We start from the raw sequence: 56,513 nt of genomic DNA on the forward strand, positions 1-56,513 counted from the left end.
AACTGGGGTTCCAAGCTCGTCGCCGCGATCGCGGACATCGCCGACATGATCTCCACCATCGCCGGGATCCTCGCGATCATCGTCGCGTTCATCCCGGTCGTGGGTACGGCGCTGGCTGGGGTGTTGATCGTCATCGCGGCGGTGGCGGCGATCGTCAGTGCGGTCGCGAACATCACGCTCGCCGCTACCGGGGAGCGGTCGTGGGCTGAGGCCGGGATCGCGATCGCTGGTGCGGCGTTGTCGTTGATCGGGCTGGGTGGTGCGGCCAAGGCCGCGACTGGGCTGGCGAAGGGGATCAGCAAGGGCGCGTTGCGGTCGGGCAAGAACTGCAAGCTCGGGTTCGGGGCTTGTTTCCTGGCTGGCACCCCGGTCCTGACCGCGGACGGCACCAAGCCCATCGAAGACATCCGGGTCGGCGACAAGGTCTGGACCCGGAACCTCGAGACCCGGCTGGACGAGCTGCAGCTGGTCGCTGAGACGTTCGTGCACCAGACCGTCGCGTTGTATCACCTGAGCATCAACGGTGCGACCGTCTCAACGACGGCGGAGCACCCGTTCATGGTCGACGGTCGTGGCTGGCAGATGGCCGGGAACCTGCGCCCCGGCGACGTGCTGATCACTCCCGAGGGCACCACGATCCTGGAAGCGGTCGAGGTCGAAGAACGCGACCTCGCCGACATCGAGAACGTCTACAACTTCCACGTCGAGAACAACCACAACTACTACGTCCACGCCGGCGACACACCCGTCCTGGTCCACAACACCCACGCCGGTAAGATCCCCATACGGCAAGGCTCGCTCAACAAGCACATCAAGAACACGAACGAATTCAAGACAAACGGCGACCCGCGCGGCAAGTCCGTGTTCGTCGGCCCGAAGAGTGCTCAACGCCTTGTCGAGCTGACGGTCCAACGAGGCACCCAGTTCACCGACAAGATGGGTGTCACGAAGATGAAGTGGGAGGCCGGTGTGACGACCGGTTTTGCTCCCGACGGGACCCGCCTCACTGGCGTTATGTGTTCCTACTCGAAGAAGGGGTGGCATGGCTGGCCTACGCAACTCTAAGTGGGATGTCATCAACCGATATCTCGCGACCGGTATTGGAGATCACAGGACTCCCGGCTGGTCACTCGGACGTGCTCGTGAGGCGGCCTTCGCAGGAGTGTGGGAGGACCTGGTCACTGAGTCGCTCGCACCCGTGCAGGTTCGCTCCGTTACCGACTCGAACGTGAACTCATCGTGCGTGTACGAGACAGCGGACGGAGACTCGCTCTACGTGTCCACCGTGCTGCCCTACGTCATCGCCTGGAGCGCAGAGCAGGACGGGTTTCTCGATACGTCGCCACCGTGGGCCGACACTCTGATTGCCGCAGGATTCTCCTACATGGACTCCTCGGCAACGCACACACTCAGCCCATACGTCGACACCGACGCAGAACGGCGCATCACCTATTTCGAGATTCTCTTCGAGTGGATCGAAGGCTCGGACGGGCCAGACGAAAGCAAGCTCGTCGACCCTTGGCGGCCCTGAGACGGACGACTGTACCGGGGGGGGTAGGAGGGCGACTCCGCGGGGCTCCCTCCCACCCAGCACGTTCTTGGGCCGCTCCTGCTGGCGGCAATTTCACGGGAGTGTTCTAAACAATGAAGGTTCCAGAAGGCTTTGTGGTGGAGAAAAAGCTGGCCGATCTGGTGGCGGGAGAGATCGAACCCGACGCCGCGGCGGACTGGGCCACACAAGTCATGCATGAACTCGAGGACGAGGACGTCGACGACGGCATCTGGGAAGCGTTCGATCACCTCTCCGGCGCAGACCTATTAGCCGAGCCGGACGTGTACCTGCATTCGCAGGATGACTACCGGTCGTGGCTCACCGAGTTTCGGTCCAGCCAGGCTCAATGACAGATCCGTCCCCCCAATGACACTGCCAACACCAGAAGATCTGGGCAACGCCCCCACATGGGAGAACTACATCATTGCTCAGACGACCCAGGCGTCACTCGGACTCGTTCCGCAGGGCGCTCTGGGGAGCACGTCTCCGTCACGATCGCACAAGAGGTGCACGACACACCTACCATCACCCCTCACGACACAGTGGCCTGGACGTTCATCAAGCGTTCAGAAGTAGCCACGTCGTGACACCTGCACCACGCCCGTCCCGGAACGGTCCCCGTCAGGACCGCAACGAAGGAGACCCTCAGGTATGAACGACGAATCGTCCCCGGTGAGACCTCTCGGATCTGACAGTGAGCGCCCCGGCCTGACCGTCGATCCCCAGGCCGATGTCGGCTCGCCCGCCCTTGCCCTGGCCCTCGCGACGGGTGACAGAGCCGCCGTGGGCGAGGCGCTGCGGGACGACGCCGTCGTCGTGCCGATCCTCGACCGCGGGGACGGCACGCCCCAGATCCAGGTGTTCCCCACACCGGAGGGCTCCGTCAAGCCCTACCACCTGCACCTGTTCTCCTCGACCCAGACTCTTGGCGAGTTCCTGGGAGACGCGCCGGACCGGGCCTTCAGCCTGCGCAGGCGCGATTCGCTGGCTCCGTTCATCAAGCGGCACGGCGACGCGCTCCAGCAGATCGTCATCGACCCCGCCGGACCCAGCCACGTGACCCTCGGGGTCGACGAAACCCTGGCCCTCCTCGACCCGCAGCCCCCCGCCGACGACCCCACCGGCCTGTTCGACGAGACCGGCGCCGGCATCAGCGGCGAGGCCCTGCACGCCCTCGGCACCGTCGAGGACCCCGGCGGGTACCGCGGTATCGGCATCGAGATGAACCTGCCCGACCACTGGGCCATCATCGAGCTCGACGAGCCCGAGCAGCGCGAACGCCAGATCCGCGAGATCGTCAAGCAGCAGACGGTCAAGCTGAGCGACCGCTCCGCTCCCCTGCGGCGAGACCTGCGCGAGAAGATGATCGAGGTCGCCGACAAGGCCGAGGCCGCCGGCGGCAAGGCCATGGCGTACCTGCTCCTGCCCGGGCAGGAGGCCACGCTCGCGCTGAACGTGACCCTGTACTGGCACGATCTGGGCCCCGAAGCAGGCAGCGCGAGCCACCTCCAGCGCATCCAGGACCGGCTCGGTGCCAACCCCGGCCCGGACGACGCACTCACGCGCACCGAGACCTTGTCGGGCCCGTTCCTGCGGCACATCCGGCTCACGCACGGCTCCGAGGAGGTTGGCGGCCAGGACGTGCCCCTGCTCCTGATCGACTACTGGGCCGAGGCGCCGGGCAAGCAGTCCGTCGCACGGCTGGCGTTCTCCACGCCGCACGTCGGGATCCGCGACGAGATGCTCCGGCTGACCGACAAGGTCCTGTTCTCCACCGAGTGGATCCTCGGCCGGCCGAGCGAGGACGCACCCACGGACGCCGCGCCGGAGGCCGGTCCCGCGGAGCCGGGCCCTGCCACGCCCGCGCCGGCGACGCCGAGCCCCGCCGGCGTCTGACCCAGGGCGGAGCCCTGGTGCGTCGCACCGGGGCTCCTGCCCTGGCGTAGCCTCTGCGCATGGCCAGGACGATCGCTACCAACACGACCGTGACCCGTGACGAGCTGCTGGAGTTCCTCCGCTCGCGCCGCAACGGGATCCTCGTGACCAGCCGGGCCGACGGCGCCCCGCAGCTCAGCCCCGTCACGTACGGCGTGGACTCGGCCGGGCGCGTCGTCGTCTCGACGTACCCGGAACGCGCCAAGGTGCGCAACCTGAAGAAGCGGCCCGCCGCGTCGTTCATGGCGCTCGGTGAGGGCTTCAACGAGGCCTGGGTGCAGGTGGACGGCACCGCCGAGGTGCTGGACATCCCCGAATCCGTGGAGCCGCTCGTGGACTACTTCCGAGCGGCTGCGGGCAAGGAGCACCCCGACTGGGACGAGTACCGCGCCGCCATGGTCGAGCAGGGCAAGTCGATAGTGCGGATCACCGTCGAGCGCTGGGGCCCGATCGCGACGGGCGGGTTCCCCGCGCGGTTCGCGGAGGGCTGACCCACCCGCCGGACGGTCAGCCGTTCTTCTCCACCTCGTCGCCCAGCCGCAGAATCGCGCGGTAGCAGAGCCAGGTCACGCCCGCAGCGGCCAGGCCTGCTGGGACGACGAGCGCGGGCACCTGCCATGGTTCGTCCCCCCACGCCGCGACCCAGGCCATGAGGGTCGCCACACAGAGGATCGCGCCGCCCACCCCGGCGAGCAGCCCCAGGACGAGCACGATGATGAGCCCCAGCCTGCCGACGGCGCCGGCCATCGCGCCGACCGTCTGAGCGAGCCCGTCCTCCTCGACCTCGCGTTCGGCGCGGGCTTGCTGTGCCCGCTGCGACTGGTCCTTGTCGGGTCGCTCCGGTACCTCCTGCCGGGGCACCGGGATCACCAGTTCCGTGGGCAGGTTCCGGTCGACGAGCTCTGCGACGTCCCGTGCGTCGAGATCGTCGTGCAGCGTCGGCTCGAACGGAACCCTCGCCCCGTCGAGACCGACCAGCAGCCTCCCGCCGTCGGGGTAGGCCAGGAGCGCGGCCGCCGCGTCGAACCGGACCGTCACTCGGGTGCGCCCGTCGCGCAGCGTGACGCCGGTGTCCCCGACCACGATCGTGGCGTCGACGTCGACGCGCTCGAAGGATCGCCCCAGAACGGGTTCGCTCGCCCCGCGGGAGACCAGCGACGTGCCCGCCCAGCCCGACCCGACCGGCGTGACCAGCAACCCGGAGCCCCACGCCTGGCGTGCGAGCGCGACGACGTCGGCCGCGGTCACCCCTGCGATCGCGGCCCGCCGCTCCGCCGGGACCTGGGACGGTCGGCCCAGCAGAGTCCGCACTGCGTCGTCCGCAAGCCAGATGGCGTCCTGGTGCGGCTCGTCGAACGCCACCAGGAGGTGCGCCCGAGCTGTCTCCAGCTCGTCGTCGGCGACGGCATACCGCAGTCGCCCCCACGTGTCGAGGAACTCGCCCGTCGCCTCCGCGGCGGTCTCCCGGCGGAGACCGGCGGCGATCTGCCACGCGGCTTGCTCCCCGTCCAGCACACCGATCGACGCGGACACGTCGTACGTCCAGCCCCGGTCGTGCCGCAGGTTCTGGAACAACGCCCGTCGCGCCACCTCCGAAAGCACCGCGAGGGCAGGCACGTCCGGCACGAGGGCATCCCAGCGCACGTTCGTCCCACCGACGGGGGCGTCGGCGGGGAGCGACAACGCCAGGCCTTCGACGAGCGGCGCCGGGAGCACCCGCGTCGCGGGCACGGCATCGGGCAGTGCGAGGTTCAGGTCTTGCGCGGTCTCCCCGGTGAACCAGGCCACCGCGTTAGAACCGGCGAACCGCTCACTTGCCCACGCCCGCAGGTCGTCGTCGGTGGTGCGGTGCAGCCCCACGTACTGGCCGGGTCCGAGGCCGTAGCCCCGCAGCCCGAACCGCCAGGGCGGCAGCGGCGGGGCCGCGTCGACCGCGCGCTCCCGCAGCGAGCGCGCCTCGGTCTCGCGGTGCCGTACCGGCAGGTCCGCCAGGGCACGTGCCAGCTCGCGCAGTGTGGTCCGCACCCGGTCGTCGGACCCGCTCACCCGCACCTCGGTCACAGCAGGTCCCACCGAGGCCGCGACGTCGAGTCCCGGCCGCTCGACCGCGCGTAGCGCCAGTGCGACGACGAGAGCTGTGGTGCCGCTGGTGGGCAAGGTCTCGTCGGCGTACCCGACCCGGAACACGAGGCCACCTGTCGCCCGGCCGGGGCGGTATGCGAACAGCTCGCGCGGCCGGGTCCACGTGTTGGCGATCATCGGCCTGCCTTCGGGTGTCGCTTGCTGATCAGGCCGTAGGTCGCCCAGATGAGACCGACCACCGGCAGGAAGCCCAACCGGACGTCGACGTCGAACGCTTCCCGCAGGAGCACCTGACCGCCGCCGAGCACGAGCACACCGACCACCCACATCCCGAGGACGAGGCCCACTGTCGCCGGGATCGACCGCGGCCCGGTCTCACCCTTGGCGGTGTCCCGCGCGGTGGTCCTCACCTTCGCGGGCGGCTGTGCCACCGGGATCTCGTCCGGCTCTCGCGCGGGCAGGTGCACCACGACGTTCGCCGGCACGCGGGAGTCCACGTGGGCTGCGACCGCCGACGGGTCCAGTCCGCGGTACAGGGTCGGCTCGATCACGAGCCGGAACCCGTCCGCTCCGGTCAGCACGCGGGCGCCGTCGGGCACGCTCTCCATCAGCACGCAGTCCACGAAGCGGACGGTGACGCCCCCCTCCCGGGTAACCATGCCGACGCCGTCGACGGCAAGGACGAGCGAGACGTCCGGTGCGTCGATCCGCTGGAAGGTCCGTCCCGTGGCGCGTGCCTCCGACCAGTTCGGCGCGGGGACGATCCCCGCCCAGTCCATGGCATCCGGTCCGTACCACAGCGCGCTCCCCCACGCTTCGCGGGCGACGGCCCGGACGTCGTCCGCGGTGATGCTCTCGACCTGCGCCCGGATCCGCTCGGGCCCTTCGAGAGGACGTCCGGTGACCACCCGGTGGGCCACTGATGGGAGCAGCTCCGCGGGGGGCGCCGCGGCTACCTCGGCGAGGTCCTCGACGGCCCCCGCGCGGGCCGCGGCCAGGTCTTCGTCGGTCACATGGAACCGGAGAGTGCTCAGCGCGTCGGCCAGACCGCCGGCCACCGCGCCCTGCTGGCCCTCCGTGCCCTGCACCACCACCGACAGGCGCGCGTCCTCGGCATTTAGGAGGTCATAGTCGACGTCGAGGGTGCTTGCGATGTCGGCGGTACCGCGCAGATCACGGTGCAGCACCTCGCGCAACACCAGCGACGCCAGGTACGCGGCGTTGCCGCGGGGCACGACGGCGTCGAGCGCGACGCCGTCCCGCAGGCCGGTGAGGTAGGCAGGGCTGCCCTGAAGCACATCCGTGAGGACCGGCGGAGGCCTGCGCGTGCCCTTGGGCAGACTCAGGTCAAGACCCTCCGGCAGCGTGTCCGCCGTGACCCAGGCGACGGCGTTCTCGCGCGTGAACCAGGAGGCCGCCCAGTCGAGCACCTCGTCGTGCGTGATCCGATCGATGCCCCGCTCGCCGTATCCGACCAGGCCGAACCCGCGGGCGCCGTGCCGACTGATCCGTAGGTGTCCGCCGAAGCCGGGGTGCTTTCCCTCGGCCTCGGACCGGAGGATGTCCTTCTCGGTGTCGATGCGGTCCATGGGCAGGTCGCGGAGCGCGGCGCAGACATCGTTCAGGTAGGTGACGACGTCGGTGGCGGATCCCGCGACGTGGAACAGGGTGACGTCCGCGTGCGTCTGCCCGTTCAGGTGGGCCTCGCTGAGGACCTGCTCGCGCAGGGCGAGGTGCTCGATCAGGTGCGTGATGCCGGAGGTGGCGAGGGTCTCGTGCGCCGAACCGACTCGGAAGATGATGCCGCCGCCGGTGTTGCCCTCGCGCGGTGCCAAGAGCACCGGGACGCCGTCGGCCGCTGCGACGGCGATACCGGGGAACTCCGTCAGGTCCGGGAGCGTGAGCGCAGTCATGCGGGCGCCCACGTGCGGCCGTCCGCCGCCTTCGCGGCTGCTTTGGCGGCGGCTTTGGCAGCGGCGTCATGGTTCTTGCGGTACATCTCCTCGGCCCCGTCGAGGTAGCTCCACATGCCTTCGACGGGCCCTTTGCTGAGGGCAGCGAAGTGGTGCCACGCGTCTGCTGGCCGCGCTGCCGTCGTGAAGAACAGTGCGAGGTTCGTATGAGCCGTGGCCGTGGCCGCGCCCGTCGTGTGGTGGGGGTGCCACACCGACTGCGTCGCCGCCTCGCGAACCCGGTCGATCATCGCCGGTGGAACGGTCTTCTCGCCGTCGATCGCGCGCTCGAACGCCAGATCGACCACGAGGAGGTGGCTGAGCGACCCAGGTTCGGCCCTTGCGGCGCATTCCGCGACGAACTGCGAGGCCTGCTCCCACGTACCACCCCACTTGGGCAGGATCTGCTGCAGGCACGCTTGCTGCGCCGCGAACACCTGAGGGTCGATCGCGGCCAGCCTGTCGTATCGGCGCCGAGTCTCACCGACCCCGAGGTCCAGACCACGAGCGGTCGTGATCCGGACTTCCCAGGCCGGCACGTAACCGGGGTGCTGCGAGCACACGTCGAACAGGATCCGTTCCGCCCGGCGCAGCCAGGCGTGGAACTGCTCGAACTGGCCCGCTGAGACGAACTGCGCCTGGGCGGATGATCGCGCCTCCCAACCTGACGTGACATACCTGGCCGCGCGCAGGGTACGAGCGAGCGGTGTGCCGTCGTCGGCCGCCTCGATCGCCGCGGTGAGCCGCGGCGGGTCCTCTCCGACGGCGTGGCCCGCGATCGTCCACATCACGGCCGCGATGTCATCGTGCCTGGTGAGTCCGCGCATGATCGCGAGCGCCGCGGCGATGTCGCCGACCTCGCAGGCCCCTCGCAGGGCGGAGCCGTCGGGCAGGTACGCCCACGGGTCGAAGAATTCCGCGGTCGGCGCCGCGTCACGTCTGGTGGCCATCAGATACCTGTCCGGGTCTCGACTACAAGGGGGCGTCACTGCCCGACGGGAGGCTACTGGTGCCGTGGATCCCGCTCGGCCGGATCCGGGTTGCTCACCGGGTGAACTTCGCCGGGTCAGTGCTGACAACGGCTCACGGACACGCCGTGAGAACATTTCCCGGTGCGAGAGATCAGGCAGAGCCGCAAGCTGAAGTCAGTCCGCTACGACGTCCGGGGTCCGATCCTCGAGGAGGCGTACCGGCTGGAGGCGGAGGGTCACAAGATCCTCAAGCTGAACATCGGCAACCCCGCGCCGTTCGGGTTCGAGGCGCCGGACGCGGTCCTCGCGGACATGATCCACCACCTGCCCGAGGCGCAGGGGTACAGCGACAGCCGCGGCATCTACTCGGCGCGTACCGCAGTGGCGCACTACTACCAGTCGCACGGCCTCGACACGCACGTGGACGACGTCTACATAGGCAACGGCGTCTCCGAGATGATCAGCCTGGTCCTGCAGGCCCTGATCGACGACGGCGACGAGGTGCTGGTTCCGGCGCCCGACTACCCGCTGTGGACCGGGGCGGTGAGCCTGCAGGGCGGGACGCCCGTGCACTACCGCTGCGACGAGGCCAACGGCTGGAACCCCGACCTGGGGGACATCGAGTCGCTGATCACCCCCGCCACCAAGGCCCTCGTGATCATCAACCCGAACAACCCCACCGGCGCGGTCTACAGCGAGGACACCGTCAAGGGTCTGGCCGAGCTGGCGCGCAAGCACGACCTGGTGCTCCTGAGCGACGAGATCTACGAGAAGATCCTGTTCGACGGCGCCACGCACCACCACACCGCCACCTACGCCGCCGACGACGTCCTGTGCATCACGTTCAGCGGCCTGTCCAAGGCGTACCGGATCTGCGGCTACCGGTCGGGCTGGGCTATGATCTCGGGCCCCAAGCACCGCGCGGCCGACTTCATCGAAGGCCTCACCCTCGTGGCGAACATGCGCATGTGCGCGAACGTCCCGGCCCAGCACGCCATCCAGACGGCGCTGGGCGGCCACCAGTCGATCGATCAGCTCATCGTGCCCGGTGGTCGGTTCTACGAGCAGTCGATGCTCGCCGACAAGCTGCTCAACGACATCCCTGGCGTCACGTCGGTCCGTCCCCGCGGGGCGCTGTACTGCTTCCCGCGCCTGGACCCCGAGGTGTACCCGATCAAGGACGACGAGGCGTTCGTGATCGGCCTGCTGCGCGCCAAGAAGATCCTGGTGACGCACGGCACCGGGTTCAACTGGCCGGAGCCGGACCACTTCCGCCTGGTGACGCTGCCCGACGTCGACGTGCTCACCGAGGCGATCGGGCGGATCGCCGAGCACCTGGAGACGCTGCGCGCCTGACTAGCTCCCGCCGCCCGCCGCCGTACCCGGGAGCACCGGGACCCGCGGCGCGGGCAGGGTCGGCCGCGCATCGTCCCGCAGCGTGCCCGGAGCGAAGGGCACCAGATCCTGCTGGCACACCGTGCCGTCGTCGGCCTCGAGCGTGACGAGGTACCGCCCGATCGCCTCGTCGGCACACTCGCTCACCCCTACGGTCGTGTGGCCCCAGCCATCCACGGTGAGCATCCGGGCGTCCGGCCACAGCGCGGCGTAGGGAGCGGTGAAGTCGTAGTGCGTGGCCGGGTCGAAACGGGTCCCGATCACGAGCACGGGCTCCTGCGTGGTCTGCTCCCACGGGCCGGTGTAGGCGTCCTCGTCCTGCGCGGCGATGAACTCGCAGTGGACGCCGACCCAGCCGCGGAACAGCCCGAAGTGGGGGTACTGCTCGTCGAGTGCCGCGACCTTGCGCGGGTAGGACCAGGGCCGGCCCGGGAAGTCGGCGTCGACGCACAGGCTCGCGAGGCTACCGCCGATGGACGCGTAGTCCTCCAGCAGGCCGAGGCGGCGGAGCAACTCCTGGATGGACGGACCCTCGTCGAGCGCCTGCGCGGCCGACGACGGGACGACGTCCGCCAGGACGGCGAGCTCGGCGAGCAGCGCCGCGAGGTCGGGCCAGCCTGCCGTGCCGTACATCGAGAAGAAGACCTGGGTTACGACGTCGGCGTACCCCACCTCGATGGTGGTCCCGTCGCCGAGCGGGATCTCGACGGGCTCCTCCTTCAGCGCCGCGTAGACGTCCTCGACCACCTCGGCGGGATCCCCGAGGGCGTTCAGGGCGCAGCGCTCCCCCGCCTCGGCGCACAACCGAACGAACTCGCCGTACGTCTCGGTGCCGGCCTCCGCCTGCCGCAGGCGGGTACCGAACAGCTCGCCGTCGGCCGGGCCGGTCCAGGCCCGCGGGTCGACGGTGCCGTCGAGCACCAGCGCACGCACGTTGTCCGGGAACAGTGCCGCGTACGTCGCGCCGAGGAGCGTGCCGTACGAGTACCCGACGTAGGTGAGCTCGTCGTCGCCCAGCCGCTGCCGCAGGACGTCCATGTCGCGGGCCACGTTGGCGGTGGACGCCGTCGCGATGCGGTCGCCGCCGAACACCGTGCACGCCGTTCCGAGCGCCGCCGCCTCACCGAGGAAGCGCGCGTTCTCAGCCCTGGTCAGTGGAAGCGCCAGGCCGGACGTGAGGAAGTCCTGCTCGGCCTCCGCCGTCGGGAAGCAGGTGGCCGGGTCGGACGTGCCGACCGCACGCGGGTCGAAGCTGACGATGTCGAACCGCTCGCGGACGGACGCGTCGAAGAGGTCCTCGCCGAGCAGGTGCAGGGTCGAGACACCCGGTCCGCCCGGGCCGCCGAAGTTGACCAGCACGCTGCCGATGCGGTTCTCCTGGTCCAGGGCCCGCAGGCGGGTCACCGCGACGCTGGTGGTCGCTCCCTGCGGCTCGTCGTAGTCGGATGGCACCTCGATCGTGGCGCAGTCGAAGGCTTCCGCGCCCTCGGTCTCGCACGAGGACCAGGAGATGTCCTCGGCCGCCCCGGGGACGATGGTCTCGGGTGCTGCGGGTGCCGGTGCTGCCGCGGTCGCCGACTGGGCGGGCACAGCGCCCACGGCCAGCAGCGAGCCGACGAAGAGTAGGGACAGGGCTGGGGTGAGGGCCGCGCGTGCTCGGCGCGACGCCGTCGAGCGCAAGGTCATGGCGTCGAGTGAAACAGCCCACGCCCGGAGGCACAACGAAAGTTCGGTCGGCCCGGCCGCATCGCGACCCCTACACGCTGCACGCCTTCGTCGGCGTGTCGCGTGCAGGATGTAGGGGTGGCCGACCGGCGTCGGCCAGCCGCGCGTGGGTGTGCATGTCGTGATGCCCGTCCGCGTGCAGTGCCGCTCCGAGGCGCGTTCCCTCCGCGTCGAAGCCGGCCTTCTCCGCGACGCGGCACGACGCCGGGTTCAACGTGGAGTGCTCGAGCTCGAGACGCCGGAAACCCACGGCGAACGCCCAATGGCTCACCGCCGTCACGGCCCGCGGCGCCAGCCCTCTGCCCCGCGCTGCCGGGACGGTCCAGTACGCGACTACGGCGATACCGTCGAACAGGACGAGCTCCTTGAGCGCGAGCCGCCCGAGCAGCGCCCCGGCGCCGTCGGCGATGGCCCACTCGAGACGCTGCTCCTGCCCCCACCCCCGCCGCCAGGCCGCGATCAGCTCGCGCGCCTCGTCCAGCGAGCCGATCTCACGCACGTGCCACCGTTGGATGGCCGGGTCCGCGTAGGCGGCCCGGAGCCCAGGGGCGTCACGATCGGTCCAGGGGCGCAGCTCGACGCCGTCCCCCAGCGCGAACGTGGGCTGCGGCGTCCCGGCGAGAGTGCCGGGTACGACGGTGTGCGCGACGAGTTCGGCCATGGCCACACGCTAGCGCCGCATGTCGGGGCCAGAAGTCTCCAGCGCGCCGTCGAGCCGGGCAGGAGCGCCAGGCAGTCACAGAGTGCTGCCTCAGAAGAGGGTCTCGTCTCCGACGTCCGCCCCCAGGGACGCCGCTCCGGTGCCGTCGGCGCGCACGCCGCTGAAGGCGCCGCGGGGGTAGTCGCCTTCCACGTGCTGACCGCCCTCGTGCGCGCCGGCCGCTCGGGCTCGATGCATGGCGGTGCCGCCCAGCCCGCGCTCGTCGATCAGCGGCCGCACCCGTTCCCAGAGCCAGTCGCGGTAGCCCTTGTGCGCGTAGGCGCCGCGCCCATAGACCCTGCCGTGGCCCTCCACCAGGTGCGGGTGGTCCCGCTCGAGCCAGCCCAGGTACCACTCGCGGGCGCCGGGGCGCAGATGCAGTGGCAGCACGGTGACGCCCGTCGCGCCGGCGTCGACGAGGGTGTCGAGGAGTCGTTCGAGGTGGGCGAGCGAGTCCGTGAGCCACGGCAGCACCGGCGCGACCATGACGCCGCAGGGTAGGCCGGCGGCCCGGATCGCACGGATCAGGTCGAGGCGGGCGCGCGGCGACGGGGTGCCCGGCTCGACAGCCTGCTGCAGCCCCTCGTCGGCGAAGGCGAGGGACACGCCGAGCCCGACGTCGACCTTCTCGGCGGCCTGCGTCAGCAGCGGCAGGTCGCGCCGCAGGAGCGTGCCCTTGGTGAGGATCGAGAACGGCGTACCCGAGTCCGCGAGCGCCGAGATGATGCCGGGCATGAGCCGGTAGCGCCCCTCGGCCCGCTGGTAGGGGTCGGTGTTGGTGCCGAGCGCGACGGCCTCGTGCGTCCAGGAGGGTTTGGCGAGCTCGGCGCGGAGCACCTGGTCGACGTTGACCTTGACGACGACCTGGGAGTCGAAGTCGCGCCCGGCGTCCAGGTCCAGATATTCGTGGGTCGGCCGCGCGAAGCAGTTGTGGCTGATCACGCCGTTGGCGATGAAGTCGCCGGTCCCCGTCGTGATGTCGACCATCTCCGAATCACTCCCGAGGCTCTCGATGGAGATGATCCGCAACGACACGGAGGTCTTGACGGCGGCACCGATGATCTGGAGCTTCCGCGTGATGGCGGGGTTAGTGAGTGCGAAGAACCGGCGACGGCTCGACAGCCCGCCGACGACACGGATGTTGGCCACGCCGATCTTGTTGGCGGGCTCCCTGACATGCGGGATGCCGAGCACGTCCATGGCCGTCATGGTCGTGGTGAGCATGCGATCGTCCGGGTTGGAGATGCGCAGGACCTGGCCGTCGCAGCTCCCCTCGGCGTCGAAGATCCCGGCGAGGAAGCCGATGGACCACTCCCTGCTGGGAGTAGTCGGCCACTCGATGATCTTGCGAATGGCCGCCACCGTTGCCTGCTTGGACGTGAAGATCCCGTCCAAGGCCTGCCGCTTCTCGGTGGCCGCCGAGAAGGCGCGCCGGTTTGTCGCCACGCCCGCCATGGCCAGATAGTCCTGGGAGCGGGTCAGCGCTTCGTCGTCGACCAGAGCAAGGCGGAACATGGTGATCCGACCTCCCGCGTAGGTCTTGTCGAACAGCATGCCGTCCCCGCGGATCATCCCGGTGAGGTACCCCCGCCGGTAGTCCGGTGACTCCGGCGGCGTCGCGTAGGCGTCGGCCACCATTCCCAGGCCAAACCCTTGCAGGCGGTTGTTGGTCGTCAGGTACGGACGCTGTCCGTCGCCCTTCGGCAGCGGCGCGACATACTTCCAGCCGCGCTCGGTCAGGAACCGGTGATCACCGCTGGCGATGATCTCGGTGCCGTCCTCGAGCGTCACCCGGTAAGCGTGCTTGACCGTGCCCCACCGCGCCAAGACTTCGGTCTCCACGAATCGTCGATAGGTGCCGTCACGCTCGGTACCGACGATCCGGTCACCCACCGTGACGTCGCGGATCGGCTTCTGACGGCCGTCCGCCATCAGGACGAGCGTCGACGGATCCACGCAGTAGGTGCAGGCATGCGAGCAGCCACGGTACGGGTTGATCGTCCACCGGAACGGCATCTGCGACGCCGCCGGCACCTTCGACAGCGCGCTCTTGGCCAGCACCTCGTGAAAGGTCACGCCCGCGAACTCGGGTGACCGGACGGTGCGCAGCAGCCCGGCGGTGCGCAGCCCGGGCAGCTCGAGCCCGGGGAGCGCACCGTCGTCATGATTGATCGCCTGACCGTGCCATCGCATACCTGATTCGAACACTCGTTCGAACAGGCGTCAAGTCGCTACGCCGACAGCGTCGGCCGCCGGGGTCAGCCCTTCGGGACCACGCGCGGCCAGCGGTCCTCGGCGGACGGCTCCCACGTCGCGGCGTCGGCGTCGACCTGGTCGCCGGAGCGGATGTCCTTGACCTGGTCAGCGCCTACCGCGCCGTCCTCCCCCGCCGTGCCCGGGAACCACACGAAGGGGATGCCCCGCCGGTCCGCGTACTTGATCTGCTTGCCGAACTTCGCGGCGCTCGGCGCCACCTCGACGGGGATGTCACGGGAACGCAGCGCCGCGGCGACGGCGTCGGACGCCACGCGCTGCTCCTCCGAGGCCACCGCCACCAGCACGGCGGACGGCACCGACCGCGTGGCCTGCACCAGCTCCGCGGACAGCAGGCGCGACACCAGGCGCGAGACGCCGATCGACAGCCCGACACCCGGGTAGGTGTTCTTGCCGTCGGAGGCGAGCGTGTCGTAGCGGCCACCGGAGCACACCGAGCCGAGCTGTTCGTGACCCACCAGCACGGTCTCGTACACAGAGCCCGTGTAGTAGTCGAGACCACGCGCGATCTTCAGGTCAGCCACGACGACGCCCGGTGCGCGCTGAGAGGCCGCAGCGATCAGCGCCTCCAGCTCGCCCAGGCCGGTCTCCAGCAGCTCCGTCACCGCGCCGTACGACTCGGCGAGCGCACGCACCTCGGCGATCACCCCGACGTCGGATCCCGAGATGGACGCGAGCGCCAGGCAGGCCTTGGCCTGGTCCTCGGTGGCCCCGCACTCGGCGACGAGCAGACCGGAGACCTTGTCGGGTCCGATCTTGTCGAGCTTGTCGATCTGGCGCAGCACGCCCTCGACGTCGTCCAGCCCGATACCGCGGTAGAAGCCCTCGGCGACCCTGCGGTTGTTCACCAGGATCCGCACCGGCGGCAGGCCGATCTCGGCCAGCGCGCCGAGGGCCTCGGCAATCACCAGCGGCACCTCGACCTCGAAGTGGTACGGGAGCTCGCCCGCGCCGACGACGTCGATGTCCGCCTGGATGAACTCGCGGAAGCGACCGTCCTGGGGGCGCTCGCCCCGCCAGACCTTCTGGATCTGGTAGCGCCTCAGGGGGAACGCGAGCCTGCCGGCGTTCTCGAGCACGTAGCGCGCGAACGGCACGGTGAGGTCGAAGTGCAGGCCGAGCTGCTTCTCGCGGTTCCGCTGGTCGAGCTGGTCGAGACCGTCCTCGTCCTGCAGCCGCGACAGCACGTAGACCTCCTTGGAGGTCTCGCCCTTGCGCAGCAGCTGGTCCAGCGGCTCCACCGCCCGCGTCTCGATCCCGGCGAACCCGTGCAGCTCGAAGGTGCGGCGCAGCGTGTCGAGGACGTGCTGCTCGACGATGCGACCGTCAGGGAGCCATTCGGGGAAACCGGAGAGGGGAGTGGGCTTTGCCATGCCACAGATCTTCCCACGAGCGGGGCCCTGTCAGCCCGGCCTTTCCACAGGCGCGCACGACCACGTGACCGCCCGGGACCCCTGACGGCCGGCTCAAGCTCCCGCGGGGCCCGCGGCGAGGAACGGGTTGGTCGCCAGCTCGCGCGCCACGGTGGTGGCAGGTCCGTGCCCCGGCACGACGGCGAGCCCCGGGTCCAGGGCACGTACGACGGAGCGCAGCGTCTCGCCCATCACCTGGCCAGAGCCGCCGTGCAGGTCGGTGCGGCCGACGGAGCCCGCGAACAGGACGTCGCCGGTGAGGATCACCTCGCCGTCGGGCCGGTAGAGCGTCGAGCCCTCGGTGTGGCCGGGCGCGTGCAGGACGTGCAGCGTGACCTGCCCGAAGGTGAGCACCGCCGACCCGCCGGGCGTGGCGAACGGTTCGACGACGGCGGGCGCACGGTAGTCGTCGCGGTGCAGGCCGAGCGCGGCCTCCAGCGCGGGGCTGAGAGTGCCGAACGGGTCGGGGAGGCGGTAGGCGTCGGCCTCGTGCAGGCGCATCGGGATCTCGTACCGCGCGCACAGCTCGCCGGCGTCCCACGTGTGGTCGGCATGGCCGTGCGTGGCCAGGACCGCACGCGGCGTGAGTCCTTCGGAGTCGACGAGCCGCCCGACGGCGTCGGCCACTCCGGCGCCCGCGTCGACCACCACGCAGTCGGTGCCGGAGGACACCACGCAGCAGTTGGTACCGAACACTGGTGCGACCACGACACGGAGCTCCACGGCGCCAACGTTAACGGCAGATTGTCACGCTGGCAGACCGCATCTTCACCCGTCAGCGAAACCGCTCGAACAGTATGACCTGGCATCCGATGCCTACACTGTCCCCGCACGGGGTGATTCGCCCCGGATCCGGCAGTGAATCGGTCCAGCGTGGCCAAGCCCCGGGTCAAGGCGAGCACGAGAGAGCACGGAGAAGGGAACGCGGTGGCGTCCACCAAGCAGCGGCAGCGCGCACAGCAGGCCAGGCAGGCGGAGAAGCAGGCACGGCGGCTGGCAGCCAAGCGCGCCCGCAAGCAGCGACTCTGGGCCCTGATCGCGCTGTTCACGGTACTCGCGCTCGTCGGCGCCTTCGTGATCGCGGCCCTGGTCGACAACGGCGGCGGCGCCTCCGACGACGCCGCCGGAGCCTGCCCAGCGGGTGTCGAGGAGGCGCGCGACGACTACGAGCTCGCCGATCCGTCGGTCGCCGAGGACCGCACCTGGACCGTCACGCTGCACGCCTGCTCCGGCGACACCGAGGCCGACATCGTCCTGGAGCTCGACGGCAAGAGCGCCCCGCAGGCCGTCGCCAGCTTCGTCACGCTGGCCCAGGGCGGTTACTTCGACGACACCGGCTGCCACCGCCTCACCACGTCCGGCATCTTCGTGCTCCAGTGCGGCGACCCGACGTTCACCGGCTCCGGGAGCCCGGGCTACTCGTTCGGCCCCGTCGAGAACGCCCCGAAGAACGACGTCTACCCCGCCGGCACGGTCGCGATGGCGCGCCGCGGCGGAGACGCAGAGTCCATGGGCTCCCAGTTCTTCCTCGTCTACGAGGAATCGACCATCCCCTCCGACGCCGCCGGCGGGTACACGGTCTTCGGCACGATCACATCCGGCCTGGACTTCGTCCAGGCAGTCGCTGACGCGGGAGTGGCGGGCGGTGCATCTGACGGTGCGCCCGTCACCCCGGTCACCATCGAAGGAGTTGAGACCCAGTGAGCGAACCCACTTCTCGCTCGTCCGAGCCCGTCCAGCAGGACGCGCCCGCCGAGCCAGTGGCCGAGACTCCGAACGCAGCCGAATCTCCCGCCGAGGCGGTGAGTGAGGCGGCCGAGGCACCTGAGGCAGTTGAGGTGACCGAGGCACCTGAGCCCGCCGACGCAGCCGAGGCGCCTGAGGCAGCCGAGGTGGAGGCACCTGAGGAGACCGTGGAGCCTGCTCCTGCGGCCCCCGTACAGGAGCAGGCCGCCGCGGAGGTCCCCGCCGCACAGGAGGCTCCGACGGAGGAGGCTCCGGAGGCCCCGGCGCAGGAGACTCCTGCCCAGGAGGCACCCGCGGAGACCCCCACGGAGGAAGCCGCAGTGGCCGAGGCTCCGGAAGAGGCTCCGGCTGCGGAGGTCGTGACCGAGGAAGCCCCAGCGGAGGAAGCCCCAGCGGCCGACGCCGCCGCGCCCGCCGAGGAGACACCCGCCCCGGCTCCCGCTCCCCGGCCCGCGGCCCCGAAGCCGTCGGAGATCCCGTCGCCGGCCGCGCTCGCGAGGCCGCGTCCGCCCAAGCCGGGCGCGCCGTCGGCTCCCGCGGCGCAGGCTGCTCCCGCCGCGCCGGCCCCGGTGGTGCCGCCAGCCGCCGACGCCGCCGCACACGCCGAGGCGGAGAAGTTCGGCCGGGTGGACGAGGACGGCAGCGTCTACGTCCGCGAGGCCGCCGGCGAACGTGTCGTCGGCCAGTTCCCTGGTGTCAGCACCGAGGAGGCGCTGGCGCTGTACGTGCGCCGGTACCTCGACCTGGCCGCGAAGGTCGGGCTGTTCGAGGCCCGCCTGGAGAGCGCCGACCTGTCGGTGCGCGAGATCGACCAGACGCTCCAGAAGCTCGGCGAGGAGACTGCCGAGCCCGCCGCCGTCGGCGACCTGGACGCCCTCCGGGCCCGGGTCGAGACGCTGCGCGGTCTCTCCGCGGAACGCCGGGCCGCGCTCGAGGAGGCGCGCTCCGCCGCGAAGGCGGAGGCCGTCGCCGCCCGGACCTCGATCGTGGAGGCCGCCGAGAAGATCGCGGCGACCGACCCGAGCAAGATGCAGTGGCGCCCCGCGGGCGAGGAGCTGCGTACCCTGCTGGACAGCTGGAAGGACGCTCAGCGCTCCGGTCCGCGCATCGACCGTCCCACGGAGGAGTCGCTCTGGAAGCGGTTCAGCCACGCCCGCACCGCGTTCGACCGCGAGCGCCGGCACTTCTTCGCCGATCTGGAGCAGCGCAACAGCGCCGCCAAGATCGAGAAGGAGAAGCTGGTCTCCGAGGCGGAGGCCTTGTCCGGCAGCACCGACTGGGGGTACACGGCGGGTGCGTACCGCGATCTCATGACGCGGTGGAAGGCGGCGGGGCGTGCGTCCCGCAAGGACGACGACGCCCTGTGGGCCCGGTTCCGGGCTGCTCAGGACCGGTTCTTCCAGGCGCGCGACGCCGAGAACGCCGTCATCGACGCTGAGTACGGTGAGAACCTGAAGGTCAAGGAGGAGCTGCTCGCCGAGGCCGAGGCGCTGGTGCCGGTCAAGGACCTGAACAAGGCCAAGGCCGCGCTGCGTGGCATCCAGGAGCGCTGGGAGGACGCCGGCAAGGTCCCCCGTGGCGACATCCAGCGGGTCGAGGGCCGGTTGCGCGCGGTCGAGTCCGCCGTCCGCGACGCCGACCAGGCGCAGTGGAAGCGCAGCAACCCGGAGACGCGTGCGCGCGCCGAGGGTGCTGCCGCGCAGCTCGAGTCCGCCATCGCGGGTCTTGAGGCGGAGCTCGCGGCTGCCCAGGACAAGGGTGACAAGCGCAAGGTGTCCGAGCTGGAGGCCGCGGTCGCGGCGCGTCGCTCGTGGCTCGAACAGGTCGTCAAGGCCGCGGAGGACTCTCGGGGCTGACGTCTCGCGCGTTGTCCACAGCGGGCCCGGTCGCACTGCGCGACCGGGCCCGCTGCGCATAGGTTCTGCGCATGCCGTCCCTGTGCACCTCCCTCGCCGCGCTCCTGGACCCCCACGAGGCGCCAGCGCCGCTCGTGGTGACACCTGCGCACGTCGGCGGTCCCGTGGCCTGGGCCGACCTGCGGCGGTCCGGCGCCCTGGCCGTACTGCACGACGGCGCGGCCGTCGCCGCGGGATCGGTCGTCGGTCCGCCGCACCGCGCGCTGGCCCTCGCGGGCGAGGTACCGCCACGGTGCGTCCTCGCCGCCTCGACGGCCGGCTGGGTGCACACCGGCCTGTACGACGGCATCGACGCCCCGGCTTGGCCCGTCGGTGCACCGGTCGAGCTGGCCTACTCCCCCGCCACGCACTACTCGGCGCCCTTCCCCGGGCAGGTCCTGCGGAGCGCACCGGGCCTTGCACGGGACACGGTGCGGCTCGCGGGCGTTGCGGTCACGGGGATGACCCGCACCGCCGTCGACGTCGCGTGCACGGCACCGCCGGACGCGGCCGTGCTCGTGCTCGTCGCCCTGGCAGAGCGTGGCATGGACCTGCGGCAGGCCGTGCGGCAGCTCGACCGGCGGGCTCGCGTCGTCGGCCGACCTGCGGCGCACCGGGCGCTCGCGGCGGCGCGGAGGCTGTCGGCGGGCTAGGTTCGGGGGCATGGCCGGATCCAAGACACCAGCAGTGGAGCTCGACGTCGCAGGCCGCACGGTGCGCGTCACGAGCCCTGACCGCGTCGTCTTCCCCCGTGGAATCACCAAGCTTCAGGTCGTCGAGTACTTCGTCGCCGTGTCGGACGGCATCACCGGTGCCCTCCTGCACCGCCCCACGACGCTGGAGCGCTGGCCCAAGGGGTGGCACGAGGGCGCGCACCTCGCCACGCGCACGCCGAAGCCGGACGACCCGAAGGGTGACGGCTTCTATCAGAAGCGCCTCCCGAAGGGTGCGCCCGACTACGTCGAGACGGCGACCATCGCGTTCCCGTCGGGCCGGACGGCGGACGAGGTCTGCCCCACCGAGCCGGCGGTGGTCGCCTGGGCCGCCAACATGGGTACGCTCACGTTCCACCCGTGGCCGGTGCGGCGCGACGACGTCGAGGCGGTCGACCAGCTCCGGATCGACCTGGACCCGCAGCCGGGCACCGGCTTCTCCGATGCGGCCGCCGTCGCCCCGCACCTGCGGGAGCTGTTGGGCGAGCTGGACCTCACGGGCTATCCCAAGACGTCGGGCGGGCGGGGCCTGCATGTTTTCGTGCCGCTGGAGCCGCGGTGGACGTTCACCGCGGGACGGCGGGCGACGATCGCGATCGGACGGGAGCTGGAGCGCCGGCTGCCCGGCAAGGTCACCACCCGGTGGTGGAAGGAGGAGCGGGGTGAGGCGATCTTCGTGGACTACAACCAGATGGCTCGCGACCGCACCATCGCCTCGGCCTACTCGATCCGCGCCAACGAGAACGCCACCGTCTCCATGCCGCTGGACTGGGACGAGGTCGCCGAGGTGCACCCGGACGACTTCGACGTCCTGACGGCGCCGCCCAGGTTCGCCGAGCGTGGTGACCTGTTCGCCGCGCTGCGCGCCGACCGCGACCCGGGCCTGGACTGCTCGCTCGACGCCGCCCTGGAGCTCGCGGCACGCGACGAGACGGACGGGCTCGGGGACCTGCCCTACCCGCCGGAGTACCCGAAGATGCCGGGCGAGCCCAAGCGCGTCCAGCCGAGCCGCGACAAGGACAGGGACAGGGAGAGCTGAGCGGCACGCCATCTTCCACGTGCCATGCCATCTTCCGCGGAATCGCCGGTCCTGACGCGGAAGATGGCATGGCACGCAGATGATCGCGTGCCGACCGGCGGGCCGGCCAGGCCAGGCCAGGTCAGTGGGAGCGCAGGGCCTCGATCAGGTCGCCCTTGCGCATCCTGGACCGGCCCTCGATACCGATCTCGGCCGCCCGCTTGCGCAGGTCGTCGACCGTCCAGTCGTCGTAGTCGCCCGACTTCCCGCCCTTGCGGCCGACGCTCTTGCGGGACGAGTTCGCCGCCGCGTTCGCGATGCGCGCCGACTTCTCCTTGGAGTTGCCCTCGTCGCGCAGCTCCTCGTACAGCTCCTTGTCCTTGACGCTCGGACCTGGGTCACGCTTCGGCATGGCTGCTCCTTCCGCTCGGGCTGACCGTCCACCCTCCACGATGGCTCAGCGCTGAGCGGCTCGCACGCGCGCTGACCGGGGAGGCACCGGACCGATGAGTTCTGCCGCGCCGCGCCGTCGGACCAGGCATGGGATCCCTGCGCTACTTCGCGAACATGTCCGCCGACGGGTACACCGTCGACACCGAGGGGAAGTTCGACTGGACGGACCCCACCGACGAGGTGCACGCCTTCATCAACGAGATCGAGTCCGACGTCGCGGTCTACGTCCACGGCCGGCGCATGTACGAGACGATGGTCTTCTGGGACACCTACGAACCCGGTGACGACCCGAACCCTGTGTACGCCCGCTATGCGGAGATCTGGCAAGGGATGGAGAAGGTCGTCGCGTCATCCTCCCTGCCCGAGGAGGCCATCACGTCGGCCCGGACCAGGATCGTGCGGGACCTGCAGCTCGGCGAGCTGCGCCGGATCACCGACTGCGCACGCGGCGCCGTCTCCATCGGTGGGCCTACGGTCGCCGCCGACGCCCTCCGGGACGGGCTCGTCGACGACTTCCGCTTCTTCGTCTACCCAGAGGTCGTGGGCGGCGGCCTGCCCGCGCTGCCCCGGGACGCGCGGCTCAGCCTGCGGCTCGTCGACAGCCGGGAGTTCGCCGGCGGGTGCGTCTACCTGCACTACGTGCCGCGCTGAGGCAGGCTCGTTCCCGTGACCACACTCAACCTGCCCGTGCAGCCCCCGGTCCGGCCGATGCTCGCCAAGAGTGTCGCGGCGGTCCCCGCCCAGTCGGCCACCGCCGCCGGCCCCGCCTATGTCTACGAGCCCAAGTGGGACGGCTTCCGCGCCATCGTGTACCGCGACGGCTCCGAGGTCCGGATCGACTCGCGCAACGCGAAGCCGATGGAGCGCTACTTCCCGGACGTCGTCGCCGCGGCGCTCGAGGCACTCCCGGAACGGTGCGTGGTCGACGGCGAGATCGTCATCGCCCGGCCTGCGGGGGTCTCGACAGGCTCGACCAGCGACAGCGGGTCCGGCGGCAGCGGGTCGAGCGACAGCGGGTCCGGCGGCAGCGCTCGACTCGACTTCGAGCTCCTGTCCCAGCGTATCCACCCCGCGGCGTCGCGCGTGAACATGCTCGCCGAGACCACACCCGCCGCGCTGGTGGTGTTCGACGTCCTCGCGCTGGGCGACGAGTCCCTCATGGACCGGCCCCTCATCGAACGGCTCGAGGCCTTGGACGGGCTGGGGCTGACCGGACCCCACGTGTTCGCCACACCGCGCACCGACGACGCGGCCGTGGCCGAGGAGTGGTTCGGCTCCTTCGAGGGCGCGGGCCTGGACGGCGTGGTCGCCAAGCCTGCCGACGGCCCCTACGCGCCCAACAAGCGCGCCATGCTGAAGATCAAGCACACCCGCACGGCCGACGTCGTGCTGGCTGGCTACCGGTTGCACAAGACCTCGACGGCCGAGCAGCCGCTGGTGGGCTCGCTGCTGCTGGGCCTGTGGGACGAGTCCGACGACGGGCCGCGGCTGCAGTTCGTCGGTGTCGCGGCGTCGTTCTCGGCGACGCGGCGCGCCGAGCTGATCACCGAGCTGGCGCCGCTCGTCGTGGAACCAGGCACCCCCGCGGCGGACGAGCACCCCTGGCAAGGCTGGACCGACCCGACGAAGGCAGAGGGCGGGGACCGGCTGCCCGGCGCGCAGTCGCGCTGGAGCTCCGGCAAGGACCTGTCGTTCACTCCCCTGCGGCCGGAGCGCGTGCTCGAGGTCGGCTACGACCACATGGAGGGCACCCGGTTCCGGCACACCGCCCAGCTCAAGCGCTGGCGCCCGGACCGGGAGCCGGCGTCGTGCACCTACGAGCAGCTGGAGGAGCCGATCAGCTTCGACCTGGCCAACCTGCTCCCGGGTGCCCCGGGCACCCGTTGAGTGCGGGCTATCTGCGCTCCCGGTACACGAACAGCCGCAAATATCCAGCACTCAACGGTGGGTCAGACCGGGAGGTGGGTGCGCTCTACCGGCTTCGTTCCCGTGATCCGGTGCACGTCGAACACGCCCTCGACCTTCCGGACTGCCGTGAGCACCGTCGCCAGGTGCGCGGGCTCGGCCATCTCGAAGATGAACCGGGAGACCGCCAGCCGGTCGTCCGACGTCGAGACGAAGGCCGACAGGATGTTGACGTGGTTCTCGGACAGCACCCGCGTCACGTCCGACAGGAGCCGTGACCGGTCCAGCGCCTCGACCTGGATCTGGACCAGGAACATCGTGTTGGCGCCCTGGGTCCACTCGACCTCGACGAGCCGCTCCGGCTGCTTGCGCAGCCCGTCGAGGTTCACGCAGTCCGTGCGGTGCACGCTGACGCCCTGACCACGCGTGACGAAGCCGACGATGTCGTCGCCCGGCACCGGCGTGCAGCACTTGGCGAGCTTGACCCACACGTCGGCGGAGTCGGAGCCCTTGAGCATGACGCCCGGGTCGCCCGACCGCACCCGCCGGGCGGTGAGGCCGCCGGGCCGGGTCGCCTCGGCGACATCCTCCTCCGCGCCGTTCGCACCGCCGAGTGCCTTGACGAGCTTGTCCACCACATGGGCGGAGGAGATCTGCCCCTCGCCGACGGCCGCGTACAGCGCGGACACGTCCTGGTAGTTCATCTCGTCCGCGACGCCGACCAGGGTCTCGTGCGACATGAGCCGCTGGATCGGCAGGCCCTGCTTACGCATGGACTTGGCTATCGAGTCCTTGCCGGTCTCGACGGCCTCCTCGCGGCGCTCCTTGGTGAACCACTGGCGGATCTTGTTCCGCGCCCGCGGCGACTTCACGAACCCGAGCCAGTCGCGGCTCGGCCCCGCCGTCTCCGACTTCGAGGTGAGGATGTCGATGACGTCGCCGTTCTCCAGCGGCGAGTCCAGCGGCACCAGGCGGCCGTTCACGCGGGCGCCCATGGTGCGGTGGCCCACCTCCGTGTGCACGGCGTACGCGAAGTCGACCGGCGTCGCGCCGCCGGGCAGCGCCATCGCCATGCCCTTCGGCGTGAACACGTAGACCTCGTCGCCGCCGATCTCGAACCGCAGCGAGTCGAGGAACTCCGCCGGGTCTGCGGTCTCGCGCTGCCAGTCCACGAGCTGGCGCAGCCAGGCCATGTCCTGGTTCTTCGGGTCGTTGGCGCCAGCGCCCGCCGGCGTCTTCTCCTTGTACTTCCAGTGCGCCGCGACGCCGTACTCGGCCCGGCGGTGCATGTCGTGCGTACGGATCTGGATCTCGACAGGCTTGCCGCCCGGACCGATCACCGTCGTGTGCAGCGACTGGTACATGTTGAACTTCGGCATCGCGATGTAGTCCTTGAACCGGCCAGGAACCGGGTTCCACCGCGCGTGCATGGCGCCGAGCGCCGCATAGCAGTCGCGCACCGTGTCCACGAGGACCCGCGTGCCGACCAGGTCGTAGATCTCCGCGAAGTCGTGACCGCGGACGATCATCTTCTGGTAGATCGAGTAGTAGTGCTTCGGCCGGCCCGTGACCGTGGCCTTGATCTTGGCGCTGCGCAGGTCCGACTCGATCTGGCCCTTCACCACGCCGAGGTACTCCTCGCGGGCGGGCGCCCGCTCGGCCACGAGGTGCACGATCTCGTCGTACACCTTGGGGTACAGGGCCTGGAAGGACAGGTCCTCCAGCTCCCACTTGATCGTGTTCATGCCCAGCCGGTGGGCCAGTGGCGCGTAGATCTCGACGGTCTCGCGCGCTTTGCGCTCTGCCGACTTGGACGGCACGTACTTCCAGGTGCGGGCGTTGTGCAGGCGGTCGGCGAGCTTGATGACCAGCACGCGGATGTCCTTGGCCATCGCCACGACCATCTTGCGCACGGTCTCTGCCTGCGCCGCGTCGCCGTACTTCACCTTGTCCAGCTTGGTGACGCCGTCGACCAGGAGCGCGACGTCGTCGCCGAACTCGCCGCGCAGCGCGTCCAGCGAGTAGTCGGTGTCCTCCACCGTGTCGTGCAGCAGCGCGGCGGCGATCGTCGTGCCCTCGAAGCCGAGCTCCGCCAGGATCGTGGAGACGGCGACCGGGTGCGTGATGTACGGGTCGCCGCTCTTGCGCATCTGACCGCGGTGCGCCTTCTCCGCGACCACGTACGCGCGCTCGATCAGCGCGACGTCGGACTTGGGGTGGTTGCTGCGGATCGCCTGCAGCAGCGGCTCGATCGCGGCGGACGGCCCGCCGCCCATGCTGCGCACGCCCAGGCGCACCAGCCGGTTGCGCATCCGGTTGCCACCGGGCGGCGTCGGCGGATTCTTCTCGGGCACAGGAGCGCGTGACACCGTGTTCTCAGCCATGTACGCGCCTCCTTCCCCGGGTCGAACCCGGAGTCGCCAGTCTAGCCCTGGACCTCTATTCCCCGTCCGGCCGGCTCAGTCGCCGGACGGCGTGCCTACCCGCAGGAGAGTATCGACGTTGTGGCCCTGAAGCCTGTCCCGCCCGTGGAGTGCCTCCAGCTCGAGCAGAAAAGCCAGCCCGGCCACCACTCCCCCGCACTGCTCCACCAGCTGCGCGGCGGCCGCCGCGGTACCACCCGTGGCGAGGACGTCGTCAATGATCAGAACACGCGCACCGGGGGTGAGTGTTCCCGAGCGCAGCTCGATGGCCGCGGAGCCGTACTCCAGGTCGTAGGACACGCTCTCCGTGGGCGGCGGAAGCTTGCCGACCTTGCGCAGGGGCAGGAACCCCAGCCCGAGCGCGTGCGCCACCGGCACGCCGAACAGGAAGCCGCGCGCCTCCATGCCCGCCACGACGTCGACGCCGTCCGCGAGGGCAAGGCGCGTGAACGCCTCGATCACGTCGGCCAGTCCCTGGGCATCGGCAAGGAGCGGGGTGATGTCCTTGAACAGGATGCCGGGGGACGGAAAGTCGGGGACGTCCGCGATCAGGTCGCGAACGCGCGTCGCCCTCTCCGGCAGCAGGCCGGAGAGGGCGACGTCGGTCATGTCGTCTGCCACGAAGCGGAGCCTACCGGCGCCGCTTGGGCTGAGCTTCATGTCCCTGGTGATGTCCCGGGACGAGCTGCGCCGAACCGGCCGTCGCGGCGGCCAGCATGCTCTCGTCCGCGCCCTCGGCGACCAGTCCCGCACGCAGGTCCATGACCTTCTTGGTGTGCGCGGCGATCTTGGGCTCGCCCTGGCGCAGGGCCACGTCCAGCGGCGTCGCCAGGAAGATGGACGATGTCGCACCGACCGCGATGCCGACGAACAGGGACAGCGAGATGTCCTTCAGCGTGCCGGCGCCCAGGAGGAAGCCACCCACGAAGAGGATGCCCGCAACCGGCAGCAGTGCCACCACCGACGTGTTGATGGACCGGACCAGGGTCTGGTTCACCGCGAGGTTCGCCCGCTCGGCGTAGGTGCTGCGGGACTGCTCGGTCAGCGCGACCGTGTTCTCACGCACCTTGTCGAAGACGACCATCTTGTCGTAGAGCGAGAAGCCGAGGATGGTCAGGAAGCCGATGATCGTCGACGGCGTGACCTCCCAGTCGATCAGGGCGTAGACACCGGCCGAGACCAGCACGTCCGCGAGCATCGCCACGATGGCGGCGACCGACATGCGCCACGCCCGGAAGTAGGCAGCCATGAAGAGCGACGCCGCGAGGACGAACGTCACGGTGCCCCAGAGGGCCCGCATGCTCACCGACTCGCCCCACGTGGGACCGATGAAGTTCGACGTGACCTCGGTCGTCTCCACGCCATAGGCCTGCGCCAGTGCTTCCTGGAGCTGGTCCGTGCCCGCGGTGTCGAGCTGTGAGACCTGGACCCGGACCGCGTCCGGGCCCACCTGGCTGACGTGCGGTTCCTCGCCCGGGGCGACCTCCGCGACGGTGTCGAGTGCGATGTCCTCGTCCGTGCTGGACACGCCCGAGACCGTGAACTCGGAGCCACCGCGGAAGTCGATTCCGAGGTTCAGCCCCTGGAGCAGGAGCACGAGGATCGACGCGGCCGAGAAGAGGCCGACGATCGCGAACCAGACGCCCCGCTTCTGGATGATCGGGTAGGACCGACGCCCCGTGTAGAGGTCGTTGCCCCACTGGGCGAAGCCGCCGCGAGCCATCAGTGCTTCTCCTCGTTCTGAGCCGCGTCGGCGGCAGCCTTGCGCTCGGCGGCACGCCGCTCCGCGATAGTCATCCTGCGACCGTCCTCGGCGACACGCGGCGCCGGGGCGACGGACTGCGCCGAGACCAGCTCACGCTCCCGCTCCGGGGCCCCCGCCTCAGGGGGCCCCGCGGCGACGGGCTTCGAGCCGGAGAACCGCCCGGCACCCCGGTACCGCGGTTCGACGTCGAGCCGGTCCGGCGAGAGGCCGGATGCCTTGTGTCCGTCGCGGAAGAACGGGACCTTGGCCAGGAGCTCCATGACCGGGTGGGTGAACCAGATGACCACCATGACGTCGATGATCGTGGTCAGGCCCAGCGTGAACGCGAAGCCGCGCACCCCGCCGACCGTCATGAAGTACAGGATCACCGCCGACAGCAGGTTCACTGCCTTGGCCGCGTAGATGGTGCGCCGGGCGCGCAGCCAGCCGCGCTGGACGGCGAGGCGGAGCGACCGTCCGTCACGCAGCTCGTCGCGGATACGTTCGAAGTACACGATGAACGAGTCCGCGGTGAAGCCGATGGCCACGATCAGACCCGCGATACCCGGCAGGGACAGGCGATAGCCGATGCCCCAGCTCAACAGCGCGATCACCACGTAGGTCATGGCACCGGCGACGACGAGCGACATGACCGTCAGCATGCCGAGCGAGCGGTACTGGAACAGCGAGTAGACGACGACCAGCGCCAGGCCGATGAGGCCGGCGAACAGACCACGCTGCAGCTGCTCGGCACCCAGGGTGGCCGAGATCTGGTTCTGGCCGTTCACGTCGAACGTCAGCGGCAGCGAACCGAAGCTCAGCTGGTTGGCCAGCGTCGCCGCCGAGTCACGGGTGAAGGAGCCGGAGATCACCGCCTGGCCGTTCGTGATCGGCACGTTGCTGCTCGGTGCGGAGACGATCAGGCCGTCCAGCACGATGGCGAACTGGTTGCGCGGGGGCTCCAGCGGCGTCAGACGCTCCGTGGTCTCCCGGAACTTCGTGGTGCCCTCGGAGTCGAAGTCGAGGGTGACTCCCCACTCGTTCGAGACCGTGCCGTTCGCGCCGGGCACGAGGCCGGAGGTGGCAGTGGTCAGGTCGGTACCGTCCACCTCGACGGGACCGAGGATGTACTTGGCCGCACCGGTCTGGTCACACGTGACGAGCACGCGGTCCGGGTGGTCGCCGCCACCGCCCTGCAGGTTCTTCGGGTCGGTGCAGTCGAGCTGGTCGAAGAGCTGCTGGACCGCCGGCGTGATCTGGGCGAGGTCGCTCGGGTCCGTCGGGTCGACGTCCTTCGCTTCCTCGGCCGCCTTCTTCTCGAGCTCTTCCCTGCTCTGCAGGCCCTCGTCCTTGCCATCGGCGCTCTCGTCGCCCTTGGCCTCAGCGTCGTCGCCGGAGGCCTCGGGAGAAGCAGACGGCTGAACCGTCGGCTGCGGAGCGCCGTACGTCAGGACCGGGCGGAACTTCATCTGCGCGGCCTTCGAGATCAGCGCGATGGTCTCGTCGTCGACGACCCCCGGGATCTCGACCACGATCTGGTTGCTGCCCTGGCTCGCGATCTCAGCCTCGGTGACGCCGTTGGCGTCCACCCGCTGCCGGATGACACCGATGGCCTCCTGCATCGCCTCCGGGGTCACCTCGGACCCGTCGGACGTGACGGCCTGGAGGATGATCTGGGTGCCACCCTGCAGGTCGAGGGCGAGGCCAGGGGCCAGGCTCGCGCCGTCCGGATTATCGCTCGACTTTCCGTCGAGCTGCCAACCAGCCAAGAGGGCGCCGAAGGGCAGCAGGATCGTCAAGATCGTCAGGAGCACGATCGTGCGAACCGGCCGCGAGCGCCGGGTGTCAGTCGCCAACGTCTGTCTCTTCTCGTGTGCGCGCCGGGGTACGTCCGACGCGGGTTCGGCGCCGTCCGGGTTCACCGGACGGCGCGGCCGTCACTTGCCGTCCGCGTCGGCGTCCCGTCGCTGCTGCTCCTGGTACTCGCGCTTGGCGGTGTCCAGGTCTGACAGGTCGTCGGGAACGTCGGTCGCGTCGGGCCTGATCGTACTTGCCGTTTCGCCATCCTCTGTGACGTCGGACTCATCGGCCGCGTCGTCGGAGTCCTCGTCGTCGGCGACGGGCTCCTCGACCTTCTTGGAGATGGCGGCACGGAGCCAGGTGGTGGGGCTGCCCGGGAAGGACTCGATGGTCACCTGATCGGTCGACTCGTCGACGTCGATCACGGTGCCGATCATGCCGGAGGCGGTCATGACCTTGGTCCCCGGGGTGATGTTGTTGCGGAACTCCGCTGCCTCGCGCTGCTGCTTGCGGGTGCGGGATGACATGAAGAACATCACCACGAGGAGGATCGCGACGAGAATGAGCATTTCCACGGTAAGGGTCCCTGTTCGATTGCGGTGTCGGATGTGCTGTGCGCTCGCATGCGTCGCGCAAGTGCGACGAGGATCCAACCCAGTGTAGTGCTCGGGGTCGAATCCTCGGGCGTCCCTGCGAGGGGCACCACATGAACAACGTCAGGGGTCGAGCAAAGTTCCCGTGCCAGGGGTCTCGGGGCCGCGTCCGGACGGCTGGACGGGCGGGGTGAGCCCGAGGTGCTCCCAGGCCGCGGCCGTCGCCACGCGGCCGCGCGGGGTGCGGCCGACCAGACCCTCGCGGACGAGGTAGGGCTCCGCGACCGTCTCCACGGTCTCCGCCTCCTCGCCCACGGTCATGGCCAGGGTGCTGAGCCCCACGGGACCGCCGCCGAACCTCGTGCACAGCGCGGTGAGCACTGCGCGGTCGAGTCGGTCGAGGCCGATGGGATCGACCTCGTAGACCTCGAGCGCGGACTTCGCGGCGTGCAGGTCGAGCCGCCCGTCGCCGCGGACCTGTGCCCAGTCGCGCACGCGGCGCAGCAGCCGGTTCGCGATGCGTGGGGTACCACGCGAGCGGCCGGCGATCTCGTGCGCCGCGGTGTGCTCGAGGTGCACCCCGAGCAGCCCGGAGGAGCGCAGGATGACGCGCTCCAGCTCCTCGGGCGAGTAGTAGTCCATGTGCCCCGTGAACCCGAAGCGGTCGCGCAGCGGGGCGGGCAGGAGGCCGGAGCGCGTGGTGGCGCCGACGACGGTGAACCGCGGCAGCGCGAGGGGGATCGCCGACGCGCCGGCGCCCTTGCCGACGATGACGTCGACCCGGAAGTCCTCCATCGCGACGTACAGCAGCTCCTCTGCGGGGCGGGCCAGGCGGTGGATCTCGTCGATGAACAGCACGTCCCCCTCCTCGAGGGAGGACAGGACGGCGGCGAGGTCGCCGGCGTGCTGGATGGCGGGACCGCTGGTGAGCCGCATGTGCGCGTCCAGCTCGCCGGAGATGATCATGGCGAGGGTGGTCTTGCCGAGCCCGGGCGGGCCGGACAGGAGCACGTGGTCCGGCGGGTTGCCGCGTGCGATCGCCGCCTGGAGCACGAGGGAGAGCTGGTCGCGCACGACCCGTTGGCCGACGAAGTCGTCGAGCCGCTTGGGACGGAGCGCGGCCTCGGCGGCGCGCTCGATCTCGTCGGCGCTCGGTGCGACGATCCGATCCCGCTCGCCGGTCGCCCCGGTCCCGGTGGTCGAGCCTGTCGAGACCTCACCCACGGTGGCCTCCCAGCAGACGCAGCGCGGAGCGGAGCGTGCCGGCTACCTCGTCGGCGGCCACGGCGTCGGTCCCTGCCTCGGCCAGGACCTTCGCGACGGCGTCGTCGGCCTGCTTGGCCGGCCAGCCCAGGCCGGCGAGGGCCTCCACGACGCGCTCGGAGTGGTCGGCCGCGTTCACGGTGGTCTCCACCGGCGAACCGGTGGCCGAGCCGGTCGGGGCCCCGGACGGCGGCCCGAGCCGGTCGGCGAGCTCCAGGACTATGCGCTGGGCGCCCTTCTTGCCGATGCCGGGTACGCGGGTCAGCGCGGCGAGGTCCTCGCCGGCGACCGCACGGCGCAGCGCGTCCGGCGTGTGCACGGCGAGCATCGCCAGCGCCAGACGCGGACCGACACCGGACACGGTCTGCACCACCTCGAACACGTCACGCTCGTCGGGGTCGCCGAACCCGTACAGCGTCATCGAGTCCTCGCGGACCACCATGCTGGTCGCCACCCCGGCCGTCTCACCGACACGCAGCCCGGCCAGCGTGGTGGGCGTGGCGTGCACCAGGTAGCCGACGCCGCCGACGTCGACCACCGCTCGGTCGAGGCTCACGTGGGCAACGGTTCCCGTCAGCGAGGCGATCACGGGCTCCCCCTTCTGTGCGTCCGGACACGGTCGATGCCCTCTGGCGGCTGAACCTGCCGAGACCTGATCGAACGTTCGTGCGAGGAGCGTAACAAGGCGCGCCACTCCCCGGAGGGGGCCACGCCGCGCAACCAGCAGGTCAGCGGCGGGGGCGCTGCTTGGCGGCCTGCTCCGCCGCCGCCCAGGCGCGCTGCGCCGGGGTGAGCTCGTGCCGGTCTCCGCCCTGCAGTGCACCGGCCGGCCGCCACAGGTGACAGACAGCCAGGGCCAGCGCGTCGGCGGCGTCGGCGGGGCGCGGCACCTCGTCGAGATCGAGGATCCGGGTGATCATGGTCGCCACCTGCGCCTTCTCCGCCCTGCCGGACCCCGTCACCGCCGCCTTCACCTCCGAGGGCGTGTGCAGCGCGACGGGCACGCCCCGGCGGGCCGCTGCCACCATCGCCAGGCCTGCCGCCTGGGCCGTCCCCATCACCGTGCCGACGTTGTGCTGGGCGAAGACCCGTTCCACGGCGACGACGTCGGGCACGTGCTCGTCGAGCCACTGGTCGAGGCCGTCCGCGATCTTCAGCAGGCGCAGGTCGGTGGACAGGTCCGCGTCCGAGCGGATCACCCCGACCGCGACCATGCGGGCCCGTCGCCCGGGCAAGGAGTCGACCACGCCGATACCGCACCTGGTCAGACCTGGATCAACTCCGAGAACGCGCATGGCGTCAGATTCTCACGACGCCGGGGACGGTCTCGACAGGCTCGACCAGCGAGATCAGCCGGACGTCACTCGTCGTCGTCGAGCGCAGCCATGACCTCGTCGCTCGCGTCGAAGTTCGCGTAGACGTTCTGCACGTCGTCGCTGTCCTCGAGCGAGTCGATGAGCCGCATGATCTTGCGGGCGCCGTCGACGTCCACCTCGACCTGCATCGACGGGTGGAAGATCACGTCGGCGGAGTCGTACTCGATGCCGGCGTCCTGGATCGCGGTCCGCACCGGGACCAGATCGGTGGCCTCGGTCAGGACCTCGATGACCTCGCCCTGGTCGGTGACGTCTTCGGCGCCCGCATCGAGCGCGGCGAGCATGACCTCGTCCTCGCCCACCCCGTCGGCCTTCGGCACCACGATGAGACCCTTGCGGGAGAACAGGTACGACACCGAGCCCGGGTCTGCCAGGTTGCCGCCGTTGCGGCTGAACGCAAGGCGAACCTCGGACGCCGCGCGGTTCTTGTTGTCCGTGAGGCACTCGACCAGGACGGCGACTCCGTTGGTGCCGTAGCCCTCGTACATGATCGTCTGGTAGTCGACGGCGTCGGCGCCCTCGCCCGAACCGCGCTTCAGGGCACGCTCGATGTTGTCGTTCGGCACAGACGACTTCTTCGCCTTCTGCACCGCGTCGAACAGCGTCGGGTTACCGGCGAGGTCGCCGCCACCCGTGCGCGCCGCGACCTCGATGTTCTTGATCAGCTTCGCGAAGAGCTTGCCGCGCTTGGCGTCGATCGCGGCCTTCTTGTGCTTGGTCGTGGCCCACTTGGAGTGACCTGACATACCTCTACCTGACTCCTTGCATTTCCGATGGCACTTTCAATGGCGTCGAACGGTAGCGGGGAATCCGCTCAGCCGCCCGCAACGATGCTGACGAACAGCCCGTGCACACGCGTATCCCCCGTGATCTCGGGGTGAAATGCGGTGGCGAGCAGCGGACCCTGCCGTGCTGCGACGATCCTACCGGCGGCGGCCACAGGGCGTCCCTGCGTATCCACAGCCGGGATGCGCGCCAGCACCTCGACGTCGCGTCCGGCTTCCTCGATCCAAGGGGCACGGATGAAGGCCGTGCGCACCGGGCCGCCGCGCCGTCCTGAGCCGCTCGGAGCGTCGTCGGCGTCGGAGATACCCGCGAACTCGAGATCGGTCTCGAACGAGTCGACCTGCCGCCCGAACGCGTTGCGCCGCACGACCACGTCCATCCCACCGAGGGTCTGCTGGTCGTCAGTGCCGTCCAGGATCCGGTCCGCGAGCAGGATCATTCCCGCGCACGAGCCGTAGACCGGCATGCCCTCCTTGATCCGGGCCTGCAAGAGCTCGTCCAGCTCGAAGATGCGCAGCAGCTTGTCGATGGTCGTCGACTCGCCGCCAGGGATCACCAGCCCGTCGACAGCGGCCAGCTCGGCCGGACGCCGTACGGTAACGGCACGCGCGCCCACGGACTCCAAGGCGGTCAGGTGCTCGCGGACGTCACCCTGCAGGGCGAGGACTCCAACGGTCGGGGTTGTCACAACCATCGATTCTACGTCCGGCCACGCGACGGGCTGTCCCGCGGAAGGACGTGCGCTTGCCTTCAGTCGTCGAACTGCTCGCCCAGGTGCCGGATCTGCCCGTCCCATCCCGCCACGAGGTGGTCGACGACGTCCGGCAGCTCGGGCGGGAACACCTCCAGCGGCTGCGCGCGGAGCTCCGCCGCCGACAGCCAGGCCATCTCGTCGAGCAGCTCGCGCTCGGCATCGGTCCAGCCGTCGGCGTTCACCTCGAGCGCGTCTTCGACCCGCACGAGGTAGAACACCTCGTACTGGCGGCACGTCTCCGCGAAGAAGTCGAAGATGCCCGTGCGCGTGAGCACGGGCCCCACCAGATCGTCGGGCGCCAGGACGATCCCAGCCTCCTCGCGGGTCTCGCGGAGCGCGGCCTGCTCCGCGGTCTCCCCCGGGTCGATGCCGCCACCCACCGTGAACCACCAGGAGCGTTCGGGCTGGTTCACGTCGTGCCCGCGCATCACGAGCGCGCGACCGGCGTCGTTCACCAGGATGACGCGGGCCGCCGAGCGCTCGCGGACGCCGTCCGGGGCCGGGACCCAGTCGTCGCCAAGGGCCGAGGTGATGGACATGCGGGCCAGGATATCCGCTCCCGGTTCGGTCATGATGGGCGCACATGATGGGCGCTCCGAACCGTCGCGGACGCAGAGGACGCCGTCAAGGAGATCCCTCGTCCGCGTGACGAGACCATCGAACAGGAGAACACCGGATGAAGGCCGTCACCGTCACCGACCCCGACGCAGGCACCGCTGGGATGCGGCTGACCGAGGTGCCCGAGCCGACCGCGTCGGAGAACGACGTCGTCGTCCGGGTACACGCGTCCGGCTTCACGCCGGGCGAGCTGACCTGGCCCGGCACGTGGACCGACCGGGCCGGCCACGACCGCACCCCGAGCATCCCCGGCCACGAGCTGGCCGGCGTGGTCGCCGAACTCGGGTACGGGACCACCGGGCTCGGCGTCGGACAGCGCGTTTTCGGTCTCGCCGACTGGACCCGGAACGGCACTCTCGCTGAGTACGTGGCGGTCGAGGCCCGCAACCTCGCGCCGTTGCCGGCCGACATCGACTTCGTCAGGGCAGCCGCTCTGCCCATCTCCGGTCTCACGGCATGGCAGGGCCTGTTCGAGCACGGACGCCTCGGGGCGGGTCAGAGCGTACTGGTGCACGGTGCGGCCGGTGGCGTCGGATCGGTCGTCACCCAGCTCGCCCGCGAGGCAGGTGCGTACGTGATCGGCACGGGCCGCACGGCGGACCGCGCGGCCGCGATCGAGTTCGGCGTGAACGACTTCGTCGACCTCGGCAACGATGACCTCGGTGCCGTGGGACAGGTGCACCTCGTCTTCGACGTCATCGGCGGCCGGATCGGCGATCGCTCGACGGACCTCGTCCGGCCGGGAGGCACCCTCGTCACGATCGCCGAGCCCCCGGCGCGGCAGCCGGACGACGGACGCTCCATCTTCTTCGTCGTCGAAGCCAGCCGCCGTCAGCTCACCGAGATCGCCCAGCGTGTCCGTGACGGTCGGCTGCGGACACGCGTCGCGGCCGTGCGGCCGCTCTCGGAGGCGGTCGACGCGTTCAACCCGACCGAACGGGTGGCCGGCAAGACCATCATCACCGTCGGGGAGGCAGCCCGGCTCACTGGCGAGGTTTGACCCGTCTGGTCGGGACGGCGGTGAGCGGGTCTTCCGGCCACGGGTGGCGCGGGTAGCGGGCTCGCAGGTCGGCTCGGACCTGCGGGTAGCCCTGCTTCCAGAACGAGGCGAGATCGCTCGTGATCGCGACAGGGCGCCGTGCGGGTGACAGCAGGTGCAGGACGACCGGTACCCGACCGTCCGCGACGGCCGGAGCGGCGGTCCAGCCGAAGACCTCCTGCAGCTTCACCGCGAGAACCGGCGGTTCGACGCCGTCGTACGCGAGCCGGACCTCGGAACCCGACGGCACCCGGAGCCGTTCCGGTGCGAGCTCGCCGAACCGGGTAGCCGCGGGCCACGGCAGCAGCAGCCGGAGCGCCGAGGCCACGTCGATGCGGGCAAGATCGCGCGCGCTCCGCACCGAGGCGAGCTCCGTACCCAGCCATGCGTCGAGATCGGCCAGCAGCCCCTCGTCGTCGACCGCGGGCCAGGGGGCGCCCAGGTGGGCATGGCAGAACGCGAGCCGCTCCCGCAGGGCGAGCGCGGCCTCCGACCAGCGCAGCACGGACAGGCCGCTGCGGCGGATGCCGTCGCGGACGGCCGCCTGGACGAGCAGTGGGTCTGGCTTCGCCAGCGGGACGTCGCCCAGCACGATCGCGCCGAGTGCCTCGACGCGCCGCGTCACGATCCGGCCGTCGTCCCAGCGGATCTGGTCCGTGGTCGAGAGGAGGTCGCCCGCGATGTCCCGTGCGGTCTGCTCGTCGATCGGCGCCGCCGAACGGATCCTGGCGTCGGCGCGACCGGGTGCCCTGTCGGCGACCGCGACCGCCAGCCAGGTCGTGGTCCGCAACGGCGACTGCGGATCCAGCGCGGCACCCGTGCCACCGGACATCTGGTAGGTCGCCGAGTCGGTCCCCCGGGCCCGGGCGATCCGATCGGGATATGCCAGTCCCACGACGATCCCCACCGCGAGATCATCGGGTACTCCGCGTGTCCCCCGACCAGCCTGCCCGTCCGACGGGTCGCCGGCCGTGGTGCCTCGGCCGAGGCGCTTTGCCTCTTCTCGCCAGCGGACCGTGGCTCCGCGGTCCTCGCCGCGGCGCAGGGCCCGCCAGCGGGCCGGTAGATCGTCGCCGAAGCTACGGCCGGAGTCGTCCGAGAGCATCGCGACGATCTCGCGCGCCCGGTCGGCGCCGACCCGCGGCGTCCCGTCCAGCAGCGCACGAGCCAGGCGAGGATGCGCCCCGATCGCCGTCATCCGCCGGCCCCGCCCGGTGATCCGGCCGTCGTCGTCAGTGGCATCGATACGGCGCAGCAGCTCGGTGGCCGCGGTCATCGCCGGCGCCGGCGGCGCGTCGAGCAAGGTCAGACCGGCACCAGCGGGCGCACCCCACGCCGCGAGGTCGAGGGCGAAGGCCGCCAGGTCGGCGATCGCGATCTCCGGCGCCGCATGATCGTCGAGACGCGCGTGGTCGGTCGCTGACCAGCACCGATAGACCCGGCCGGGCGCCTCCCGCCCGGCGCGACCCGCTCGCTGGTCGGCCGACGACTTCGAGACCCGGCAGGTGACCAGCGCACCGAGGCCACGGGACTGATCGGTCCGCGGCTCGCGGGCAAGACCCGCGTCGACCACGACCCTGACGCCCGGCACGGTCAGCGAGCTCTCCGCGACCGATGTCGTCACCACTATCCGACGGGTGGCGGACGGCGCCAGGGCACGGTCCTGCTCAGCCCGCGACTGACGGCCGAACAACGGCCACACGTTCTGATCGGCCAACCGGCGGGTCACCCCGTTGATCTCCCCCTCCCCCGGGACGAACACGAGGATGTCGCCTTCGTTCTCGGTCACTGCACGCCGGACGACGGCGGCGACGTGGTCCAGCAGGCGCGGGTCTACTCGCCCACCGGGCAGCAGCGGCACGGGGACCGGCGGCGGGGTCCACTCGACCGCAACGTCGAACAGTGCGGCGGACGCGGTGATCACGGGCGCCGGGACGTCGGTGCCCAGTGCACGGCTCAGCCGGACCGTGTCCGCCGTGGCCGAGGTCGCGACGATCGCCAGGTCTTCCCGGAGGTTCGCCCGGATGTCGACGCAGAGCGCGAGCAGCAGGTCGGCGTCGAGGTGCCGCTCGTGGCACTCGTCGATCACGATCGCGGCGACCCCCGGCAGCTCCGGATCCCGCTGCAGACGCCGCACGAGGAGCCCCGTCGTCACCACCTCGACACGGAGTCCCTTGCCGCCGCTGCGTTCACCGCGCATCGCGTAGCCGATCCGCTGCCCGAGCGGTTCGCCGACCAGCATCGCCAGCCGGGTCGCGGCCGCGCGGGTCGCCATCCTGCGCGGCTCGGCGACGAGGATCGTGCCCTCGAGCGCGTCGCCCAGCGCGAGCGGCAGCAGCGAGGTCTTCCCCGATCCGGGTGGCGCGACCAGCACCGCCGTACCGCGTGACCGCACCGCGTCGACCGTGGCAGGCAGAACCGCCCGGACCGGCAGATCCGCCCCGGGCACCGACGACTCAGGCAGCAGCACGCCCCGACATTAACCGACCGCCACCGCAGAACCCCTCACCCACCAGCGAGCGAGTTCACCCAAGCCACCGAACATCGCCTTGCGGGTGATCAGCTGCCTGTGCGCAGGTGGGTGCGTTGGCCCTGCTGTCCGAAGAGGATGAGCAGTTCGAGGGGGCGCGGCCCGGTGTTGGCGATCGCGTGCGGGGTACGGGTGTCGAACTCGGCGGCCTCGCCGGCACTCATCTCGAAGTCCTTGTCTGCCAGCGCGAGCCGCAGCGTCCCGCTGAGGACGTAGATCCACTCGTGCCCCTCGTGGACCTGCTGGTCGAGCTTCTCCGGGACGGACGGCTGAGCCGGGATCACCTGCTTGAACGCGTTGAGGCCACCCGCATCGCGAGACAAGGTGACCCACACCACGCCCTTGCGGGTAACCGGCCGCGGGTGGATGCGGGGGTCGCCGGTCGCCGGCGCGCCGACCAGGTCGTCCAAGGGCATCCGGTATGCCCGGGCGAGGGGAAGCAGCACTTCGAGCGTCGGACGGCGCTGCCCGGACTCGATCCTGGAGAGGGTGCTCACCGACATGCCCGTCAGCTCGGCAACCTCACTCAGCGTGGACCGCCGCTGCTTGCGGATGGCGCGCAGGCGCGGTCCGACGGCATCCAGGACTACATCGAGGTCATCGGCCATGGGCCCATCGTGACACGCAGGTGTTTGCGGTTCTGGCAAATCCGGGATCGATCCTGGCAACCACCGGTTAAGACTCATCGACGCCAGGCACGAGCCCGGCGCCTGTGAGAAGAGAAAGGGCCGGAATGTCCACCCCTGTAGTCAGCGAGGTGGATCGCCCCAGAGCCGGGCGATCACGATTCCCCTACGCACCCGTCATAGTGCTCACCCTCATGCAGGTGACGCTCGTGATCGACAACAGCGTCGTGAACGTCGCACTGCCCGAGATCCAGAACGCACTCAACTTCTCCACGGCCGGGTTGTCGTGGGTAGTCACGTCCTACGCGCTGGTCTTCGGCGGGCTGGTGCTCGTGAGCGGACGGATCGGATCGATCATCGGTCCGCGGCGAGCGCTCCTGATCGGTATAGCGATCTTCATCGCAGCCTCTGCCCTGGGCGGTCTGGCCGTCACACCGGAGATGCTGATCGCGGCGCGCGTCCTGCAGGGCGTCGGCGCAGTTCTCGCGGCGCCCAGCACGCTGGTGCTGCTGATGGCGATCACCGAGCCGGGAGTACAACGTGCCCGGGCGATGTCGCTGTTCGTGCTGTCGATCGGGCTGGGCGCCGGGCTCGGCCTGTTCCTGGGCGGCGCACTGACGTCCGCCTTGGGCTGGGAGTGGGTGATGTTCGTCAACGTGCCGATCGGCGCGCTGGTGTTCCTCGGCGTCCGGGCACTGATCACCGAGACGGAGCGGCACTCCGGGCGGCTCGACCTCGGCGGGGCCGCGGCCTCCACCATCGGGATGTCGGCTCTGGTCTACGGCCTGACGGCGGCGGCCGAGCAGGGCTGGGGCAGCACGACGGTGATCGGGTCGTTCGTGCTGGCGGCCGTCGGTCTGGTGGCGCTCGCCCTGATCGAGCGGCGCCACTCCGCGCCGGTCGTCCCGCCCGCGTTCTTCACGCGGATGTCCAGTGCCGCCCCGCTGCTGGCGATGATGATGATCCCCGCCGGTCAGTTCGGGTTCCTCTACTTCGCGGCCCTCTACACCCAGGGCGTTCTGGGGTTCAGCCCGCTGCAGACCGGTCTGTCCGTGCTTCCCTTCACGGCCGGCATGCTGACCACGAACTTCACCGTCAGCCGGCTCGTGACCCGTTACGGGGAGCGTGCGGTCGGTTCGGTCGGCATGGTCGGTCTCCTGATCGGTCTGGTGTGGATGTCACGCCTGACGCCCGACAGTGGCTACCTCGACGGGCTTCTCGGCCCGTTCCTGCTGCTGGGTCTGGGTGCCGGCCTCACTGTCGCACCGCTCACCGCGGTGATCATGCACAACGCACCGCGCGAGCACGTGGGCGCCGCCTCGAGCCTGAACCAGGCGATGCAACAGCTGGGCGGGGCCGTGGGCCTCGCGGTGCTGTCGACGGTCTTCGCCAACACCGCGGCCACTGCCGGCGCAGCGACGGGCATCTCTACCGCACTCACCGTCGCCATCGTCTTCCCCCTCGCCGGCCTGCTGCTGTTCGCGGTCTGGGCGCGGCGCGTCAACGTCCCCTGAACACCTCACGGTGCTCGAACCAACGATCCGAACCCTTGGAGAACAACCCATGGAGAACAAGATGACGAACCCCTCTTCCGAGACCTACCGAACCGAGTGGCAGGCCTGGCGGTCCGGCTGGGAGCAGTGGCTCGCCGCGCCCAACGGCTGGCTGTCCGCCGTGGCCGTGAACTGGCTCGACAGCACCCCGCAGCGGTTCGACGGCACCCCAGGCCTGTGGTGGCAGGACGGCGACACCCTCATGGTCGACCCCGACGGCACCACGATGTCGTTCGACGGGACCGAGTTCAGCCAGACCCGCGCTCTGCGGCTGGCCCAAGGGCCGGACGACCAGCGGGTGAGCGCAGGCGACCTCGAGATCGGGATCACCTACCGCGAGGGCTACCACATCAACACCTACGACCCGGGCGCCCAGGCGCTGAAGACGTTCGACGGAGTGCCGACGTTCGAGCCGAACCCCGACTGGATCATCACGGGCCGGTTCGAGGCGTTCGACGCCGACAAGACACTCGCCCTGGGGACGGTCGGCTGGCGCGAGCACAGCTACCTCTCACCCGGCGTGGTGCACTTCGAGCACGACGGCACCCCGTACGAGCTGCAGGTCATCGTCGGAGGCGGCCACCGCACCTCGGTCTTCGCCGACGCGACCAGCGGCGACACGACCTACCCTGCGGGCCGGTCCCTCAACATCTCGGAACCGGCCGACGACGGCACCGTCACGCTCGACTTCAACCGCGCGCTGAACCTGCCGTGCGCGTTCAGCGACTACTTCCCGATCTGCCCCACCCCGCCGTCGGGCAACCGCTACCCGTTCCGGATCGAGGCGGGCGAGAAGACGCCCGCGAAGAAGTAGGGAGCACTCATGACAGAACCACGTGACGTCATCATCATCGGCTCCGGCCCGACCGGGTACACGGCAGCCATCTACGCGGCGCGCGCAGCTCTGCGGCCGCTGGTCTTCGAAGGTTCGGTCACCGCTGGCGGAGCACTGATCAACACCACCGAGGTCGAGAACTTCCCCGGGTTCCGCGACGGCGTCATGGGCCCGGATCTCATGGCCGACATGCGCGCACAGGCCGAGCGCTTCGGCGCAGAGCTCGTCACGGACGACGTCGTCGACGTCGACCTCGACGGCGACGTCAAGACCGTCCGGACGGCCACGGCCAGCTACACGGCGCGCACGGTCATCCTCGCCACCGGCTCGGCCTACAAGAAGCTCGGCCTCCCTCGAGAGGAGGAGCTCTCCGGCCGCGGCATCTCCTGGTGCGCGACCTGCGACGGCTTCTTCTTCCGGGACAAGGTGATCGCCGTGGTCGGCGGTGGGGACTCCGCCATCGAGGAGGCCACCTTCCTGACGCGGTTCGGGCGGAAGGTCTACCTCCTGCACCGCCGCGACCGGCTCCGCGCATCGAAGATCATGCAGGAGCGGGCCATGGCCGACCCCAAGCTCGAGATCGTCTGGAACGTCGAGATCGACGAGATCCTCGGCGAGAACGCCGTCGAAGGTGTCGTGCTGCGGGACACCGTCACCGCCGAGACCCGGCAGCTCGACGTCTCCGGCTTGTTCATCGCGATCGGCCACGAGCCCCGCTCGGACCTCTTCCAAGGCCAGGTCGACATCGACGAGAGCGGCTACGTACGCGTAGCCCACCCCACGACCGCGACCAGCCGCGAGGGCGTCTTCGCCGCAGGTGACCTGGTCGACCACCGATACCGCCAGGCGATCACCGCCGCCGGCACGGGAGCGGCCGCCGCGCTGGACACCGAGCGGCACCTCGCGGCGCTGGGCACCCAGACACGCGGCGACCAGGTACTCACTTCAGCGACGGTCTAACCACGAGAGCAAGGAGAACGACGATGAGCACAGTCAAGACCACCGACGACACCTTCCGGTCCGAGGTACTCGAGTCGAAGATCCCGGTCCTGGTGGACTTCTGGGCGACCTGGTGCGGGCCGTGCCGCATGGTCGCGCCGATCCTGGAAGAGCTGGCCGAGGAATATGCGGGCCGGATCAAGATCGCCAAGGTCGACGCGGACTCGAACCCCGCTTCGACCGCGGCCTACGGCATCGTGTCCATCCCCACGCTCAACGTCTACAAAGACGGGAAGGTCGTCACGGCACTGGTAGGCGCACGGCCCAAGCGCGCGATCGCCGAGGAGATCGAGAAGATCCTGAACGCCGATTCCTGATCCCTACGCATCCGGCGGTGGAACGTCACCACCCACGACAGACGGAGAGGCTCCGCGGACACGATGTCCGCGGAGCCTCTCCGTCGGGCGCACCGCTCGACAGAGAGATCCGCCCCCGGCACCGACGATTCAGGCAGCAACACGCCCAGACATCAACCGACCACCGCAGAATCCCTCACCCATCTCCAAGCGATCCTCCTGCAAGAATGCGTTCCCGTGAACCATCTGCTGGACCTCGGGTCCCGGAAGTTCTGGCGACTGGTCGGCAAGCCTGTCGACCTCGCCACCGACCACTCCTGGTTGCGCGCCCCGACGAGTCGCTCCTCGACCGTCGGGGACGGCTGGCTCGCCGCTGAGGCCGCGCGTCACGGTGGCTCGGTCGACGACGATGCCGCGACCGCGGATCCGTCAGCGGGTCCCGCACCCGGCCTGCTTCCGACGATGACGATCCTCGACGGTCCCGGTTTCGACGCTTCCCGGCTGGATCCGCGGGTCCGCGACTTCTACGAGCACACCGCCGCCTGGCACATGGAGGTGTGGACGGGATGGTCGCCGCTGTTCTGGCCGGCCGGTGAGCTGATCGCGCGCGTGTTCGGCCGCCGGGTGGAGCAGCTGTCCCTCCCGATGCGCCCGCTCGACGTCGCGCACGGGATGGACAGCCGGGTCCGCGTGATCCGCGACCGGGACGGCCAGCAGGTGGGTGCCGCCTGGCTGCGGACGCTCCGGCCGTCGGGCCGCTACGTGTTCAGCGGCTGCTACTCGGCACGTCGGCTCCCCGGCGCTGAGCGGCCGAGCGTCCACGTCGCGTTCCCGCTCGAGTCCGGCAACGTCCAGGTGTTCCTGCGCCCGGTCATCAGCGACGAGGGCGGGCTCGTCCTGGAGTCGCCCCCCGGACGGTTCGGGCAGGACGGCGCGTACGTCGTCGTCCACGACGGCGGACGGGACTTCGCGGCGCGCGTCCCGCTCCACGAGACCTTCCGGCTGTACTGCGACCCGTACGGGGTGCTCCGCACCGACCACGAGCTGCGGATGCGGCGCACCTGGATGATGCGTCTGCACTACAAGATGGAGCACGCCCGATGACGATCCACACCTTTCACCTCGCCGAGCTGCCGGCCGCCGTGACCGCACGCGCGCTGCTGCGACCGCCGTCGGGCACCACGATGCCTGGACTGGACCACGCCGAGTGCCTGGCGCTCATGCGCCTTGGCGCACCCGCCGCCTCGCTGGACCGGCTGCAGCTGCGACGGATCGCCGTGTTCGCACAGTGGCGCGACGAGGAAGCCGTGGACCGCTTCCTGTCCGACGACGTCCTCGGCCGCCACCTCGCGACCGGCTGGCACGTCCGCCTGGAGTACCTGCGCCGCTGGTCCCGGCTGGCGGCCCTGCCCGGTCTGCCGGCCCGGTCGGGCGACTGGGATCAGGACGAACCCGTGGTCGCGGTGACCGTCGCGCGGATGCGTCTGCCCGAGGTGCCCCGGTTCCTGCGGTGGGGCAGACCCGTCGAACGCCAGGTGCGCGACCATCCCGGCACGACGCTCGCCCTGGCCGCCTTCCGGCCGCCGCGCACGATCTCCACGTTCTCCGTGTGGCGCACCGTGCGGGAGATGGAGGAGATGGTGCACGGCCGCTCCGGCGGTCACGCGGACCGACGGCACGCGGACGCCATGATCGAACGTCGGCGCCGGGACTTCCACCACGAGTTCGCGACGTTCCGCTTCCGCCCGCACGCGGAGCACGGCACCTGGGAGGGGCGGACCGGGATCGTCCCGCGGAGCTGATCAGGCCACGAATGACGGCCGAAGAGAACGAAAAAGGAGCGGTTCCGGGGGGCGATGGTCCGTAGGGTCTCGGCATGAGTCGTCGACGACAGCCCTCGAACCAGAGTGAGGCGTTCTACGCGCACGCGAGGCTGTACGACCTGATGTTCCCGGGTGGCGGGCCCGCGGTCGACTTCTACCGGGCCGACGCCGACCGCCAGGGCGGGCGCGTGCTGGAGCTGGGGTGCGGCACCGGGAACAAGCTGATCCCCATCGCGTCCGGCGGGCAGCCGTGCGTCGGCCTGGACCTCTCGGCGGACATGCTGGCCGAGGGCCGGCGTAAGGCGAGCGAGCGCGGCGTCGCGGTGGAGTGGCTCCAGGGCGACATGCGGGCCTTCGACCTTGACCGCACCTTCGACTACGTGTTCATCACTGCCAATTCTCTGCTGCACCTGCATGAGGTCGAGGATCTGGTGAGCTGCTTCCGATCGGTTCGACGGCACCTGGCACCGGGAGGGAGGTTCGTCTTCGACGTGTTCAACCCGAGCGTGCGCCTGCTTGTCGAAGCCGATGGCGTGCGACGAACCCGCGACTCGTTGTCGTTCGTGGACCCTGACCGTGGCGACGTCAGCGTCGACGTCGCTGAGACCTACGATGCGGCCGCGCAGGTCACGCGTGGGACGTGGTACCTCTCGGCCGGCGCCGAGCCCGACTTCGTCGTCGCACCGCTCGAGATCAGGAGCATCTTCCCGCAAGAGCTGCCGCTGCTCCTCTCGCTCGGGGGCCTTCAGCTCGTCGAGCGCTTCGGCGACTGGTCGGGTCTCCCGTTCGCCGCCGACGCACCCCGTCAGCTCTGCGTCTGCGCGTGATCCGTCACCAGCCGCGCTCGGCGCGGTTCAGAGCAGGCCGGCGTCGCGTATCCGCAGTGCGATGGTCACGCGGTTGTCGGTCTCGAGCTTGAGGAAGATGCGGGTCACCGTCGCCTTGACGGTGGCGACGCTGATGAACAGCCGCGCGGCGATCTCGGCGTTGCTGGCACCGCGGGAGACCTCCATGGCGACGTCGAGCTCGCGCGGCGTCAGGACGTCGAGCCCGGCGCGCGCGCTCTCTCGCTTCGCGCCGTCGGCCGTGCCTGCGGTCGCCGCCGTGATCACCTGACGGGCGACGGTCGGCGACATGACGGGCTCGCCGTCGGACACGGACCGGATGGCCGCGATCACCTTGTCGGGTGCGGCGTCCTTCAGGATGTAACCCGAGACGCCGGCGGCGAGCGCACGCAGCACCAGGTCGTCCACGTGGAACGTGGTCAGCATGATGATCGCGGGCGGGTCGGGCCGCCGGAGCAGGGCTTCTGCGGTCGTGACGCCGTCCTGGGTAGGCATGCGGACGTCCATGAGCACCACGTCGGGGACGAGGTCCCGGGTCGCGATCTCGGCCTCGATCCCGTCGGCGGCCTCGCCGACGATCTCGATATCGCGCTCACCGCCGAGGATCAGGCTGAGGCCGCGGCGTACGAGCGGGTCGTCGTCGACGAGCAGGAGGCGGATCACGGGGTCACGCTCCATGGCAGAGAGGCCTCCACGACGAACCGGTCGCCGTCGTTGTGATGAGTCAGGGTGCCGCCGAGCAGGGCCGCTCGCTCGCCGAGCCCGATGAGTCCTAGCCCGTCGGAGGATACGGGGGCCTCACCCGGGGAGCCCGCCACGTTCGTCACGCGGACCTCGACGGAGGTCCCGGACGCACCACTCAGCTCGACGGTGACGGGTGCGCCCGGCGCGTGCTTGCGTGCGTTGGTCAGCGCCTCCTGCACGATGCGATAGACGTGCCTGCCCACCTGCGGGGGTAGCTGCTCGACGTGCTCGAGTGTCGCGCGGTACCCGACGCGCTGACCCGCCTCCCGCACCTCGGCGACGAGGGCGGCCAGATCGTCGAAGGAGGGCTGCGGACCACCCAGCGGGTCCTCCTCGCGCAGCGAGCCGAGCGTGACGCGCAGCTCCTCGAGCGAGGCATGCGCGTTGTCCCGGATGACCGCCGCCGCCTGGCGGACCTCGTCGGCGGTCAGATCGATACGGTGCGCGAGCGCGCCGGCGTGCAGCGACAGGATCGACAGCCGGTGGGCGAGCACGTCGTGCATCTCGCGCGCGATACTCGCCCGCTCCCCCGCGCGTGCACGCTCCAGCCCGTCGCGTCGCTCAGCCTCGCGCCGCCGTTCCTCCGACAGCGCGAGGTCCCGCGTGCTCCGCAGGTACAGGCCGAAGCCGACCAGGCACGCGATCGTCACGGCGCCGCCGATCGCGGCCACCAGGGTGGCCTCCCCCCATTCCCATCCGTCGTCGACGAAGGAGGTGCTGACGAACGCGAGCCACTGCACCGCGCAAGCCACGGCGGTACGCCGGACGTCGCGGTGGGTGGCGAGCGACACGAGAGCGACGGACGCGGCACCCGTTGCCGAGCCCGACCAGGCAGTGAGCAGGGCGGTCACGACCGCGATGGTGAACGGCAGCCGTCGGCGCCAGCGCAGCAGGATCAGACCGACCACTCCGAGGGCCAGGTCGAGCACGCCCATCGGCCACTCGGCGATGCCCTGCGCGACGATGAACACCCAGCCGAGCCCGATCATCACCAGGGGTACCGACGCGATGGCGTAGCGCAGCAGCTCCTGCCGGCCGGTGAGGGGTCTCATCGCGACCGATCGTAGGCAGCCGGTGGTGACGGTGCCCAGCGACCTCGGGCTACGGGCCGATAGACCGACGTCGACGATCCGACCGGCTCGGAGGAGACCTGCGCCTCCCGGCATGGCCCAGGGTCCGTAGCACCCGCGACCTGCGGCGGGTGGACTGGGCTCATGATCACATTCGACCACGTCACCAAGCGCTACGGCGCGACGCTCGCGCTCGACGACGTCTCGTTCGAGGTACCGGCGAGCTCGATCACGGGCTTCCTCGGGCCCAACGGTGCGGGCAAGACCACCGCGATGCGGATCCTCCTGGGCCACACCCGGGCGTCGGGCCGAGCGACGATCGACGGGCGGCAGTACACGGAGATCAGCAACCCCGCCGGAACCGTGGGTGCCCTCCTCGACGCGCAGGCGGTCCACCCCGGCCGCACCGGCGCCGAGACGCTGGCCATCGCCGCGGCGATGATCGGTGTCAACCGGCGACGCATCGGGGAGGTCCTCGACCTCGTCGGCCTCTCCGTCGCGGAGAGCCGGCGCACGGTCAAGGGCTACTCGCTCGGTATGCGCCAGCGCCTCGGGATAGCCCAGGCCCTCCTGGGCGCGCCGAGAGCGCTCGTGCTCGACGAACCGGCGAACGGCCTCGACCCGCAGGGCATCCGGGCCATCCGCGATCTGCTGCGTGCCGTCGCGGACGACGGGTGCGCTGTGCTCCTGAGCTCCCACCTGCTGCACGAGGTGGCGCAGCTCGCCGACCGCGTCGTCATCATCGGCCGCGGCCGCATCCTCGACGACACCCCGATCGACCACAACGCGGCGCAAGACCTGGAGAGCCATTACTTCACCCTCACCTCCACAGACGATCGGAGTGCAGCATGAGCAGCACGACCCTGCCCCAGAGCACCGACCTACGCGCCGCGGAAGGTCCCTCACTCACCGTCCCCTTCACGCGCCTGGTCACCGTGGAGATCCGCAAGCTCGCCGACACCCGGACAGCGCTCGTACTCCTGACGCTGCTCGTGCTCAGCGCCATCGGGGCGATGATCGTCAACGCCCGCTACTTCACCCAGGGCGTCCAGGACGTCCAGGACGTCGCCACCAGCTCAGCGCCCATCCTCGGTCTGTTCCTTCCGGTCCTCGGGATCGTCTCGGTGACGAGCGAGTGGAGCAAACGCACCACGCTCACGACCTTCGCCCTCGAACCGCGCCGCTGGCGCGTGCTCGTCGCCAAGGCGGTCGCCGGAACCGTGGCGGCGGTCGCCACCAGCGCCCTGATGATCGCGGTCGCCTACCCGACGACCGCCGTCGTGGCCGCCGTCCGCGGAGTGGAAGCGCACTTCGCTCTCGACCCGGTGGCGCTCGCCGGCTGGACGGCCACCAACGTCCTGTTCACCCTGTGCGGCATCGCGCTGGGCTCGATGCTGCTCAACGCAGCGGCATCGATCGTCGTCTACTTCGTGGCCTCGATCGCCTGGGGGTTCATCGGGCTGACCGGCGACCTCGGCAGCACGCTCGCGGGCTGGCTCGACCTGAACGTCACGGCCGTCCCGCTGGCCGACGGCGAGATGAGCGCCGATGCGATAGGCCCGCTCCTCGCCTCGATCGGCCTGTGGGTCGCGACGCCCTTCCTCCTCGGCGTCCTTCGCGTGAGCCGGATGGAGCTTCGATGACCGACCCGGACGAGGTGACCACGACCAGCTCCGCCGTCCAGCACCTGCCTCGCTTCTTCGTCAAGCAGCACTTCACCGTGCTGGTCAACCGCTACACGATCGTCGAGGCGCTCGACGACGGCTCGGAGGGACGGTTCCTCGCGTTCGCTCAGCAGAAGCGGCTCGCGATGCGCGAGAGGGTGACCTTCTACGAGGACGAGGCGAGGACCCGGCCGCTGTTCGGCTTCCGCGCACGGCAGGTGATGGATGTCGCGGCAGCCTACGACGTGACCACCGCGGACGGGTCCACGATCGGATCCTTCGAGAAGGACTTCGCAGCCAGCCTGCTGCGCTCCAGCTTTCACCTGCGAGCTCCGGGGCTGGAGGCCTACGGCCAGGAGCGCAGCATGCTCGTCGCCGTCCTGCGCCGCGTGGCCGAGCTCCCGCTGCCCGTCCACTTCACGTTCGGTGACACCGTGACGGGCGCGCCCGTCCTGACCAGCGAACGGCAGCTCAGCCTGCGCGACCGGTACACCGTCGAGGTGCCGGACGACCGGGTGGACTTCCGGCTCGCCGCCGCGGTCGCCGTCGGCGTCGACGCACTGCTCGGGCGGTGAGGGCCGATGTAGGAAGTCCCTCGAGTTGTCGGTTGGGCCGTCCGCGGGCGCCTCTTTACCTGCGGACAGCTCAGTCGGCGGTCGGACAGCCGCGCTGGTCAGCCCCTACAGCTCGGCTTCTTTCTCCGCGCGCTGCTCGGCCCGGTTCCGGATCACGGTGATCCCGGCTACCGCAGCGATGAAGCCTCCCACCGAGGAAGCGACGGCGATCCACAGCGGTTGGCCGTTCGAGGCCCACCCGACGAGCCCACCGACCACCACCGCGCCGAGGAGGAACAGGGCGAACATTCGGCCGAACTCGTTCCAGATGAAGCTGAAGAACCCGGGAACGTCTGAGCCTTCGGTCGGCCATGACTGGTCCTCGTTGTCGGCCCACCGGTCCGAGCCGATGTGCCGCCCGGACGTTGTCTCACGCTGAGCGGCAATGTGCTGATCGATGAGCTTGGTGATTGGCGTCGATGTGGCCAGCGACGCCGCCTGGTCAAGGAGAAGCGCGACCCGCTTGTCGACGTGGTGTGCCGCGGCGTAGGTCATCGCACAGGCATCGACCACCCGCGCGACCTCGTCACGGCACGTGCGGGTCGCGTCTTCCTGCCCTGGCATCTCCGACAACGCATGGAGTGATTCACGCGTGGCGGCGAGGAGCTTCCGGGCGGCGATGATCCCCTCCACCTTCGCATCGACCTCTTGTGCCACCGCGCACGCCGAACGCACCCGATCGATCTCAAGTGCAGCCCTGTCGGAGTTCATCAAATCCGTGCCTCTCCTGCCAGATCCGGACCGGACAACGGGTTCCCTCGCTACTCGCAACCGGACGATAGGGCCAGCGGCCCGGGACCGGTCTCGGACTGCCGCCGATAACCGCCGGCGTTAGCACCACGGTCCCAGGCCTCGTGTAGGAATTCCCTCGAGTTGTCCCTTGGGCGGTGTAGTTGTCACCCAGGAGCTTGCCGGTAGGCCGCTGGTGGCCCAGCTCTGGTAGGCCTGGTGCAGCAGAGCGTGCATAGAAGTTGTCCGTTCCCTCGATCATGGGCGGTCCTTCTCACGTGGTCGGGAGGGCCGGTGAGATCCCAAGGTGTTCCTGGGCTTGGCGGCACAGGTCCTGTCCGAGAGGTGTGAGCGGTCCGACGGGACGGGCTCCGGCGCGGCGGTGGGGACGCATCGACAATGACAAGGGGCTACGAAGGTGAGAACCACGAGCGTTAATACCAACGCCGTTCGGCTAGTCCGGTCGATCATCGGGGCGCGTCTTCGGTACCTTCACAGTCGGCGAGCTGACCTATGCCGCCCGCCTCGTGGCGGCAGGCGAGGTTACAACGGGACCGGTCCCGACCGGGGCTGAGTACGCTCCGCCCATGGCCGATGTGGAGCAGGGTACGAATTCTAGGCAGGTCAAACGCTTGCTTGGAAATCCCGATAAAACGCTGATCGACAAGGAGTACCGCGGCATGTACTCGGGTGGTGTCGTTAATCTCGGGCGCCCGCGTTTGAGTGAGCTGCGTCTTGCTGTTCAGGCGACAGCGTCGGGTCCCCGTTTGGATCTTTGAGGACACTCCGCAGGCCGGGCTGAAGACCGTTGTCCGCTTCAGGCAAGGGCAAGTCGCCATCGTGGACATCGTCCCCTTGTGAGGGCCCACTACGCTCAACGCCGTTCGGTTAGCTGCAACGCACCGCGCCAAGACACGCGGCGCAGACGGCCGATCACGACCCGTCACCATCACCATCACCATCTTGACATCAACCGACGACGGCTAACCCGAACTGCGCTGCGGCTAGCCTGCGTCCGCAGGCACCACAGACGCAAAGCACCACCCGAACCTGCGGAGGTAGCGTGCCGGTACGACGACTCGCATCCCTGACGGCCACCGTCGCCGTCATGGGCTCAATGATCCTCACCGTCTCGGCATGCGGCGAGTACCCGACCGATTCGACGGCCGTACCAACAGCCGAGCTGCAGGAACTGCTCGAGGCGGACCGCGAGTGGTTCGGCCACGTCCGAGTGCGCCTCAAGGACGCTGCTGAGAATCTCCCGGCAGAGATCCCCGCAGGGGCGAAATGCTCCACCGAGCCAGAACCGAAGCTTGAGATTCCGGCGTTCTACCCCGAGGACGAGACGAACACCGAGATCGTCTCACTCATGGAGGCACTCGACCCGGAAGCAGCCCTTGATTTCGATTCCGAGGACCCGGACGGGCGAGATTTCCTGGTCGGCGACGGAAACCTGCTGCGCCAGTTCTGGGGAACAGGACCGCGCGCCGATCCGACCCCGACCCTCGATCCGGAGTACGGGGCAGACTTCGGCGACTACAAGAAGTCGTCCGATCTCGCCCGCCGTGTGCAATACGTAGTGGTGGTTCGCCCGATCAAATACTGGCCGGACGGGCGCCCGACCCCCGAGACCTCAGTGCGGCCACAACACTGGGCAGACCTGGACGCTCATGTCTTCGTGATCGACGCCGCCGACGGAAGCCTTATATGCACCGCCAAAGTCAGCGCGGGCGATGACAATCCAGTTGTCGGTTGGCAGGAGCCGGGCGACCGCGAAAGTCAGATTGCCAGCCTGATTCACCGTCGTCTCGTCAGGGATCTTGCTTATCAGATCAGCGAGGCGTTCGGCGCGAAACGGGTGAAGTACGATGACGAGTAGCGGTTTCTCACCCGGAGGGTTATTCGATTACCCCCACCAGGTGGCGCCTGCCTGAGGTCGGACCGACCTGATCGGCTTCAGTACGTTCATCGAGACCCATGGCGACCGGATCTCACTCCCGTCGCTCGCTGCGCATCCTCGCCGAGAGTGACAAGTAAAACCCCGGTCGATGGACAACTTGGTGACAACTACACCGCTCCAGGTGACATCTTCGATGGATCCCTACACCTCAGGTCCCCCGTACGGGGTACGGAGAGTGTCCACACCAAGGGGATTCGTGACGCCGCGGTCATCCATAGGTTCTCTGGTAGCGGCGTCAGCGCGTCGTGACACACCGAGAACTGGAGGCACGACGTTGCATACGATCCAACGGTCAGCGAGAACCGGTATCGCCCGGAGGCTCAGCAGGGTGGTGATCGCGGCGGCGCTCACCGTCGGGACGGTGGCGGCCTGTGCCGCCGCCCCGGAAACAGACGCGACGAGCGGGGACGCACCATCGGTTGCCGCCGAGGCACCCACCACGCCGCGCATAGCCTGGGACACGTGCCCGGAGCTGGCCGAGGGCGCCAGTCGCGACCCCCGGCTCATCTGCGGAACGGTGCAGGTTCCGCTCGACTACCAGGACCCCGGCGGCGAGCAGATCGAGGTAGCCGTCTCGAAGCTGCCGGCAGCGGAGTCCGGCGACCGCCGCGGTGTCCTGCTGCTGAACCCGGGCGGCCCGGCGTTGCCCGGCCTGGACACACCGGGTGCCGTGGCGCCGACCCTGCCGCCGTCGGTGCTGGGGGCCTACGACCTGATCGGCTTCGACCCCCGCGGGGTCGGGCACAGCACCCCGCAGAGCTGCGGCCTCGAGGACCCGTCCCTCGCCGGCCTCTTCCCGTACCCGGCCGCGGACGGCTCGATCACCGCGAACGTCGACCGCGCCCGGAGCCAGGCCGAGCTGTGCGCGACGAACGCCGGCGAGAAGCTCCGGTACTTCACCACCGCCAACACGGCCCGCGACATGGACCGCATCCGGGCGGCGCTCGGTGAGGAGCAGATCTCCTACTGGGGTCAGTCCTACGGCACCTACCTCGGCGTCGTCTACGGGTCGCTGTTCCCAGAGCGCGCCGACCGGGTGGTCCTCGAGGGCAACGTCGACCCCACGAAGGTCTGGGCCAACGCGAAGGACAACTGGGGCAAGGCCATGTCGGAACGCTTCCCCGACGCGGCGAAGGTCGCCGCGGCGCAGCACGCCACGCTCGGACTGGGCGACACCGTCGACGAGGTGACCCAGAACTACCTCGCACTCGCCGACCGCCTCGACCGCACTCCCGCGCCCGTCCCCGGCACCGAGCTGGCCCTGACGGGCTCGATGCTGCGCACCCTCACCTACAGCCTCCTGCTGCACAACGACTCGCTCCCGATGCTCGCGCAGCTCTGGAAGGCCGCCGCCGGACTGGCCGACGGCATGCTCACCGAGGCGGACGGCGAGGTGCTGCAGCAGGTGTTCGCCGGGCCGCCGCCGACCCTTGGCGTGCCGGCCGACAACCAGGCGACCATGTTCCTGGCCCTGACCTGTGGTGACGCGCAGTGGTCCGACGACGTCGACGAGTACGCCCGCCGCACCGCCGAGGACCGGGCGGCCTGGCCGCTCAGCGCGGGAATGCCCGCCAACATCTGGGCGTGCGCGTTCTGGCCGGAGCCGATCGAGGAGCCGGTCTCCGTGACCGACGAGGGACCGCGCAACACGCTGATCCTGCAGAACCGCAGGGACAACGCCACACCGTGGGAGGACGGCCTCGGGCTGTACGAGGTCCTCGGCAAGCGAGCGGCTTTCGTCGGCGCGGACAACGGCGGGCACTACGTCTATGGCCAGGGCTCCACGTGCGTGGACGAGGCGACGGTGACGTTCCTGACCACCGGCCGGCTGCCGGACAAGAAGGTCTACTGCACGGACGTCCCCCCGCAGTGATCCTGGTCACTGGCGAGAAGTCTCCGTAGGCGGGACTCCTGGTGGCCCGGTCGCTGATCAGCCGCCGTTTCACCAGGAGTTCCGCTGCCGCGGTGTTGAGCCTGAGCGCATCTGCGCGTGGTGGACCGAGCCGGGCGCCGGGCCCGGGCGACAGTTACCCTACGGGGTGCCGACGAACGCGGGGATCGACCCGGACGAGCTCGCCACCACCCTTCGGGTGCTGGGCAGCCTCAAGGATCTCGACCCCAACCATCCCGACGTCCAGACGGTCAAACAAGCGACCGGTTACATGTGGAAGCTGCTCAAGAAGTCCCGGAAGGCAGCTGTCCGCGAGGAGATCCAGGCGCACGACCGGAGCGTCATCGAGCAGACAGCGACAGGTTCGGCGGCGCGGATCGACGACGAGACCGCCGGCATCCCGCTGGTCTCGACCGCGCCGGGGTCGTTCGCCGGGGAGCTGCGCACCGCCCGCGGCTGCTACATCTGCAAGACGGACTACACGCTGGTCGACTCGTTCTACCACTGGCTGTGCCCCGCCTGCGCCGTGAAGAGCCACACACGGCGCGACCAGCGCACGGACCTGACCGGCCGCCGCGCCCTGCTCACCGGGGGCCGGGCGAAGATCGGCATGTACATCGCGTTGCGCCTGTTGCGCGACGGCGCTCACCTCACCATCACCACCCGCTTCCCGAAGGACGCGGTGCGCCGCTTCTCGGCGATGCCCGACGCCGCCGACTGGCTGCACCGGCTCAAGGTCGTCGGGATCGACCTGCGTGATCCCACCCAGGTGATCGCCCTCGCCGACGACGTCGCCGCGGCGGGTCCGCTCGACATCCTGGTCAACAACGCCTGCCAGACGGTCCGCCGGTCCCCGGGGGCCTACTCGCAGCTCGTCACGGGCGAGTCGTCGCCGGTCGCCCCGCTTCCCCACGGGCTGGAAGCGCCGGAGATGGTCACGTTCGATCACGTCTCGGAGGCGCACCCTGCCGCGATAGCGGGGGCGCTGACCGCCTTGTCGGTCGCCCACCGCGAGGGCCAGTCGCAGGACGACGCCGTCGCGATGCACAGCGCTGCGTCCCTGACGGCGCTGGCGCTCCGGGCAGGCTCGGCCTCCCTGGACGCCCACCTGGCCGGCACGGCCGTCGATGCCGGCGGGCTCCTCCCCGACCTGCAGACGACCAACTCGTGGACCCAGGTCGTGGACGAGGTCGACCCGCTGGAGCTCCTGGAGGTCCAGCTCTGCAACGCGATCGCGCCGTTCCTGCTCATCTCCCGGCTGCGGCCCGCGATGCGGGCCGCGACGTCCACGGCGCGACGCGGGTACGTCGTCAACGTCTCGGCGATGGAGGGGCAGTTCTCCCGCCGCTACAAGTCCGCGGGACACCCGCACACCAACATGGCCAAGGCCGCCCTCAACATGCTGACCCGGACCTCCGCGGCGGAGATGTTCGAGAAGGACCGGATCCTGATGTCCGCGGTGGACACCGGGTGGATCACGGACGAACGCCCGCACCAGGAGAAGCTGCGGATCGCCGCCGAGGGCTGGCACGCGCCCCTCGACCTGGTCGACGGCGCCGCCCGCGTCTATGACCCGATCGTCCAGGGCGAGGCCGGGACCGACCTGTACGGCTCCTTCCTCAAGGACTACGAGCCGTCGCCCTGGTAGAACCAGCGACGGCGTCGTCCGACAGGATCAGCTATCCCAGGCTTCCATCTGTGTCCTGAGCGGCCGGCGGCTGGATCAGGTCCCACGGCATCCCATAAGGGTCTTCGAACACCGCGACCGTTCCGTATACCTCGTGGCGAGGGTCCTCGCGGAACCGGACGCCGTGGGCCACCATTCGGGCGTGTGCGGCGGCGAAGTCGTCGGTCTCCAGGAAGAACGCGACGTCACCGCCCGCCTGCCTCCCCACGGTCTCGCCGTCCGACAGCGCCAGCACGAACCCGGTCCCGCCTTCGGACGGCCCGACGACGACACGCCGCCACCCGCCGTCCAACGTCTCGTCCTGCCGTACGGCGAAGCCGAGAGCGTCGACAAAGAACCGGAGGGCCTCGTCGTGGTCACGGACGAGATAGGTCACGTCACCAATGCGCAGCATCCGCCGAGGCTACCCGGGGGGATGAGATGCGGGCAGGCGTCTCGAGCCAGTCTCCCTCGTGCCATCGCCTCCATCGCCCGCCCGCCGGGTCGACCATCACAAGTCCACGACTCGTCGAAGACCTGCATC

General features: G+C 70.1%; 54 protein-coding genes (1 of these 54 running past the window's edge). 27 read left to right on the forward strand and 27 right to left on the reverse strand.

Translation table 11 applies throughout. The annotated features are described in order from the left end of the window. The 5 genes from AB0F40_RS13205 to AB0F40_RS13225 all read left to right on the forward strand — a co-directional run. On the forward strand, window positions 1–1,065 hold a 1,065-nt coding region (locus AB0F40_RS13205), incomplete at its 5' end, for a polymorphic toxin-type HINT domain-containing protein (RefSeq protein WP_357467734.1). Between the two features lie 211 nt (window positions 1,066–1,276). Next, entirely contained in the window at window positions 1,277–1,531 is a 255-nt protein-coding gene (locus tag AB0F40_RS13210) for a hypothetical protein (RefSeq protein WP_357467737.1), read from the forward strand. 113 nt (window positions 1,532–1,644) lie between these two features. Beyond that, window positions 1,645–1,902 carry a hypothetical protein gene (locus AB0F40_RS13215; protein WP_357467740.1) on the forward strand — a complete coding sequence of 86 codons (258 nt, stop codon included), beginning with the start codon at window positions 1,645–1,647 and terminating at the stop codon, window positions 1,900–1,902. A 301-nt stretch (window positions 1,903–2,203) separates the two neighbouring features. Continuing rightward, window positions 2,204–3,448, forward strand: a complete 1,245-nt coding sequence (locus AB0F40_RS13220) for an SseB family protein (protein WP_357467743.1) — start codon at window positions 2,204–2,206, stop codon at window positions 3,446–3,448. Between the two features lie 59 nt (window positions 3,449–3,507). Beyond that, window positions 3,508–3,978, forward strand: coding sequence for a PPOX class F420-dependent oxidoreductase (locus AB0F40_RS13225; protein ID WP_357467746.1), 471 nt, complete (start codon window positions 3,508–3,510; stop codon window positions 3,976–3,978). A 16-nt stretch (window positions 3,979–3,994) separates the two neighbouring features. On the opposite strand, the gene AB0F40_RS13230 is transcribed toward AB0F40_RS13225, so the two are convergent. Genes AB0F40_RS13230 through AB0F40_RS13240 form a run of 3 tightly spaced genes read right to left on the reverse strand, consistent with a single transcriptional unit; the run spans window position 3,995 to window position 8,471 of the window. After that, on the reverse strand, window positions 3,995–5,746 hold the full coding sequence (locus AB0F40_RS13230; RefSeq protein WP_357467749.1) for an insulinase family protein: 1,752 nt from the start codon (window positions 5,744–5,746) through the stop codon (window positions 3,995–3,997). Continuing rightward, complete coding sequence (locus tag AB0F40_RS13235; RefSeq protein WP_357467752.1) at window positions 5,743–7,482, reverse strand: hypothetical protein; 1,740 nt, start codon at window positions 7,480–7,482, stop codon at window positions 5,743–5,745. Before AB0F40_RS13235 ends, AB0F40_RS13230 begins: the two co-directional genes overlap by 4 nt. After that, entirely contained in the window at window positions 7,479–8,471 is a 993-nt protein-coding gene (locus AB0F40_RS13240; RefSeq protein WP_357467754.1) for a hypothetical protein, read from the reverse strand. The genes AB0F40_RS13235 and AB0F40_RS13240 overlap by 4 nt, the downstream gene beginning before the upstream one ends. Window positions 8,472–8,633: 162 nt before the next feature. Here AB0F40_RS13240 and AB0F40_RS13245 point away from each other — a divergent pair, with 162 nt between their 5' ends. Then, window positions 8,634–9,848, forward strand: coding sequence for a pyridoxal phosphate-dependent aminotransferase (locus AB0F40_RS13245; protein ID WP_357467757.1), 1,215 nt, complete (start codon window positions 8,634–8,636; stop codon window positions 9,846–9,848). Here AB0F40_RS13245 and AB0F40_RS13250 read toward each other — a convergent pair whose 3' ends face one another. From AB0F40_RS13250 to AB0F40_RS13270, 5 genes are all read right to left on the reverse strand, one after another. Next, window positions 9,849–11,573, reverse strand: coding sequence for an alpha/beta fold hydrolase (locus AB0F40_RS13250; RefSeq protein ID WP_357467760.1), 1,725 nt, complete (start codon window positions 11,571–11,573; stop codon window positions 9,849–9,851). It lies immediately after the preceding gene. Between the two features lie 70 nt (window positions 11,574–11,643). Next, window positions 11,644–12,273 carry a GNAT family N-acetyltransferase gene (locus tag AB0F40_RS13255; protein ID WP_357467763.1) on the reverse strand — a complete coding sequence of 210 codons (630 nt, stop codon included), beginning with the start codon at window positions 12,271–12,273 and terminating at the stop codon, window positions 11,644–11,646. A 90-nt stretch (window positions 12,274–12,363) separates the two neighbouring features. Next, entirely contained in the window at window positions 12,364–14,505 is a 2,142-nt protein-coding gene (locus AB0F40_RS13260; RefSeq protein WP_357467765.1) for an intein-containing Rv2578c family radical SAM protein, read from the reverse strand. Between the two features lie 65 nt (window positions 14,506–14,570). After that, window positions 14,571–15,959, reverse strand: a complete 1,389-nt coding sequence (gene hisS / locus AB0F40_RS13265; RefSeq protein ID WP_357467768.1) for a histidine--tRNA ligase — start codon at window positions 15,957–15,959, stop codon at window positions 14,571–14,573. Window positions 15,960–16,052: 93 nt separating this feature from the next. Next, the gene (locus tag AB0F40_RS13270) at window positions 16,053–16,721 is read right to left on the reverse strand and encodes an MBL fold metallo-hydrolase (protein WP_357467771.1); all 669 of its coding nucleotides are present in this window, start codon (window positions 16,719–16,721) and stop codon (window positions 16,053–16,055) included. Between the two features lie 204 nt (window positions 16,722–16,925). Between AB0F40_RS13270 and AB0F40_RS13275 the strand changes: the two genes are divergently transcribed. The 4 genes from AB0F40_RS13275 (at window position 16,926) to AB0F40_RS13290 (ending at window position 21,391) form a co-directional block, all read left to right on the forward strand. Next, window positions 16,926–17,702 (forward strand): peptidylprolyl isomerase, encoded by a 777-nt coding sequence (locus AB0F40_RS13275; RefSeq protein WP_357467774.1) that lies wholly within the window; start codon window positions 16,926–16,928, stop codon window positions 17,700–17,702. After that, complete coding sequence (locus AB0F40_RS13280; protein ID WP_357467777.1) at window positions 17,699–19,600, forward strand: DUF349 domain-containing protein; 1,902 nt, start codon at window positions 17,699–17,701, stop codon at window positions 19,598–19,600. The genes AB0F40_RS13275 and AB0F40_RS13280 overlap by 4 nt, the downstream gene beginning before the upstream one ends. Before the next feature lie 71 nt (window positions 19,601–19,671). Continuing rightward, window positions 19,672–20,292 (forward strand): hypothetical protein, encoded by a 621-nt coding sequence (locus AB0F40_RS13285; protein ID WP_357467780.1) that lies wholly within the window; start codon window positions 19,672–19,674, stop codon window positions 20,290–20,292. Window positions 20,293–20,302: 10 nt separating this feature from the next. Continuing rightward, window positions 20,303–21,391, forward strand: coding sequence for a DNA primase small subunit domain-containing protein (locus AB0F40_RS13290; protein WP_357467782.1), 1,089 nt, complete (start codon window positions 20,303–20,305; stop codon window positions 21,389–21,391). A gap of 121 nt (window positions 21,392–21,512) precedes the next feature. Here AB0F40_RS13290 and AB0F40_RS13295 read toward each other — a convergent pair whose 3' ends face one another. Beyond that, complete coding sequence (locus tag AB0F40_RS13295) at window positions 21,513–21,782, reverse strand: Rho termination factor N-terminal domain-containing protein (RefSeq protein ID WP_357467784.1); 270 nt, start codon at window positions 21,780–21,782, stop codon at window positions 21,513–21,515. Between the two features lie 128 nt (window positions 21,783–21,910). Between AB0F40_RS13295 and AB0F40_RS13300 the strand changes: the two genes are divergently transcribed. Further along, entirely contained in the window at window positions 21,911–22,474 is a 564-nt protein-coding gene (locus AB0F40_RS13300; RefSeq protein ID WP_357467785.1) for a dihydrofolate reductase family protein, read from the forward strand. Between the two features lie 15 nt (window positions 22,475–22,489). Beyond that, a complete protein-coding gene (locus AB0F40_RS13305; RefSeq protein WP_357467787.1) occupies window positions 22,490–23,710 on the forward strand; it encodes an ATP-dependent DNA ligase in 1,221 nt (406 codons plus the stop codon). Window positions 23,711–23,772: 62 nt separating this feature from the next. Here the strand turns inward: AB0F40_RS13305 and AB0F40_RS13310 are convergent, their stop codons facing one another. From AB0F40_RS13310 to AB0F40_RS13360, 11 genes are all read right to left on the reverse strand, one after another. After that, a complete protein-coding gene (locus AB0F40_RS13310; RefSeq protein WP_357467789.1) occupies window positions 23,773–26,112 on the reverse strand; it encodes a bifunctional (p)ppGpp synthetase/guanosine-3',5'-bis(diphosphate) 3'-pyrophosphohydrolase in 2,340 nt (779 codons plus the stop codon). A 75-nt stretch (window positions 26,113–26,187) separates the two neighbouring features. Next, window positions 26,188–26,760, reverse strand: a complete 573-nt coding sequence (locus tag AB0F40_RS13315; protein ID WP_357467887.1) for an adenine phosphoribosyltransferase — start codon at window positions 26,758–26,760, stop codon at window positions 26,188–26,190. 22 nt (window positions 26,761–26,782) lie between these two features. Continuing rightward, a complete protein-coding gene (gene secF / locus AB0F40_RS13320) occupies window positions 26,783–27,874 on the reverse strand; it encodes a protein translocase subunit SecF (RefSeq protein WP_357467791.1) in 1,092 nt (363 codons plus the stop codon). Then, complete coding sequence (secD, locus tag AB0F40_RS13325; protein WP_357467794.1) at window positions 27,874–29,751, reverse strand: protein translocase subunit SecD; 1,878 nt, start codon at window positions 29,749–29,751, stop codon at window positions 27,874–27,876. Before secD ends, secF begins: the two co-directional genes overlap by 1 nt. A gap of 81 nt (window positions 29,752–29,832) precedes the next feature. Further along, window positions 29,833–30,264, reverse strand: coding sequence for a preprotein translocase subunit YajC (yajC, locus tag AB0F40_RS13330; protein ID WP_357467889.1), 432 nt, complete (start codon window positions 30,262–30,264; stop codon window positions 29,833–29,835). A gap of 147 nt (window positions 30,265–30,411) precedes the next feature. After that, window positions 30,412–31,452 (reverse strand): Holliday junction branch migration DNA helicase RuvB, encoded by a 1,041-nt coding sequence (gene ruvB, locus AB0F40_RS13335; protein ID WP_357467892.1) that lies wholly within the window; start codon window positions 31,450–31,452, stop codon window positions 30,412–30,414. A 52-nt stretch (window positions 31,453–31,504) separates the two neighbouring features. Next, complete coding sequence (ruvA, locus tag AB0F40_RS13340) at window positions 31,505–32,140, reverse strand: Holliday junction branch migration protein RuvA (RefSeq protein WP_357467798.1); 636 nt, start codon at window positions 32,138–32,140, stop codon at window positions 31,505–31,507. A 139-nt stretch (window positions 32,141–32,279) separates the two neighbouring features. Beyond that, window positions 32,280–32,846 (reverse strand): crossover junction endodeoxyribonuclease RuvC, encoded by a 567-nt coding sequence (ruvC, locus tag AB0F40_RS13345; RefSeq protein WP_357467801.1) that lies wholly within the window; start codon window positions 32,844–32,846, stop codon window positions 32,280–32,282. Window positions 32,847–32,911: 65 nt separating this feature from the next. Beyond that, window positions 32,912–33,673, reverse strand: a complete 762-nt coding sequence (locus AB0F40_RS13350) for a YebC/PmpR family DNA-binding transcriptional regulator (protein WP_357467802.1) — start codon at window positions 33,671–33,673, stop codon at window positions 32,912–32,914. Between the two features lie 68 nt (window positions 33,674–33,741). Next, on the reverse strand, window positions 33,742–34,407 hold the full coding sequence (pdxT, locus tag AB0F40_RS13355; RefSeq protein ID WP_357467805.1) for a pyridoxal 5'-phosphate synthase glutaminase subunit PdxT: 666 nt from the start codon (window positions 34,405–34,407) through the stop codon (window positions 33,742–33,744). A 56-nt stretch (window positions 34,408–34,463) separates the two neighbouring features. Further along, window positions 34,464–35,006: an NUDIX domain-containing protein gene (locus AB0F40_RS13360; protein WP_357467808.1), complete on the reverse strand. Its 543-nt coding sequence runs from the start codon at window positions 35,004–35,006 to the stop codon at window positions 34,464–34,466. A 137-nt stretch (window positions 35,007–35,143) separates the two neighbouring features. Between AB0F40_RS13360 and AB0F40_RS13365 the strand changes: the two genes are divergently transcribed. After that, window positions 35,144–36,085 carry an NADP-dependent oxidoreductase gene (locus AB0F40_RS13365; RefSeq protein ID WP_357467811.1) on the forward strand — a complete coding sequence of 314 codons (942 nt, stop codon included), beginning with the start codon at window positions 35,144–35,146 and terminating at the stop codon, window positions 36,083–36,085. On the opposite strand, the gene hrpB is transcribed toward AB0F40_RS13365, so the two are convergent. Next, window positions 36,069–38,594 carry an ATP-dependent helicase HrpB gene (gene hrpB, locus AB0F40_RS13370; protein WP_357467814.1) on the reverse strand — a complete coding sequence of 842 codons (2,526 nt, stop codon included), beginning with the start codon at window positions 38,592–38,594 and terminating at the stop codon, window positions 36,069–36,071. The two genes, AB0F40_RS13365 and hrpB, sit on opposite strands and share 17 nt — an antisense overlap. 89 nt (window positions 38,595–38,683) lie before the next feature. Beyond that, window positions 38,684–39,262: a helix-turn-helix transcriptional regulator gene (locus AB0F40_RS13375; protein ID WP_357467817.1), complete on the reverse strand. Its 579-nt coding sequence runs from the start codon at window positions 39,260–39,262 to the stop codon at window positions 38,684–38,686. Between the two features lie 218 nt (window positions 39,263–39,480). Between AB0F40_RS13375 and AB0F40_RS13380 the strand changes: the two genes are divergently transcribed. From AB0F40_RS13380 to AB0F40_RS13410, 7 genes are all read left to right on the forward strand, one after another. Continuing rightward, window positions 39,481–40,794, forward strand: a complete 1,314-nt coding sequence (locus AB0F40_RS13380; RefSeq protein WP_357467819.1) for an MFS transporter — start codon at window positions 39,481–39,483, stop codon at window positions 40,792–40,794. A gap of 61 nt (window positions 40,795–40,855) precedes the next feature. After that, the gene (locus AB0F40_RS13385) at window positions 40,856–41,647 is read left to right on the forward strand and encodes a DUF1684 domain-containing protein (protein ID WP_357467822.1); all 792 of its coding nucleotides are present in this window, start codon (window positions 40,856–40,858) and stop codon (window positions 41,645–41,647) included. 9 nt (window positions 41,648–41,656) lie between these two features. Further along, entirely contained in the window at window positions 41,657–42,628 is a 972-nt protein-coding gene (gene trxB / locus AB0F40_RS13390) for a thioredoxin-disulfide reductase (protein WP_357467825.1), read from the forward strand. A gap of 23 nt (window positions 42,629–42,651) precedes the next feature. Beyond that, window positions 42,652–42,984 (forward strand): thioredoxin, encoded by a 333-nt coding sequence (gene trxA / locus AB0F40_RS13395; RefSeq protein ID WP_357467829.1) that lies wholly within the window; start codon window positions 42,652–42,654, stop codon window positions 42,982–42,984. Between the two features lie 216 nt (window positions 42,985–43,200). Further along, window positions 43,201–44,067 carry a hypothetical protein gene (locus AB0F40_RS13400; RefSeq protein ID WP_357467831.1) on the forward strand — a complete coding sequence of 289 codons (867 nt, stop codon included), beginning with the start codon at window positions 43,201–43,203 and terminating at the stop codon, window positions 44,065–44,067. Continuing rightward, entirely contained in the window at window positions 44,064–44,765 is a 702-nt protein-coding gene (locus AB0F40_RS13405) for a hypothetical protein (protein WP_357467832.1), read from the forward strand. The genes AB0F40_RS13400 and AB0F40_RS13405 overlap by 4 nt, the downstream gene beginning before the upstream one ends. Before the next feature lie 74 nt (window positions 44,766–44,839). Beyond that, complete coding sequence (locus AB0F40_RS13410; protein ID WP_357467834.1) at window positions 44,840–45,613, forward strand: class I SAM-dependent methyltransferase; 774 nt, start codon at window positions 44,840–44,842, stop codon at window positions 45,611–45,613. Window positions 45,614–45,640: 27 nt separating this feature from the next. Here AB0F40_RS13410 and AB0F40_RS13415 read toward each other — a convergent pair whose 3' ends face one another. Beyond that, entirely contained in the window at window positions 45,641–46,309 is a 669-nt protein-coding gene (locus AB0F40_RS13415; protein ID WP_357467837.1) for a response regulator transcription factor, read from the reverse strand. Then, window positions 46,291–47,427, reverse strand: a complete 1,137-nt coding sequence (locus tag AB0F40_RS13420; protein ID WP_357467838.1) for a histidine kinase — start codon at window positions 47,425–47,427, stop codon at window positions 46,291–46,293. Before AB0F40_RS13420 ends, AB0F40_RS13415 begins: the two co-directional genes overlap by 19 nt. A gap of 162 nt (window positions 47,428–47,589) precedes the next feature. Between AB0F40_RS13420 and AB0F40_RS13425 the strand changes: the two genes are divergently transcribed. Genes AB0F40_RS13425 through AB0F40_RS13435 form a run of 3 tightly spaced genes read left to right on the forward strand, consistent with a single transcriptional unit; the run spans window position 47,590 to window position 49,684 of the window. Further along, entirely contained in the window at window positions 47,590–48,297 is a 708-nt protein-coding gene (locus tag AB0F40_RS13425) for an ATP-binding cassette domain-containing protein (RefSeq protein WP_357467841.1), read from the forward strand. Continuing rightward, window positions 48,294–49,088 (forward strand): hypothetical protein, encoded by a 795-nt coding sequence (locus AB0F40_RS13430; protein ID WP_357467843.1) that lies wholly within the window; start codon window positions 48,294–48,296, stop codon window positions 49,086–49,088. The genes AB0F40_RS13425 and AB0F40_RS13430 overlap by 4 nt, the downstream gene beginning before the upstream one ends. Further along, a complete protein-coding gene (locus AB0F40_RS13435; RefSeq protein WP_357467846.1) occupies window positions 49,085–49,684 on the forward strand; it encodes a hypothetical protein in 600 nt (199 codons plus the stop codon). Before AB0F40_RS13430 ends, AB0F40_RS13435 begins: the two co-directional genes overlap by 4 nt. Before the next feature lie 105 nt (window positions 49,685–49,789). Here AB0F40_RS13435 and AB0F40_RS13440 read toward each other — a convergent pair whose 3' ends face one another. Next, the gene (locus AB0F40_RS13440) at window positions 49,790–50,434 is read right to left on the reverse strand and encodes a hypothetical protein (protein ID WP_357467848.1); all 645 of its coding nucleotides are present in this window, start codon (window positions 50,432–50,434) and stop codon (window positions 49,790–49,792) included. 605 nt (window positions 50,435–51,039) lie between these two features. On the opposite strand from AB0F40_RS13440, the gene AB0F40_RS13445 reads away from it, so the two are divergent. The 4 genes from AB0F40_RS13445 to AB0F40_RS13460 all read left to right on the forward strand — a co-directional run bounded on the left by AB0F40_RS13445 (window position 51,040) and on the right by AB0F40_RS13460 (window position 55,951). Then, window positions 51,040–51,231 (forward strand): hypothetical protein, encoded by a 192-nt coding sequence (locus AB0F40_RS13445; protein WP_357467851.1) that lies wholly within the window; start codon window positions 51,040–51,042, stop codon window positions 51,229–51,231. Between the two features lie 329 nt (window positions 51,232–51,560). Next, the gene (locus AB0F40_RS13450) at window positions 51,561–52,331 is read left to right on the forward strand and encodes a hypothetical protein (RefSeq protein WP_357467854.1); all 771 of its coding nucleotides are present in this window, start codon (window positions 51,561–51,563) and stop codon (window positions 52,329–52,331) included. Window positions 52,332–52,740: 409 nt separating this feature from the next. After that, the gene (locus AB0F40_RS13455) at window positions 52,741–54,285 is read left to right on the forward strand and encodes an alpha/beta fold hydrolase (protein ID WP_357467856.1); all 1,545 of its coding nucleotides are present in this window, start codon (window positions 52,741–52,743) and stop codon (window positions 54,283–54,285) included. Between the two features lie 166 nt (window positions 54,286–54,451). Continuing rightward, window positions 54,452–55,951, forward strand: coding sequence for an SDR family NAD(P)-dependent oxidoreductase (locus AB0F40_RS13460; protein ID WP_357467859.1), 1,500 nt, complete (start codon window positions 54,452–54,454; stop codon window positions 55,949–55,951). 31 nt (window positions 55,952–55,982) lie between these two features. Here AB0F40_RS13460 and AB0F40_RS13465 read toward each other — a convergent pair whose 3' ends face one another. Both AB0F40_RS13465 and AB0F40_RS13470 read right to left on the reverse strand, forming a co-directional pair. Next, window positions 55,983–56,384 (reverse strand): VOC family protein, encoded by a 402-nt coding sequence (locus tag AB0F40_RS13465; RefSeq protein WP_357467861.1) that lies wholly within the window; start codon window positions 56,382–56,384, stop codon window positions 55,983–55,985. Between the two features lie 96 nt (window positions 56,385–56,480). Then, window positions 56,481–56,513, reverse strand: partial view of a type II toxin-antitoxin system PemK/MazF family toxin gene (locus AB0F40_RS13470; RefSeq protein WP_357467863.1) — the final stretch only. The gene runs 312 nt beyond the window's last position; the window shows 33 of its 345 coding nt (coding positions 313–345); its start codon lies off the right edge, out of view; it ends in the stop codon at window positions 56,481–56,483.

Origin of the sequence: Promicromonospora sp. NPDC023987 (genome assembly GCF_040639055.1) — a bacterium.
GTDB lineage: Bacteria > Actinomycetota > Actinomycetes > Actinomycetales > Cellulomonadaceae > Promicromonospora.

Coding starts and splice junctions, on each gene's coding strand:
- ruvC (WP_357467801.1), bottom strand. CDS start 32,846: ATGCGCGTTCTCGGAGTTGATCCAGGTCTGACCAGGTGCGGTATCGGC.
- AB0F40_RS13250 (WP_357467760.1), bottom strand. CDS start 11,573: ATGACCTTGCGCTCGACGGCGTCGCGCCGAGCACGCGCGGCCCTCACC.
- AB0F40_RS13215 (WP_357467740.1), top strand. CDS start 1,645: ATGAAGGTTCCAGAAGGCTTTGTGGTGGAGAAAAAGCTGGCCGATCTG.
- pdxT (WP_357467805.1), bottom strand. CDS start 34,407: ATGGTTGTGACAACCCCGACCGTTGGAGTCCTCGCCCTGCAGGGTGAC.
- AB0F40_RS13315 (WP_357467887.1), bottom strand. CDS start 26,760: ATGACCGACGTCGCCCTCTCCGGCCTGCTGCCGGAGAGGGCGACGCGC.
- AB0F40_RS13435 (WP_357467846.1), top strand. CDS start 49,085: ATGACCGACCCGGACGAGGTGACCACGACCAGCTCCGCCGTCCAGCAC.
- AB0F40_RS13230 (WP_357467749.1), bottom strand. CDS start 5,746: ATGATCGCCAACACGTGGACCCGGCCGCGCGAGCTGTTCGCATACCGC.
- AB0F40_RS13420 (WP_357467838.1), bottom strand. CDS start 47,427: ATGAGACCCCTCACCGGCCGGCAGGAGCTGCTGCGCTACGCCATCGCG.
- AB0F40_RS13255 (WP_357467763.1), bottom strand. CDS start 12,273: ATGGCCGAACTCGTCGCGCACACCGTCGTACCCGGCACTCTCGCCGGG.
- AB0F40_RS13445 (WP_357467851.1), top strand. CDS start 51,040: ATGGCCGATGTGGAGCAGGGTACGAATTCTAGGCAGGTCAAACGCTTG.
- AB0F40_RS13295 (WP_357467784.1), bottom strand. CDS start 21,782: ATGCCGAAGCGTGACCCAGGTCCGAGCGTCAAGGACAAGGAGCTGTAC.
- AB0F40_RS13365 (WP_357467811.1), top strand. CDS start 35,144: ATGAAGGCCGTCACCGTCACCGACCCCGACGCAGGCACCGCTGGGATG.
- AB0F40_RS13410 (WP_357467834.1), top strand. CDS start 44,840: ATGAGTCGTCGACGACAGCCCTCGAACCAGAGTGAGGCGTTCTACGCG.
- AB0F40_RS13300 (WP_357467785.1), top strand. CDS start 21,911: ATGGGATCCCTGCGCTACTTCGCGAACATGTCCGCCGACGGGTACACC.
- yajC (WP_357467889.1), bottom strand. CDS start 30,264: ATGCTCATTCTCGTCGCGATCCTCCTCGTGGTGATGTTCTTCATGTCA.
- AB0F40_RS13405 (WP_357467832.1), top strand. CDS start 44,064: ATGACGATCCACACCTTTCACCTCGCCGAGCTGCCGGCCGCCGTGACC.
- AB0F40_RS13235 (WP_357467752.1), bottom strand. CDS start 7,482: ATGACTGCGCTCACGCTCCCGGACCTGACGGAGTTCCCCGGTATCGCC.
- trxA (WP_357467829.1), top strand. CDS start 42,652: ATGAGCACAGTCAAGACCACCGACGACACCTTCCGGTCCGAGGTACTC.
- AB0F40_RS13350 (WP_357467802.1), bottom strand. CDS start 33,673: ATGTCAGGTCACTCCAAGTGGGCCACGACCAAGCACAAGAAGGCCGCG.
- AB0F40_RS13360 (WP_357467808.1), bottom strand. CDS start 35,006: ATGTCCATCACCTCGGCCCTTGGCGACGACTGGGTCCCGGCCCCGGAC.
- AB0F40_RS13310 (WP_357467789.1), bottom strand. CDS start 26,112: ATGGCTGAGAACACGGTGTCACGCGCTCCTGTGCCCGAGAAGAATCCG.
- trxB (WP_357467825.1), top strand. CDS start 41,657: ATGACAGAACCACGTGACGTCATCATCATCGGCTCCGGCCCGACCGGG.
- AB0F40_RS13465 (WP_357467861.1), bottom strand. CDS start 56,384: ATGCTGCGCATTGGTGACGTGACCTATCTCGTCCGTGACCACGACGAG.
- hisS (WP_357467768.1), bottom strand. CDS start 15,959: ATGGCAAAGCCCACTCCCCTCTCCGGTTTCCCCGAATGGCTCCCTGAC.
- AB0F40_RS13290 (WP_357467782.1), top strand. CDS start 20,303: ATGGCCGGATCCAAGACACCAGCAGTGGAGCTCGACGTCGCAGGCCGC.
- secF (WP_357467791.1), bottom strand. CDS start 27,874: ATGGCTCGCGGCGGCTTCGCCCAGTGGGGCAACGACCTCTACACGGGG.
- AB0F40_RS13285 (WP_357467780.1), top strand. CDS start 19,672: ATGCCGTCCCTGTGCACCTCCCTCGCCGCGCTCCTGGACCCCCACGAG.
- AB0F40_RS13430 (WP_357467843.1), top strand. CDS start 48,294: ATGAGCAGCACGACCCTGCCCCAGAGCACCGACCTACGCGCCGCGGAA.
- AB0F40_RS13425 (WP_357467841.1), top strand. CDS start 47,590: ATGATCACATTCGACCACGTCACCAAGCGCTACGGCGCGACGCTCGCG.
- AB0F40_RS13385 (WP_357467822.1), top strand. CDS start 40,856: ATGACGAACCCCTCTTCCGAGACCTACCGAACCGAGTGGCAGGCCTGG.
- AB0F40_RS13220 (WP_357467743.1), top strand. CDS start 2,204: ATGAACGACGAATCGTCCCCGGTGAGACCTCTCGGATCTGACAGTGAG.
- AB0F40_RS13450 (WP_357467854.1), top strand. CDS start 51,561: ATGGGCTCAATGATCCTCACCGTCTCGGCATGCGGCGAGTACCCGACC.
- AB0F40_RS13240 (WP_357467754.1), bottom strand. CDS start 8,471: ATGGCCACCAGACGTGACGCGGCGCCGACCGCGGAATTCTTCGACCCG.
- AB0F40_RS13440 (WP_357467848.1), bottom strand. CDS start 50,434: ATGAACTCCGACAGGGCTGCACTTGAGATCGATCGGGTGCGTTCGGCG.
- AB0F40_RS13260 (WP_357467765.1), bottom strand. CDS start 14,505: ATGCGATGGCACGGTCAGGCGATCAATCATGACGACGGTGCGCTCCCC.
- AB0F40_RS13375 (WP_357467817.1), bottom strand. CDS start 39,262: ATGGCCGATGACCTCGATGTAGTCCTGGATGCCGTCGGACCGCGCCTG.
- AB0F40_RS13225 (WP_357467746.1), top strand. CDS start 3,508: ATGGCCAGGACGATCGCTACCAACACGACCGTGACCCGTGACGAGCTG.
- AB0F40_RS13415 (WP_357467837.1), bottom strand. CDS start 46,309: ATGGAGCGTGACCCCGTGATCCGCCTCCTGCTCGTCGACGACGACCCG.